Below are 53,946 nucleotides of genomic sequence, written 5' to 3' on the forward strand. Positions count from 1 at the left end.
CGGCCGCAGGACATCGCGCTCGCCGCCGCCGCCGGCCACGACCGGCTCCCGGTGCGCACGCGTCTGCGTGTCGCCCTGTTCTCCACGGGCGACGAGCTCACCGAACCCGGCCGCCCCCTCGAGCCCGGCGCGATCCATGATTCCAACCGGGTGATGCTCGCGACGCTGCTAAACCGCTTCGGGGTCAGCGTCACCAACCTCGGCATCCTGCGCGACGAGCCGGCGGCCCTGGCCGACCGCATCGCCGCAGCCGCCGGCGACCACGACCTCATCCTGACCTCCGGCGGCGTCTCGACGGGCGAGGAGGACCACGTGAAGGCCGCCGTCGAAGCGCGGGGCTCGCTGATGTTCTGGCGTCTGGCGATCAAGCCCGGGCGCCCCGTCGCCATGGGGCTCGTGGCGGGGACGCCCTTCGTGGGATTGCCGGGCAATCCGGGTGCCGCCTACGTGACGCTGCTCTTCGTGGTGCGTCCGCTCCTCGCACGCCTCGGGGGAGCGAGCGCGGTGGCGCCCCTCGGCCAGCCGGTGCGGGCGGCGTTCGCCTACAAGAAGAAGGCGGGGCGCCGGGAATTCGTCCGCGCCAGCGTCGCGCTTGCCGCCGACGCCGTGCTGGAAGCCTGGAAGTATCCCCGCGAGGGGGCCGGGGTGCTCAGCTCGTTGACCGAGAGCGACGGCCTCGTTGAACTCGCCGATGCGGTCACGGCGGTGGCACCGGGCGACATCCTGACCTTCTACCCGCACACCTCGCTCTGGTAGGGCGACCCTGGGTAGGACGACGCCGGGTGCGCGTAGCCGAGCGTCGTCGCGGCGGCCTGCGCGATCGCGGCGAGGAAGAGGTCGAGGGTGTCCGGCGGCTCCGACCGCGCCAGGCCCGGGAAATCCGCCCGGATCGCCAGGAAATAGGTTTCCCACCCCAGCGAGTGGAAGGCGAGGCCGAAGCGCTGCGCGACCGCCGGGGTGCCCATGCCCACATCCGCGGCCCCCGTGGCGATCAGGGCGGCCACGGCCTGATGGGTGAACTCCTCGGTCTGCGCCCCCAGGATGTCCTCCGGCCCGAGACCCGCCTCCGCGCAGAGCCGCGCGAACCAGATCCGCGTGCCCGCCCCGCGTTGCCGGTTGACGAAGCGCAAGGACAGGCGCGCGATGTCGGTGACGGACGCGACGCCGCGCGGGTTGCCGGGCGGCAGCATGAAGCCCTGCTCCCGGTCGAACAGGGGGCGCACGACGAGACCGGTATTGGCGAACACCGCGTCGAAGGGCACCGGGGGAACGCCGCGCGCGCCGTAGTGAAACCCCGCCGCATCCGCGCTCCCCGCCCGCAGCAGCGCCAGGGCGTCGAGACTGCCCGCCACCGCGAGTTCGATTTCCGGCCGGTCCGTCACCGCGCCGAGCAGCAGGGGGTCGTGGCTCGCCGCGATCCGCATCCGCGTCGGCGCCTCCACCCGGAGCGCACGCAGGGCGTCGGCCAGCCGGATCTCCTCGGCGGCCAGGGTCGGTCCAAGCCGGCGGAAGGTCGCCGCGAGACTCGCGTGCAACGCCACCCCATAGGACGTCAGCGTCGTGCCGTGCCCCTTCGTCTTGACGGCGACCGGGCGCCCCAGCGCCACCTCGATCGTGGCGAGCCGGCTCCAGGCGGAGCGATAGGAGATCCCGAGGGTCCGGGCGGCGGCGAGCAGCGAGGGCGCCCCCGCGACGGCATCCAGGAGGGCGAAGGCCGGGCCGAGGGCCAGCCCGTCCGCCTCGCCCTCGACGCGCAGGCTCACTCGCATCGGCAACGCCTTTCCTATTGATCTTTCACATGATGGCATACCATCGAAGCGCGTCCCCCGCAGCCCGGTGACGATGCTTCAGACGCTCGACGACACGTTCCTGCGCCTCGCGACCCTCGACCGCGACGTGCTCGCCATCGCGTGGCTGTCCCTGCGCGTCAGCCTGAGCGCCGTCGGCATCGGACTCGCCCTGGGCGTTCCGGTGGGCGCGTTCCTTGCGGTCGCGGCCTTTCCCGGGCGCGGCGCCGTGGTCGGGCTCCTGAACGCCTTCATGGGGCTGCCCCCCGTCATCGTTGGCTTGGTGCTCTACCTGCTCCTGTCCCGGTCCGGACCGCTCGGGAGCCTCGGCCTGCTGTTCACACCGAGCGCGATGGTGGCGGCGCAGGCCGTCCTGGCGACGCCCCTGATCGCCGCCCTGACCCGGCAGGTGATCGCCGATTCGGAGGCGCATCTCGGCGAGCAGTTGCGCTCCCTTGGGCTCTCGGCACCGCGCCGGGCGCTGGCCCTGATCCACGACACCCGCTTCTCCCTGGTGACGACGGCGCTCGCCGCCTTCGGACGGGCGATCTCGGAGATCGGCGCCGTGCTGGTGGTCGGCGGCAACATCGACGGCCACACCCGCACCATGACCACCGCGATCTCGCTCGAGACCCAGAAGGGCGACCTCAGCCTCGCCCTCGCCCTCGGCGTCGTGCTGATGGGCCTCGTCATCGCGGTGAACGGCGCGGCCGCCCTCCTGCGCGGATACGCCGTGCGGGCCTTCGGGTGAGCGCGATGCCGAGCCTGCACCTCGACGACCTCAGCTTTTGCCGCAACGGCACGACGATTCTCGACGGGCTGACCGCCGACATCCCGGCGGCCGGCATCACTGCCCTGATCGGTCCGAACGGCGCCGGCAAGAGCATCACGCTCCGGATCATCGACGGCCTCATCGCCCCGACCCGCGGGCGGGTTCGGATCGTCGCCTCCGCGCCCGTGCGGCGCGCCTTCGTGTTCCAACGCCCGGCCCTGGTGCGGGCGAGCGCTCTCGCCAACGTCGCCCTGGCCCTGGTGCCCCTGCGGCTCAACCGCGCCGAGCGCGAGGCCCGCGCCCGCGCGGCGCTGGCCCGCGTCGGACTCGCCGACCGGGCCAGGGATCCGGCGACGCGCTTCTCGGGTGGCGAGCAGCAGCGCCTGGCCCTCGCCCGCGCCTGGGCGGTGGAGCCGGGCCTGCTCCTGGCGGACGAGCCCACCGCCAACCTCGACCCCGCCGTCACCGAACTCGTGGAGGCGCTGCTGGCCGAGATGGCCGCGCGCGGCACGAAGGTCGTGCTCGTCTCGCACAATCTCGGGCAGGTCATGCGGCTCGCCGCCGACGTGCTCGTGCTCGCGAAGGGCCGCGCCGTCGAGCACGGCCCGGTCCGCGCTATCCTCACCGCCCCCCAAAGGCCCGAGACCCGGGCCTACATCGCCGGAGAACTGCCTTGGACCTCCTTCGCCGCCGTCTCGTAGTTCGCGGTCTCGCCGCCGCCCTTGGCCTGATCGGCGCATTCGGCTCCGCACCGGCGCTCCGGGCGGACCCCTCTTCCATCGTGGTGGCCTCCACGACGTCCACCGAGCAATCAGGCCTCTTCAAGCACCTGCTGCCGCTGTTCGAGGCCAGGAGCGGCATCGCCGTGAAGGTCGTGGCGCTCGGCACGGGCCAAGCCCTCGACGCGGCCCGCCGGGGCGATGCCGACGTGGTGCTGGTGCATGATCGCCCGGCCGAGGAGAAGTTCCTCGCGGAGGGCTTCGCCACGAAGCGCCAGGACGTGATGTACAACGACTTCGTCCTCGTCGGCCCGAAATCCGACTCGGCCGGCGTGAAGGGGCACGACGTCGTGGCGGCCTTCGCCAAGCTCGGCACCGTCAAGGCGCCCTTCGTCTCGCGCGGCGACCGCTCCGGCACGCACAGTGCCGAGCTGCGGACCTGGAAGGAGGCGGGCGTCGATCTCGCCGCCGTGAAGGGTGACTGGTACCGCGACGTCGGCCAGGGCATGGGGCCGGCCCTCAACGCCGCCTCGGCCCTGAACGCCTACATCCTGGCCGATCGCGGCACCTGGCTGTCGTTCAAGAACCGGGGCGACCTCGGGATCGTGGTCGAGGGCGACAAGCGCCTGTTCAACCCCTACGGCGTCATGCTGGTGAACCCAGAGAAACACCCGACCGTGAAGGCCAAGGAAGGCCAGGCCTTCATCGATTGGCTCGTTTCCCCCGAGGGACAGGCGGCCATCGCGAGCTACGAGATCGGCGGCGAGCAACTGTTCTTCCCCAGCGCCGGCAAGTAGCGGCGCGAAGTCGCCGGTCGCGGAGCGCCGGCTATCGGCGCGATTGCCGGCGCCGGACCACGTACCAGACCGCGAAGACCAGGACCGCCACCACGAGACTGGCCCAGACCCAGTTGAAATCCGTCGCCGCCGCGTTGGCGGCCGCGGAGTTCGACCCGGACGGGCCGGACTCGCGGATCGGCGGCGCCGGGTTCATCTGCTGGGCCAGCGCCTGGCCCAGCGTGGCGAGCGAAAACAGGGCGGCACCCGCGAGGGTTCGTGCTCGCGTCATCGTGGAGCCTGCCTGCGCCACGCTCACTTCTCAGCCTTCCGCGCGGCGTCGTAGCTGAAGGCGGGGGCCGCCGTGAGCTGCGCCTTCGTCATGCGGACCTCCGCGTGCACCGGCGTCCCGCCGGCCATGACGGTGGCCGGCTCCGTCTTCGGCACCGTCGCGCCCGCCGTCGATCCAGTCGCGTTGCCGACCTTGCCGGCATGCATGTCCTCGACCGCGCCGAGCACGTCGCGGCTGGTGTCGGCCCCCGGCATGGTCTCGGGCGTGACCTTGGCGGCGGCCGCCTTGCTGGGCGCCGTCTCGGGCGTCGTCACCGAGGTCGGCCCGGAGGTGAGGGGAACGTCCTTAAGGTTCCAGGCGACCTGATCGAAGGGCACGGCGACGAGCTTCTCGCCGATCCCCAGGAATCCGCCGACGCCGATCACCACGGCGGCGATCCGCCCGTCGCTGCCCAGCAGGATGTCCTCGACCGAGCCGACGCGGACATGGTCCATGCCGATCACGGGCAAGCCGATCACCTTCGACCCTCGGAGCGAGCCCGGCGCCGGATTGGCAAGCGTCCGGCCCGGGGCCTCGGCCGTCGCTTGGGCCAGGGCGGGAAGTCCCGCGAGGAGGGTGGTCGCGGCCAGGAGGGACGCGCCGAGCGCTGCTGTGGGCAGGCGGCTGAACATGGGGGAAACTCCGAAACGACGCGCCGCGCGACGCACGGTGGGCGGCGGGACAACGCACGCCCGCGCGGCGGGGTTCATCGCGCGCCCGGATCGCCGCCCCCATCGCGATTTGACTCGCGCGCCCCGCCGTGGCGATCGTCCGCGCCGACGCCATGCTGTTCAACTGCCTCTCCGACGACCTCTTCAAGCCGCTGGCCTCGCCGAGCCGCGCCTTCAACGCGGCCCTGCTGCTGCATCTCCACGCGCGGATCTTCGGCGACACCGCCGAGCCCCTGCGCAAGAGCGATGTCCTGGCGGCGATCGGCGACTTCGCGGCCGATTACGCGGCCAGCGAGATCGCGGACGACGACGCGACCCCGGCGGACCCGGCGGAGCGCCGCTCCGTGGTCTACCGCCGCCTTTTCGACGCGGGCTGGCTGGTGGAACGGCGCGAGCGCTACGTCCCCGTGGTGGAGTTCGACCCCGAGGCCCGCATCCTGGTGGAGGAGCTGGCGCGGCTGAACCGGGGCGAGACACGCTCCTACGGTGGCGCCGTCCTCGACGTGCTGGGCAGCCTGGAGAGCGCCATCGCCAACCCGGCCGAGCGCTCCGAGGCGCTGGTCAATGCGGCCAAGTCGGCGCGCGCCTTCCTCAGCCACCTGCGCAGTCTCGCGGGCGCCATGCGCAAGAGCGAGGAGCGCATCCTGCGCGAGGCAGACCACGGCGCCGCCTTCCGGCTCTACTTCGAGGAGTTCGTGGCGCGCCACCTCGTGAGCGACTACCGGACCCTGCACACGCGCCTCAATCCCTTCCGGTTCCGCTCCGGCATCGTGCGCGAGGCGGGCCGCGCCTTGCGCGATTCCCTCACCCTGCGGGCGCTCGCCGAGGCCGGCCTGCGCGAGGGCCGCGCCCCGACCCTGGAGGCGGCCGAGCGCGCGGTCCGCGCGGATCTCGCCGAGATCCTGTCGATCTTCGAGGGGCTCGACCGGCACCTGGACGCGGTGGCCGACATCGTGGCCCGCCTGGAGCGGCGGATCGCGGCGGCGCTGCGCACCCTCGACCACCGCGATTCGGATCGGATCGAGCGCACCGCCGCCGCCCTGCGGGCGGTGGCGTCGGCGGATGACGACCTCGCGGGCCTGCCGGACCCTCAGGTCTCGCTCCTGCGCCCGCCCATCGGCGAACCGCATTGCTACGCGCCGCGCCTGCGCCGGCCGCCGATCGAGAGCGAGCCCCTCCCGGAATTCGAACTCGACCCGGCCATCGAAGCCTTCATCGCCGCCAAGGATGCGTTCCGCCTGCGGGTGGCGGTGACGCCGGAGCGGATCGTCGATTTCATCGAGGCGCAGATCGGGCGTGGGCGCGCGATCCGGGGCTCGCAGATCCGCATCGCCGACGTGGACGACTTCGTGGTGTTTCAGCGCCTGCGCGAGATCGACGTGCTGTTCGACGGCAGCCTGCGGCGCCGGTACCGCCTCTCGCGGGTCAAGGGCCGCGTCGCGAACGGCTGGCTGGATTGCCCCGACTTCCTGGTGGAGCGGGCCGGCGCCGGCGCGCGCTGATACGGCCCCGGCCGACCTTCGGGAAGCAGCGACACAACGAAGTCTTCGCAGTGCAGTCAAGTCTTCGCGCCGCAGCATGGAATAGAACCCTTGCAAATTCGTGAAGCGGGTTCATCCTCTGCTCTCCGCCAGACACGCTGCGGAAGGCACGGGAGCGTACCCCCATGAATGCCGGCAAATGCCTGATCAAGAATGCCTGGATCGCCGCCGAGGTCGGCCGGGAGCGCTGCGAGCGCGTCCTCGTGGTCGAGACCTACATCGCGGTCAGTCCCCTGGAGCCGAACTTCGACGCGTCCCGCTACGACGCCATCGTGGCGGAGGTCCAGCGGGTGCTCGCCGCCAACCCCTCCCTCGACCGGGCCTCGATCCTGAGCATGCACCGCGACACGGCCTGCCTGTCGCTGTTCCGGGCCCAGCCCGCCGCAGCCGCCTGAAGCCCGGGTTGGCGCCACGCGGGTTCGCCGGGTAGAGACCGGGGCCTTCACGCGGGCCGCGCCCGCGCCGGCTCAAGCGGGACCCGCCATGCTCGAACCCTTTCGCGCCATCGTGGACGGCGAGGAGCCACCGCCGCCGGGTGCCCGCGCACCCTCGGAGGAAGAGCTGACCCGCGCGCTGCAGGTGCTGCTCAAGAGTCAGTGCGTCTATGCCGGCACCCCCGGGATCGGCCGCTCCTACGAGCTCGCCCGGCACTACGCGCCGTTCTTCCAAGCCTATTTCGGCTGCCTCGGGTACCGCTTCGAGGTGGCGCACCGCGACCAGATGGTGTGCCTGCGCGTGCCCCTCGATGGAATCCGTCACGATGCCCAGGGCGAGCGCCTGCGCAAGGACGAGACTCTCGTGCTGCTCTCGCTGCGGCTGGCCTACGAGGAGGGCCTGCGCGCACACCAGGTCACCACGGAGGGCGTCGTCGAATGCACCACCGACGACATCGCCGAATCGATCCGCACGGTCACCCGCAGCGATCCGCCCGACGAGCAGCGCCTGATCGATATTCTGCGCCTGTTCGCCCGCAAGGGCGCCCTGCGCCTCGGCGAGCGCGACAAGGTCGAGAAGATCACGCCCCTGATGGTCCTGCCGGGCATCACCGTGCTGTCGCCGGACACCTGGATGGACCAGGTCCGGTCCTGGGGCGCCGCGCGGGGCGAGGAGGCGTTCTAGAAGCGTCGCGCCGCCCCCGGTCCCCAGCCCCGGAGGGGACGCGACTTGCATCCGGGGCCCGGCGCGTCCATGCGGTGTCGCTTCGACGCAGCATCGGGACCAGACCAGAGCCGCCGTGTACCGCCTCACCGACATCGTCCTGTCCAACTGGTACCTGATCCGCCGCGAGCAGATCCGGATCCGGGGCGCGGCTGCCCTGGTGGGCCCGACGGGCGCCGGCAAGTCGACCATCTTCGACGCGGTCGGCACCGTGCTGGCCGGCAACAACGCGAGCCGCTTGGCTCTGAACGCGTCGGCCTCCGGGCGCAGCGCCCGCACCGTGCGCGATTACTGCCTCGGCTGGATCAGCGACCCCGCCGAGGGTGGCCGCCCCACCCGCGAGGCCTGCGAGAGCCTGATCGTCCTCGTCTTCGAGAACGAGAAGACCGGCCGGGTCGTTTCGGCGGGGCTCGCCCTGGCGGCGCGCGCGGAGGAGAGCCGCGAGACCACGCTCTCGCGGTTCGTCCATGTCGGGCACCGCTTCGAGATCGCCGACTACGTGCGCGAGGCGCCGGCCGGCAGTTTCGTGGCGCCCTGGGCCGAGATCGCCAAGGATCTGCGTACACACGGCACCACCTTCGACGAGTTCCGCGCCTCCGGCGAACGCTTCACGGCCGAGTTGCTCGGGCTCCTGCGCGAGGGATCGGCGGTGCCGGAGCCGCGCCACTTCCTGCGTACCTTCTCGAACGCGGTGGCGTTCAAGCCGATCTTCGATTCCTCCGCCTTCGTGCGCTGCTTCGTGCTCGAGCCCGAGCCCCTCGACGTGGCGCGCATCCGCCAGTCGGTGGAGAACTGGCGCCGCTTGCGCGAGACCATCGAGGAGCTGGAGCGGCGCCTCGCCCACCTCGCCCGCATCCTCGGCCGGTACGAGACTTGGGCCGAGGCCAGCCTGTCGGCCGCACTCCACGAGCTTCAGGCCTCAGACGCCGATCTGCGACGCCGCGTCATCGACCTTATCGGCGCGCGCCACGCCCTCAAGGACGTCGCCGAGCGCCTGCGCATCGCCCGCGAGAGCGTCGCCACCAGCCAGGGTTTCGTGCGCGAGATCGACGGCGAGATCGCCGCCAAGAAGGCGCTGATCGCCGGCTCGGCGGCGGAGGGGCGGTTGGCTGCCTCCAACGCCGGCCTCGCGATGCTGGCCCGCGACCGGCGGGATCTGGCCGCCCGGGTCGCCGACCTCGTCGGGATCGTCCTCGATGCGGGCAAGCTCGCCGTCGTCGGCGGCGAGATCCGGCGAATCTCGCCCGAGGCCGCCCGGCTGGTGGAGGCCTGCGCCCGCTCGGGCCTGCGCCGTGAGGCCAACCCGGAGGAGACGCTGCGCTCCGACGGTCCCCTCGCGGGCCTGCTGGCCGGCCTCGCCGCCGCCCCCGAGATCGCCACGCCCCTGGAGCGCGCGGCCGAGGACGCGGCTTTGCGCGCCCGTGCCCAGGAGAACGAGGCGCAGTCCCGTGCGCCCGCCCCCGCTGCCGGCGGTCGCACCCCGAGCGCGCCGCGCCTGTCCTCGGACGTCGCCGCGTTCCGGGACGAGCTGGCACGCCTCGGCATCGACGCGACGCCGATCTGCGAGCTCGCCGAGATCGTCGATCCGGCCTGGGGCCCGGCCCTCGAAGGTCTGCTCGGGGCCGCGCGCGAGGCGCTGGTGGTCGAGCCCGACCGGCTCAACGCCGCCTTCGCGCACCTGGAAGCGCGAAGAAGCCAGTTCTACCGCTGCATCCTGGTCAAGACGACGGACACGGCCCGCCGTCGCGGCGGCCGCGACGATGAGGGCCCGTTGGCCCTGATCGAGACGCGCGATCCGCATGCCCAGGCCTTCCTCGGTGCCCGCCTCGGCGGCTATGATCTCGCCCCGAACGACGCGGCATTGGCGCATATGAGCCGGGCCGTGGCGCCGAGCGGGCGGTCGACCTCCGGCATGGCCTACTCGGTGGTGCGCCCCGTCCAGCTCATGATGACGCGCGGCCAGCGCGGCCCAACCGCCGAGAGCCGGCAGGACTGGGAGCAGGCGGTCGCCGAAGCCCGGCGCCTGCGGGCCGAGGCCGACGTGCTGCGCGAGGCCGCCCGCATCGCCGCCGCCCTCAAGAGCCGCATGGCGGGAACCAGCCTCGACCTGTCCGAGCTTCGCGCGGAGGCCGACGCGATCGAGGGCCGGCGCCGCAGCCTGACCACCGAGCGCGAGAGCGTCGAGAAGGCGGAGACCGGGGTGCTGGAGGCCGAACTGAAGGAGCTCGCCAAGGAGCGCTCCGCCTATCTCACCGAGCTGGTGCAGGTGCTAGAGCCCAAGCGAGACCTTCTGCTCGGCGAGGAGGCGGGACTGAAGGCCAAGGTCGCCGCTACCCGCGATCTCGCGCGGGCCGCGCTTCAGGCGCGCCGGAGCGCGCATGCCCGCTGGATCGGGGGCGACACCGTCCGCATCCGCCTCGTGCAGCCCGAGGGCTTCGACCCCCGCGCCGTAGCCACCCTGCGGGCGAAGCGCGCCGAACTAGAGCCCAAGACCCTGGCGAACCTCGCTCAGGTGTCGCGTGCCGCCGCGCGCGAGGCGACGGAGACCGCCCGCACCCAGGGGCGCGCCGCCGAGCGGGATCTGGCCGAGTACTGCGTGCAGTGGCGCATCGAGAATCCTCTGGGCAACGGCGATGCCCCGGCCTCGTTCGGCTATGCCTGGGCCAAGCGTGCCCACGACGAGGTGGCCGGGCACGAGTTGCGCCGCTACCGCGACCAGGCCTTGCGGGCGGAGGGCGAGATGCGCCGCCTGATGATCGAGGACCTGCTGACCCGGCTGGCGGACAAGTTCGAGCGCGTGCGCGCCCGTCTCGACGCCCTCAACGAGCGCCTGTCGACCCAGACCTTCACCGGCCAGACCTACGCCTTCGAGGCGGAGGTGGACCGGCGTTACGCCGCCGTCCACGCGCTAGCCCTCGAAGTCGCGCGCTCGCCGGACGCCGCGCAGGCGATCCTGCCGGGGGAGGGCGCCTCGCGCGAGAATCCCCCGCTGGAGGGTCCGCTCGCCGACGCCATCGCGGAGATCACCGCCCTCATCGGCGGCGACGAGAGCGCGGCGCGGCTGGCCGATTACCGCAACTACTTCGTCTACGAGATCGGCATGCGCGATCGGGCGGGCAACCGCACGACCATGTCGAACCGGGCTCTCAGGGGCTCCGGCGGCGAGGCCCAGGCGCCGTTCTACGTGGCGATCGCGGCGTCGCTCGCCTCCGCCTACTATCCCGGCGACCGACCCGGCGACGAGAATCCGGGGCTCGGCCTCTGCCTCCTCGACGAGGCCTTCTCCAAGCTCGACGTGCGCAACTCGCAGGCCCTCGTCGACCTCTACCAGGCCTGGGGCCTGCAACTCCTCATCGCCGCCCCGGAGGACAAGCGCACCACCCTGACGGAGGTGATGGACACCATCGTCACCGTCTACAAGAACCCGGACCTGACCTCGGTGCGCATCGAGGCCGAACACCCGCTGGAGGCGGCCAAGCGTGCGCTCGCGGCGATCAATCCGGAACGTCAGGGCATCGAGGGTTTCCGTCGGCCGGACGCCGCCGCCTGAAGCGGCGGCAGCGTTGACTCACGTCGCCGGGGATCAGGTTCGCACCGAGGCCTGCGGATCGACGGTGCCGGCATCCTGCTCCGTGCGGTCGTCCGCCGCTTCGTCGTAGGCCTGCGCCCAGGCCTGGTGGTCTTCGCTGCCCTCCGCGTAGGGGTTGCTGTCCCGCTGCTTGCCGTAGAGGCGCGCGTTGCGGCCCTTGATGAAGGGACTGTCGCTCGCGGTTGCGCCTTCGCTCATATTCAGAACTCCCCGTCGTGCCGCGTGATGAAGGGTCCGATGACCGCCGCCGGCACGTCGGTGTTCCAACACGGGCGCATGAGCCGGGGTTCAACCGAGGCGGGGACGGACGGTCACGATGCCGCGGCATGCCCGACCGCTCGCAGAAGAATGCGCGAGAGGTCCTCGGAATGGACGAAGGCCTCGAAATGCGCGTCCGTCGGCCTCTCGGCGGGGCAGCCCGGCATCTCGGTCCAAGCCGGGGCACGGCCCGGGTGGCGGGCCGGTCTGCCTCGTCCACGTCGAGCGCTTCCGCCCAAGCCGACCGGTCCGTCGATCGCGCCGAGGGGCCCCGGAGGACCGCTCAGGACCGCTGAAATCTGCACGACAGGGTTGTGAATGCCGGGGGCCGTGCGGACCGCCCCCTCGACACGGAACCATTCCATGGACCATGGATTGCGCTCTGAGTCGCCGATCGATGAAATGCCCGGGCCGTCGCGCCGGGGGGCTTTGGAGAAACCGTCCCTCGTGCCGAGCCGTGGACCGATCGTGTCGTACGATACCACCACCACGACCCTTCCGACGCTGCGTCGTGGCTCGCAGCTGCACGAGACCGAACGGCGCCTGAACGCGGTCCTGAACAATGCCTCCGTGGCGATCTTCCTGATGGATGACCGCCAGCACTGCGTCTACATGAACCGGGCCGCCGAGCTGCTGACTGGCTTCAGCCTCCCAGAAGTCCTGGCGCGGGACTGCCCGCTCCACGACATCGTGCACCACACCTATCCGGACGGACGGCCGTTCCCCCTGCACGAATGCGCCATCGACCGGGCCTTCCCCGAGAACAACCAGGAGCGCGGCGAGGAAGTGTTCGTGCACAAGGACGGACACTTCTATCCGGTCGGCTTCACGGCCAGCCCCATCCGCGACGACGGCGCCAAGATCATCGGCACGATCATCGAGGTGCGCGACATCACCGAGGAGAAGGCGGCGGCCGAGCGCCAGCGCCTGCTGACGAACGAACTCAACCACCGCGTGAAGAACACCCTGGCGACGGTCCAGTCCATCGCCGCGCAGACCTTCCGGGGTCGGACCGACCAGGCCGCGCGTGCCATGTTCGATGCCCGCATGGTGGCGCTGTCCAACACCCACAATGTGCTGACCGCAGAGAACTGGGAGAGCGCCGGCCTGCGCAGCGTCGTGGAGAGCGCCCTGGCGCCGCACGCCCTCGCGGAGGTCGACACCGCCCGGTTCGACCTCGTCGGCCCCGACACACGCCTCCATCCCAAGGTCGCCGTGACCCTCGCCCTGGCGCTGCACGAACTCATGACCAACGCGGCCAAGTACGGCGCCCTCTCGGTGCCGGAGGGGCGCGTCGCCGTGCACTGGACGCTGACCCGGATCGGCGAGGGCGAGCAACTTGATATGACCTGGACCGAGACCGGCGGGCCGGCGGTGACCGAGCCGACCCGAAAGGGGTTCGGCTCACGACTGATCGAACGTCAATTGCCGATGGAGTTCGACGGCACCGCGGTGATCGCCTACCCGCAGACGGGCGCCGTCTGCACGCTGAAGATCCCGCTCACCACGCTGGGGTGGCACGGTCGCGACGTCGTCCTGGGGCGTGACGTCCGATGAGCGATCTGGAGGGACGACGCGTTCTCCTGGTGGAGGACGAGAGCCTGGTGGCGATGCTGGGCGAGGATATGCTCCTCGATCTCGGCTGTGAGGTCACCGTGGCCATGCGCCTCGAGAAGGCGCTGGCGCTCGCCCGCCACGAAGCCTTCGACATGGCGATCCTCGACGTGAACCTCGGCGAGACGGTCAGCTATCCGATCGCCGACGTGCTCTTCGAGCGCTGCATCCCCTTCATCTTCGCAACCGGCTACGGGACGAGCGGGATCGCCCCCACCTACAATGCGATCCCGGTGATGCAGAAGCCCTATCAGGTCGGACAGATGGCGGCCCTGCTCAAGCACCTGCTCACCTGCGAGACGCTGGTGCGGAAGGGGGGCACGCCGGGAACCGGGGTTTCCTGCACCTGCGCCGTGGGTCCCGGCCGCACCGGGCCGACGGCGATCCGGATCGACTGAGGGCGGTACCGCTGCGGCCTTCGGTCCCCGTCGCGGCGCGCTTGCCGCCGGACCTTTCCGACCGATGTCACGTTCCATTGCCACGGACCGTGAACGCCAGACCGCATGCAGATTCATCTCGACGCCCTCGGCGGTGTCGCCGGCGATATGTTCGCCGCCTCCCTCCTCGACGCCTTTCCCGAGCTTGAGGCCGGGGTGCTCGCGAGCATCCGGGCGGCCTTGCCGGAGGTCTCCTGCGAGTGCATCCGCCACAATGACGGGATTCTGGCGGGGCGCCGCTTCGTCGTGGCCCGGTCGGGTGCGTCGGATCGGACGGCGCATCATCATGAGCATGATCACGCGCACGATCACACGAATACCCACGCGCATCGGCACTGGTCGCAGATCCGCGCCGTGTTGGAGCGGGCGCCCCTTGCGTCCGCCGTCCGGGTCCACGCCATCGGCATCTTCACGCACCTGGCCCAGGCCGAAGCCCGGGTTCACGGCATCGCGGTGGACGCGGTGGCTTTCCACGAGGTCGGCGCCTGGGATTCGATCGCCGACATCGTGGCGGCGGCGCACCTGATCGCGCATCTCGAGATCACGGCGGCGAGTGTATCGGCCCTGCCGCTCGGGTCGGGCCGGGTACGGACGCAGCACGGGCCGCTGCCGGTACCGGCCCCGGCCACCACCCTCCTTCTGGAGGGTTTCACCACCCTCGACGACGGCATCCCGGGGGAGCGCGTGACTCCGACCGGCGCCGCGATCCTGCGCCACCTGCGCGATCACGCCCCGCCCGCGCCGGCGGCCCCGCGCACGCTCGCGGCCACCGGCATCGGCTTCGGCAGCAAGACGCTGCCCGGCATCGCGAACTGCCTGCGTGTGCTGGCCTACGCGGAGGCCCCGGCGGCCGGAAAGCAGTCCGAGCACCGCGAACTCGGGATCATCGAATTCGAGGTGGACGATCAGTCCGCCGAGGAACTCGCCATGGGGCTCGACCGCCTGCGTACGCATCCCGACATCTTCGACGTCGTGCAGATGCCCGTCTTCGGCAAGAAGGGCCGCATGATGACTCATGTCCGCGCGCTCGCCCGGGCCAGCGCCCTCGAATCCGCGATCGCGGCCTGCTTCACCGAGACGACCACCATCGGTTTGCGCCACCATGTCGTTTCGGGCGCCGCCCTGCCGCGCCGGTCGCTGACCGTCACGGTCGAGGGCCAGCCGGTGCGCGTGAAGGTGGTGGACCGGCCGGGCGGAGCGACCGCGAAGGCGGAATCCGACGATGCCCTGGCCGGCGAGAGCCACGCCGCGCGGGCCTCCCTGCGCCGGGCGGCCGAGGGAATTGCCCTGCGCGGCTCGGAGGACGAGGCATGAGCGCCGCGTCGCGCGATCAGCTCGGGGCCGTGCTCGGCGAAATCGGGCCCCTCGCCGTCGCGGTGAGCGGCGGCGTCGACAGCCTCACCCTGGCCGCGATGGCGCACCGCGTCCTCGGCCGCGAGGGCGCGCTGATGGTGCACGCAGCCTCGCCCGCGGTGCCGGGGGAGGCGACCGAGCGCGTGCGCGCGGAAGCGGATCGCAGCGGCTGGTCCCTCCGCGTGGTGGAGGCCGGCGAGTTCGCCGATCCGAACTACCGGGCGAACCCGGTGAACCGCTGCTTCTTCTGCAAGACCAACCTCTACGGCACGATCCGGAGCGTGACGGACCGCCCCATGGTCTCCGGCGCGAACCTCGACGACCTCGGCGAGTATCGCCCCGGCCTCGACGCCGCCCGGGAGTACGGCGTTCGCCATCCCTACATCGAGGCCGGATTCGACAAGGCGGCGGTGCGGGCCCTCGCGCGGGATCTCGGTCTCGGCGCAGTCTCGGATCTGCCGGCGGCGCCCTGCCTGTCGAGCCGAGTCGAGACCGGCATACGGATCGAGCCCGAGACCCTGGCCTTCATCCACCGGGTGGAAACCCTGGTGGGGGCGGCCCTCGGCACCGGGATGGACCCAAGGCGGGCGGTGCGCTGCCGCGTCCGAGCCGCCGGCATCGTGGTCGAACTCGATCCGAACAGCCTCGAACGGCTCGATGCCGGGGCGCGCGCGGTCCTCGCGGCGCGCATCGGTGCCGAGCACCCGGCGGGTTTGCCGGACGCCCCCGTGCGCTTCATGCCCTACCGCACCGGAAGCGCCTTCCTGACCGGGAGCGCATCATGAGCATCGCGGAGGAGTTCGTGCTCGACTTCGCGCGCCCGGAACGGATCGGCCTGGAAGAGGCGATCTACGCCACCGGCAAGTCGGTCGAACAGATCGACGCGATCCTGGATTCCGCGGCGGCGCGGGACGCGTCCCTGCTGCTGACGCGCCTCGATCCGAACAAGCACGTGGCGCTCGCGATGGCGCATCGGGCGCGGATCGACTACTGCGCCGTCTCGCGCACGGCGATGTTCGGTCCGCGACGCGCGGTCGCCGGCCCCGCCCGCATCGGCATCGTGGCGGCCGGCACCTCGGACATTCCCGTGGCGCGGGAGGCGGAGCGCACGCTGGCCTACCAGGGGGTCGCCAGCACGCTCTTCGCCGATGTCGGCGTGGCGGGCCTCTGGCGGCTGACCCGACGCCTGGACGAGATCCGCGCGCACCCGATCCTCATCGTGGCCGCCGGCATGGACGCCGCGCTGCCCAGCGTCGTCGGCGGCCTCGTGTCGAGCGCGCTGGTCGCGGTGCCGACCTCCGTCGGTTACGGCGTCGCGGAGGGCGGTCGCACGGCCCTCGACGCCATCCTGGCGAGCTGCGTACCCGGCATCACGGTCGTCAACATCGACAACGGCTACGGCGCGGCCTGCGCCGCCCTGCGCTGGCTCCACGCCGCCCGCACCCTCGCCGCCGTGGAGGTCTGAGATGCCGACCCACCCGGATATCGCCCTCGTTCGACACGGAGACCGACCATGGAACGCCGCAGCTTCCTCCAGGGCGCCGCACTCGGCGCCGGCCTCGCCGCGACCGCACCGGCGGGTGCGGCCGTGACCGCGCCCGGCCTGCCCAACACCCGTCCGAAGGACCCGGCCGACCTGCCCCTGGTCACCGATCCCGGCGAACGGCGCGGCGAGATGCTCTACCGCGCCTTCGGGCGCCACGCCGAGAAGATCTCGGCGATCGGCATGGGCGGTTTCCACCTCGGCAAGAACGCGGTTTCGGACGACGAGGCGACACGCCTCATCCACGCCGGCATCGATCGCGGCATCACCTTCATGGACAATTGCTGGGACTATAACGGCGGGCGCTCGGAGCTGCGCATGGGCGTCGCCCTCTCGCAGGGCGGCTACCGCGACAAGGTCTTCCTGATGTCCAAGATGGACGGGCGCACCAAGCAGGAGGCGATGCGTCAGATCGACGAATCCCTGAAGCGCCTGCGCACCGACCGCATCGACCTCGTGCAGCACCACGAGATCCTGCGCTTCGACGACCCCGACCGGGTCTTCGCCGAGGGTGGCGCCATGGAGGCCTTCGTCGAGGCCAAGCAGGCCGGCAAGCTGCGCTACATCGGCTTCACCGGGCACAAGGACCCGCGCATCCACCTGCAGATGCTGGACGTCGCCGAGGAGCGCGGCTTCCACTTCGACTCCGTGCAGATGCCGCTCAACGTCATGGACGCGCATTTCCGCTCGTTCGGGCACCTCGTGCTGCCCTATCTGGTCCAGCACGGCATCGCGGCGCTCGGCATGAAGACCTTCGGCGACGGCGTCATCCTGAAGAGCGACGCACCAATCAAGCCGCTCGAATACCTGCACTTCTGCCTGAACCTGCCGACCAGCGTGGTGATCACCGGCATCGAGAGCCAGCGCGACCTCGATCAGGCCTTCGAGGCGGTGAAGACCTTTGTGCCCATGGACAAGGCGAAGGTCGCCGCGTTGCTGGAGCGCAGTAAACCCTACGCTCTAGAAGGCAAGTACGAGCTGTTCAAGACCTCCGCGACCTTCGACGGCACGGCCAAGAACGCGGCCTGGCTCGGCGAGGACGTGGAGAGCGTCAAGAAGCTAGCGCCGACGATGGAATAGGGACCGCACCCGCTCGGCGGCGAGGGGAGCCACCCGATGCCGTCGAGCCTGTGAACCGTTCCGGCGGATCGCCCCGAGGACCCGGCAGGTGCCTCAGCTTCCGGGCTTGCCGTGGACGTTGGCAAAGAACAACTCGCGCCAATCCTTGGCGCCGCGCCGGATCGCCTTCGTGCGGGCCATGAAGTCGACGTAGCGCAGGATCGCCTGGGGCGTCGTCGTGAAGGCGACCTGCGGCGAGGCGAGGATCGATGCGATCAGGCCCACATCCGACCCGTCGCGAGCGAGACGCGCATAGGCCTGCGCGGCGGCTTTCGGATCGCCCGCGATGGACGCGACCGCCTCCTCCAGGGCCGCCATGAAGGCGGCGTGGACGGTCGGATTGGCCTCCACGAAGGCGGCGGAAGCCCAGACCACGTTGAAGGTCGAGGGACCGCCGAGCACGTCGAAGGTGTTCAGGATCGTCCGGATGCCGGGCCGGCGCAGCTCCAGTTCCTGGATCGGCGCGGCGGTGAAATGCGCGCTCACCTCCTGGCCCGCCAGGAGGGCCGCCATGCCGTCCGGATGCGACAGGGTCACGGTCAGGCGGTCGAGATCGTTCCGCCGGGCCTCCCCGAGTTCCTTCTCGGCCGCCATCTGCAGGAACATGGCCTGGACCGAGACCTTCACGGCGGGCAGGGCGATCTTATCCCGGTCGGTGAAATCGGCGAGCGACCGAATGCGGTCCACGTTCGTGTTCATGAGGAGCGGCATGGCGTTCATCGCCGCCACACCCTTCACCGCCATGCCGGTCCCATCGGTCTTCGACCAGAGCAGGACGAGGGGCGGCACGCCACCGGCCACGAACTGGACCGAGCCGGACAGGAGCGCGTCGTTCATCGCAGCCCCGCCCGCGAGAGTGACGAAGCGGGCGCCGAGGCCGGGCAGGCCCTTCGCCGCCGCGTGCTTCCGGAGCAGACCCTGTTCTTCCATGATCATCAACGGCAAGTGCCCCAGGCTCGGCTGGCGCGCGACGACGACCTCCTGCACCTCGGCGCGTGCGGGCCGCAGGCCGCCGAGGAGGGGCAGGCCCGCGCCGAGCAGCCCCCCGGCCAGAACGTCGCGTCGGCGCATGTGAACCTCCCTGGGTCGAAACCGTGGTGGGGATGTGCAGTCAGCCCGCTTTCGGCCGGCGGATGACGGGGGCCGGCACGCTCTCGATCAGCACGTTGAGGCAGGCCGGGAGGCCGCTGGCATGGGCCTCCTCCAGGGCCTGCGGCAGATCCTCGGCCCGGGTGACGAGGGCGCCGTGGCCGCCGAGCGCCGTCACGACACGATCGTAGCGCGAACTCAGCAGGTCGCAGTGGCGCGCCCGCTCCGGCCCGTAGTTGCGGAGCTGGATCTGGTACTCGGCGTTCCAGCGGGCGTCGTTGCCCACCACCGCGATGAAGGGCAGGCCGTAGCGCACGGCGGTGTCGAACTCGGCCATGTGGAAGCCGAAGGTGCCGTCCCCCAGGATCGCCACGATGGGTACCGCTGGGTCGTGGAGCCGGGCCGCCAGGGCGAAGGGCAGCGACGCGCCGATGGTGCCCGAGACACCGTTGATGAGACGTCGGGACGCCTGCACCAGGGCCTGGGGCCATTGTCCGATCTCGCCGCCGTCACAGATCAGGGTGCCACCGGGATGCTGGTCGAGGAAGGCGGCGACGCCGCGGCACAGCTCGACCGGGTGGAGGCGGCCCTCCGCGCCGCGCCGATCATCCCAGTCCGGGGGGCGGTATGCCACCGCCGCCCGCACGGCGGCGTGCCAGTCGGTCCGGTCGCCAGGGCGGCGGGTGTCGAAGTATCGGGCGAGGGCCGCGAGTGTCGGCAGTGCATCGGCCGTGCCCGAGACCGAGAGGCGGGCCGGATCGACCCGCGCGGCAAGCGCGGGATCGGGGTCGACGATGACGAAGCGGCAGTCCGGCGCCACCGCAGGCGCCTCGCCGAACTTCAGGGTGAAGTCGAGGGGCTTGCCGACGAGCACGAGGCAGTCGGCCTGGGCCAGCACCTCGGCGAAGGCGCCGAGGCTCGGATCGTTGAGGCCGCGCGGGCTCTCCATGCCGAGGACGGGCACGCCCGAGGCCGCCTCCAGCGCAGGCATCCGGGCGCGGCCCTCGGTGCCGCAGGCGACCGGGCCGCACAGGATCAGAGGGCGCCGCGCCCGGCCGAGCTCCACCGCCACGGCCTCGACGAGGTTGGCGCCGGGCTCTTCGATCCGCGGCGTGGCGTCGGGAGGAGGCGACGGTACGGCCGAAGCGGGCGCCTCCAGGAGATCGACCGGGAGGCTCAAGTGGACGGGCCCCGGCCGGCCCTCCCGGGCGAGGCGCATGGCCCGGGCGACGTCGTCGGCGAGCGTCTCGACGGAGGCGGCTGTCCACGAGGCTTTGGTCATCGGGCGGGCGATGTCGGCCTGGGCGAGTTCCTGGAACGCGCCGCGCCCGATTTCGGACAGGCCGGCATGGCCGGAGAGGAGGAGGACCGGGCTTTCGGCGGCGAGCGCCGTGAACAGGGCGGCGGCGCCGTTCGTCTGCCCCTGGCCGCCGGTGACCAGGGCGACTCCGACCTCGCCGGTCAGGCGCCCCCAGGCATCGGCCATGTGCACGCAGGCGGCCTCCTGGCGGACATGCACCACCGCGATGTTCGTGCCCAGCAGGGCATCGAAGATCGGCATGATGTGGTTGCCCGACAGGGTGAAGATGCGGCGGACGCCGAGGCGCTCCAGGGTCTCGACGACGATGTCGGCTCCGCGCGGCTGGCCCATGGCGTTCGTCCCTCAAGATCCGGCGTAGGGGGAAAGCGGCCTCAGGCCGCCGCGTCGAGGAGGGATTCGCCGGGCCGCACATGCGTGAAGGCGACGGGCTCCAGGGAGACGTCGAGGCCGTCCGCTCCCTGGCGCACCACGGTGTAGTGCGAGGTGGCGAGATCCGAAGCGTCGGGGAAGTCCTCGCGGAAATGCGCTCCGCGGCTGTCGGTGCGGGCCAGCGCCGCGGCCTGGATCGACCGGCTGACGAGGACGAGGTTCTCGAGGTTGAGCCGGTCCATCCAGGTGAGGTTGTAGCGGCGGTCGCCGTCGGGGATGCCCGCCTCCGTCACCGCAGCCGCGAGGGCGTCGAGGCGCTCGCCGGCCCGCGCCAGCCCGGCCGCGTCGCGCAGGATGCCGACATCGTCCCACATGCTCGCGTAGAGGGCCTCCCGGATCGCTCCGAGGTCCCCGGCCGGGCGCCCCAGGGGGCCGTAGGCGCGGGCGAGCCCCGCCTCCACCGCGTGAGGATCGGGCTCGGCCAGATGCCTCACACCCCGAATGTCGCGGGCCATGGCGGCGCCGGCGAGCCCTCCGAACACCGTCGAGTTGGCGACGCCGTTGCCGCCGAGGCGGTTGGCCCCGTGCACCCCGCCGGTATCCTCCCCGGCCGCGTAGAGGCGCGGCAGCTCGGTGCCGCATCCGGGGCGGAAGGCGACGCCGCCCATCATGTAATGGGCGGTGGGGATGACCTCGACCCGGCCCCCGGCGAGGTCGAAGCCGCAATCGGCGCAGCGCTCGACCATGCCCTTGAACTTGCGCCGCACGTCCTCGGGTCCGAGATGGCTCATCTGGATGTAGACCCCGCCATGCGGGGTGGCGTGGCCCTCGCGGATGCGCCGCATGATCGAGCGGCTCACCACGTCGCGCGTCGCCCGCTCCGCGCGCGGGTCGTAGTGGTGCATGAAGCGCTCGCCCGAGGCATCGAGCAGGTAGCCGCCCGCGCCCCGCAGGCCCTCCTCCAGTACCGTGCCGGTCATCCGGGTGCCGGCCCCCGCCAGCAGGCCGGTGGGATGGAACTGGACCATCTCCATGTCGCGCAAGGGGAGCCCGACGCGGAGCGCCATGGCGAGCCCGTCGCAGGTCTTATCGCCCGAGGGCGTGTGGAACTTGTACATCGTCGGGCCGCCGCCCGTGGCGAGCAGGGTCGCCCTGGCGCGGACCAGGACCGGGATCCCGGTCCGCATGTCGACCATCAGCACGCCGGCGAGGCCGCTTCCGTCGGCGGCCGGAATCAATTCGAGGGCGCGGTGATCCTCCAGGCGCCGGACGTCGCGGCGCCAGACCTGCTCGGACAGGCGGTTGACGATCTCGATACCGGTGAGGTCGCCCTTGTGCACGGTGCGGTCGAAGGTCTGGCCGGCGAAGGCCTTCTGGTGGACGCTGCCGTCGGGGTTGCGGTCGAAGAAACAGCCGAGCTCTGTTTCCAGCTCGCGGATGCGGACCTGCGCCTCCGTGACCAGGGTCCAGGCCAGCTCCTGGTTGTTGAGCCACTTGCCGCCCTCGATCGTGTCCATGAAGTGGCGCTCGACCGAATCGCCCGGGGCGAGGGCAACGTTGTAGCCGCCCTGGACCATGCGGGTGCAGCCGCACTTGCCGAGCAATCCCTTGACCGCGATGGTGACCTCGAGCTCGGGCGCGGTCTTCTTGGCGTGGAGGGCCGCGAACAGGCCCGCCCCGCCGGAGCCGAGGATCAGGATGTCCGTCTCGACCATCGTCAGGCTGGCGTGCATCAGACGGCTCCCAGGCTCTCGATGATGGCGTCGCGCCGGCTGGCGACGTCGCGCTGGACGTCGGCGAAGAGCGAACCGCCGTGAGAATCCATGCCGACGAGGAGCGGGCCGAAATCGTGGATCGCGAACTTCCACAGGCTCTCGGGGTGGAGGTCGTCGAGGTCGATGTCCTCGATCCGCTCGATCCAGGTGGTCTCCAGGGCAGCGGCGCCGCCGACGATGGCGAGGTAGGCGCCGCCGTGCTCGGCGAAGGCCGCGAGGGTGAGGGGGCCCATGCCGCCCTTGCCGACGATGAGGCGCACGCCCTCGCGGCGCATCAGCGCGTCGGTGAAGCGCTCCATCCGCATGGAGGTGGTGGTGCCGATGCAGAACGGCGCGTAGCCGACGGGGGCGTCCGCCGAGACCGGCACCCGGTGGACGTTGGGCGCGGTGTGGATCACGGCGTGGCCGGTCAGATCGAGATGCGTCCGGCGCTCCCGGTCAAACATGTGGATCAGGGTGGCGTCGCGGATGCCGAACAGGGTTTTCCGCAGGGTGACGGTGTCGCCGACCTTCAGGGCGCGGACCTGCGCCGCGTCGATCGGCATGTCGAGAACGTGGTGCATGGCGCGGCCCTCCCGGCGGTGGCGTCGATACGGCGTTCGGATCAGTCGAAGGCGATACCGCCGGGGGTGAAGGTCGCCTTGGCCCGGCGGGCCGAGTGGCACTGGATGTTCACCGCCACCGGGTTCTGGGTGATGTGCGTCGCGGCGATCTCCACATGGACGGCGAAGCTGGTGGAGCGCCCGCCGAGTCCCTGGGGGCCGATGCCGAGCTCGTTGACGGCGCGCGACAGCTCCGCCTCGATCCGGGCGCCCTCCGGGTCGGAGCAGGCCGAGCGCAGCTTGCGCGTGGCCGCCACCTTGGCGAGGTGCATGCACAGGTCCGAGGTGCCGCCGATGCCGACGCCCACGATGGTCGGCGGGCAGACGCGGCCGCCGAGTTCGATCACCCGGTCGATGACGAAGCGCTTGACCGCGTTGATGCCGTCGGAGGGCAGGAGCATCTGAAGAAACGAGCCGTTCTCCGAGCCCGAGCCCTTCGGAATCATCTCGACCGACACGGTCTCGGGCCGATCGTCGAAATCCACGTGGATGATCGGCACGCGGATGCCGCAGGAGGTCTGCTCGTTCACACGCGTGATCGGGTGGACCACCGAGGAGCGCAGGGAGTGCTCGGTGGTGGCGCGGGCGCAGCCGCACCGGATGGCGGCCTTGAGGTCGGCGCCGTCGAAGCGCACGTCGCGCCCGATCGTCACGTTGTAGATCGGGATGCCGGTGTCCTGGCACAGGATGTTCTTGGTGCGCTCGGCCACCGCGATGTTCTCGACCATGGTGCCGAGGATCGCCCGGCCGGTGGCGCTGGTCTCCTCCCGCGCGAGATCGGCAAAGCCCGCCTTGATGTCCGGGGGCAGCAGCTTCAGGGCGCGGACGTAGAGGTCCCTGCACACCACTTCGACTTCGGTGAGGTCGAGGTCCATGCCGGTCTCCTTGAATGAGGGTTGGAGGGCGTTGCGTCCGGGCGGAGTCAGGCGCCGCCGAGGAGGAACAGGAGCCCCACAGCCAGGCTGACCGCCACGCAGACCGAGACGATGAGTGCCGTATGCTCGTGGGTGGCGAACCACTCGAGGGCGAGCACGCGCAACCCGAGGACGAGGTGCAGGGCGAGCGCGCTGACGAGGCCCCATTCGGCCATGCGCACGAAGCCGTTATGGGTCAGCCCGAGGAAGCTCTCGAAACGATCTGCTCCCTGAAGCGCAGTCCCGAGGGCGATGAAGTGCATCGGCAGGAACAGGGCCAGGGCGACCCCCGAGAGGCGATGCAGCAAAGCGGCGGCGAAGCCCGCGCGCAGACGGGCCGCCTGGAGGGCGCCACGCCGGGGGAGGGCGGTCTGCGTCCCGGCGCTCATGCGACGTACACCGCGAGGGCGGCGTGCAGGCCGAGGACGAGGAGGAGGGCCGCGACGGCGAGCATCGCCCCGTCGAGGGAGCGTCCGCGCCAGGGCGTCCACTCGCGCAGGATGCTGCGCAGACCGATGGGCGCGTGGATCGCCGCCGCCACGACGAAGACGTTGTAGAACACGAAGAAGGCCAGGTTGCCCTGCGTCCGGCCCAGGATCTCGCCGGCGGTCAGGCCGCCGCGCACGGCGTACAGGATCGTGCCGAGATGCACCGCCACCGCCACCGCGAGGATCACCGCGGTGCCGCGCTGGGCCACGTAGAGGAGCGGGCTCATGCCGACCTCCGGAAGTGCCGCGCGCCGAAGCGCTTCAGGGCGGACCGGGAGGTGGCGCGCTTCAGGCCCGCGATGGCGAAGGTCGGCGCCAGAGCCTTCGGACAATGTTCCGTGCAGCTCATGTGGGTGTGGCAGGACTGGCAGCCCCCATCCCCGGACACGGCCTCCAGCCGCGCGTCCTGCCCTCGGTCGCGGACGTCGTTGACCAGGGTCCAGGCCCGGTTGAGGGCGGCCGGCCCGAGATAGTCGGGGTTCCAGGTGACCACGTCGCAGGCGGCGTAGCAGACGCCGCAATTGATGCACTCGATGCCGGCATCCACCGCGCGACGCTCGGGCGAATCCGGGGCAACCACCGCGAAGTCGTCGAGCGGCGCGGCGCCCGGCTCGAAGGCGCCGTGGGCGGCCGTCCATTTCTGGAAGAACGGCTCCATGTCGACGGCCAGATCCTTGACCACCGGTAGGTTGCGCAGGGGTTCCAGGGTCAGGCCGTCGTTCTCCGCCACCGCCGCGACCCGGGTGCGGCAGGTCCAGCGCGGGCGGCCGTTCACCGTCATGGCGCAGGAGCCGCACATGCCGACCCGGCAGGCGAAGCGGTAGGCCAGGGTCGGGTCCTGCTCGCGCTGGATCTCGGTGACCACGTCGAGGACGGTCTGGGCCGGGCGCCGCGCCACGGTGAAGGCCTGGAATCCATCGTCCCGCCGGATGCGCACCGTCAGTGTCGCGTACGGCGCGGCTTCGATCGTGGGATCGGCCAGGGACGCGGTGGGAACCGGGGCGTTCATGCCTCAGCGCTCCGCCTTGGCGGCGGCGCCGGGAAAGAACAGCTCGCCCTGATCCGTGGCCTTGGCAGGCACGAGGCCGGCGCGGTTCATGTAGTCGAGATAGGCCAGCATGTTCAAGGGCGCGCTGGTCCACTGGGTCTGCGGCGCGCGGATGATCTCGATCGCCTCTGCCTCGGTCAGCCGGGCATTCTCCGCCTTGATCCACAGGGCCGCCACCTTGGCGGGCTCCGCCTTGATCAGCGCCAAGCTCTCATCGAGGGCGCCCCGGAAAGCCGCGACGATCTTCGGGTTGGCCGTGACGAAGCGGTTGCTCGCCCAGACGAGGTTGAAGGTGTGGGGGCCGCCCAGCACGTCGTAGCTGTCGAGCACCTTGCGGGCGCGCGAGTCCTTCAGCTCCATTTCCTGGAACGGCGGCGAGCCGAAATGCGCGGTGATCTCCGAGCGACCGCCGAGCATCGCCGTCTGCGCGTCGGGATGGCCCATCGAGACCGTCAGCGGATCGAGCTTTCCTTGCTGGCCGGGGCCGAAGGCCTTCTCGGCGGCCATCTGCAGGGTGATGGCCTGGATCGAACTCTTCACCGTCGGCAGGGCGATCTTGTCCTTCTCGGTGAAGTCCTTGATCGACTTGACTGCCGGATTCACGCTCACCAGCCAGAGCGGCATGGCGTTCAGGGCCGCCACGCCCTTGACCTGCAGGTTGCCCCGGGTGCGCCCCCAGATCGTCAGCATCGGTCCGACCCCACCGGCGGCGAAATCGAGGTTTCCCGACAACAGGGCCTCGTTCATGCCGGAGCCGCCGGTGAAGCGCAGCCACTCGGTCTTCAGTTCAAGGCCCTGCTGGCGGGCGTGTTTCTCGAGGAGCTTCTCCTCCTCCATCACGGTGAGCGGCAGGTAGGAGATGCCGAACTGCTTGGCGAGGCGCACCATCGAGGCCTCCGCCTGGGCGGCGCCCGAGGCAGTCAGTAGGGTCGCCGAGACCAGGGCCGCGGCTCCGCAGAGCCGGATGAGACGCCCGAGCGCCATGTGTTCCTCCTGCGTAGGCCCGAATTCTCTGGTCCGGTGCCGAGGGCCACGATAGCCTCGTCGCGACCGCTGTCAACGGTCATATGTCATATACATGAGTTGCCGATGGCGAACCGTACCAGCACCTTCCCTGGCCCCCCGGCACACCCCGAGAGGACGGGGCCGGCCGAACCCCTGGCGAGCCGCCCACTCTATCTGCAGGCGCGCGACCCGGCGTCGTCGCCGCCATCAACGAGTAATCGTCCGTCCAAACGGTCAATCTGCAGGGAACGATTGAGGGGCGGGTCCTCGCGCCCGCCCCTCCCTCGCCCCGCCAAGGTTTCAGGTCATGAACGGTCAGAATATTCGCATCCGCCTCAAGGCGTTCGACCATCGCATCCTCGATGCGTCGACCCGCGAGATCGTCTCGACGGCCAAGCGCACCGGCGCCACCATCCGTGGCCCGATCCCGCTGCCGACGCATATCGAGAAGTTCACCGTCAACCGCTCGCCGCACATCGACAAGAAGTCGCGTGAGCAGTTCGAGATGCGCACCCACAAGCGCGTCCTCGATATCGTCGATCCGACGCCGCAGACCGTGGACGCGCTGATGAAGCTCGACCTCGCCGCCGGCGTGGACGTGGAGATCAAGCTCTGAGTCCCGCCGGGATTTAGAGCTTACCGTAGAATCGCGCGAGGGAGACACCTATGCGCTCAGGCGTCATCGCACAGAAGGTCGGCATGACCCGCATCTTTACGGATGCAGGCGAACATGTCCCCGTCACCGTGCTCAAAATCGATCAATGTCAGGTGGTTGCCCACCGTACCGTCGAGAAGAACGGCTACGTCGCCCTTCAGGTCGGCGTCGGCAAGGCCAAGGTGAAGAACGTGTCGGCTGCCGAGCGCGGCCGGTTCGCGGTCGCCAAGGTCGAGCCCAAGCAGAAGCTCGCCGAGTTCCGCGTGTCGGAAGACAAGCTGATCCCGGTCGGCGCGGAAATCACCGCCGATCACTTCATCCCGGGCCAGTTCGTCGACGTGACGGGCACCACCACGGGTAAGGGCTTCGCCGGCGGCATGAAGCGCTGGAACTTCGGCGGTCTTCGCGCCACCCACGGCGTGTCCATCTCGCACCGCTCGATCGGTTCGACCGGTGGCCGCCAGGACCCGGGCAAGACCTTCAAGAACAAGAAGATGCCCGGTCACATGGGCGTCGACCGGGTCACCACCCAGAACCTGCGCGTCGTGCGCACGGATCCTGAGCGTGGCCTCATCCTCGTCGAGGGCGCCGTTCCGGGCGTTGCCGGCGGCTGGATCCAGATCCGCGACGCGGTGAAGCGCAAGCTCCCCGCGGACGTTCCGCAGCCTGGCAAGTTCCGTGAGCAGGGCGCTTCCGCCCCGGCTACCGAAGCGCCGGCTCCCGAGGCTCCCGCTTCCGAGGAGAACGCGTGATGAAGCTCGATATCACCACCCTCGACGGCGAGGGCGCCGGTTCGGTCGACCTCAACGAGACCATCTTCGGTCTCGAGCCCCGCGTCGACCTCCTTCAGCGCATGGTGCGCTGGCAGCTGGCCAAGCGCCAGGCCGGCACCCACGCGGTGAAGAACCGCTCGGACGTGAACCGCACCCGCAAGAAGCTCTACAAGCAGAAGGGCACGGGTAACGCCCGTCACGGCGCCGCCTCCGCTCCGCAGTTCCGCGGCGGTGGACGTGCCTTCGGTCCGGTCGTGCGCAGCCATGCCCACGACCTGCCCAAGAAGGTTCGCGCGCTCGCCCTGAAGCACGCCCTGTCCGCGAAGGTGAAGGATTCCACCCTCATCATCGTCGACGACGTGAAGCTCGCCGAGGGCAAGACCAAGGCGCTCGTCGAGCGCTTCGAGAAGATGGGCCTGTCCAGCGCCCTGATCATCGGCGGTGCCGAGGTGGACGTGAACTTCGCACGCGCCGCCCGCAACATCCCGCAGATCGACGTGCTGCCGATCCAGGGCATCAACGTGTACGACATCCTGCGTCGCGAGAAGCTCGTGCTGACCCGCGCAGCGATCGATGCGCTGGAGGCGCGTTTCCAATGAGTGCCGATCCGCGCCACTACGACATCATCGTCTCCCCGGTCATCACCGAGAAGGCGACGAACCTCACCGAACAGAACAAGGTCGTGTTCCGGGTTTCCCCGAAGGCGACCAAGCCGCAGATCAAGGAAGCGGTGGAGAAGCTGTTCGACGTCAAGGTCACGGGCGTGAACACGCTCGTCACCAAGGGCAAGAAGAAGATTTTCCGCGGGCTTCGCGGACAGCGCTCGGACGTGAAGAAAGCGATCGTGACCCTCGCCGAGGGTGAGACGATCGACGTCACGACCGGCCTCTGAGACAAGTCGGGTTAAGGATTACCACCGATGGCCTTGAAGACATTCAAACCGGTCACGCCGAGCCTTCGCCAGCTCGTGCTCGTCGACCGCCGTGAGCTCTACAAGGGCAAGCCGGTCAAGAAGCTCACCGAGGGCAAGTCGTCGTCCGGCGGCCGCAACAACCTCGGCCGCATCACGGTCCGTTTCCGGGGCGGCGGTCACAAGCGCACGCTCCGCAACGTCGACTTCAAGCGTCGCGAGCAGATGGGCGTGTCCGCCACCGTCGAGCGGATCGAATACGATCCGAACCGCACCGCGTTCATCGCGCTGATCGCCTTCCCCGACGGCACGCAGAGCTACATCCTGGCTCCGCAGCGCCTGTCGCCCGGCGACAAGGTGATCGCGGCCGAGCAGGTCGACATCAAGCCCGGCAATGCCGGTCCGGTCGGCAACATGCCGGTGGGCACGATCGTCCACAACGTCGAGCTCAAGATCGGCAAGGGTGGCGCGATCGCCCGCTCCGCCGGCAACTACGCCCAGATCGTCGGGCGCGATCAGGGCTACGTCACGCTCCGCCTGAACTCGGGCGAGCAGCGCCTGGTCCACGGTCAGTGCTTCGCCAGCGTCGGCGCGGTCTCCAACCCGGACCACATGAACATCTCGCTCGGCAAGGCCGGCCGCAACCGCTGGCTCGGCAAGCGCCCGCACGTGCGCGGCGTTGCCATGAACCCGGTCGACCACCCGCACGGCGGCGGCGAGGGACGTACGTCAGGCGGCCGTAACCCGGTCACGCCCTGGGGCGTTCCCACGAAGGGGAAGAAGACCCGCTCGAACAAGCGGACCGACGTCTTCATCCTGTCCAGCCGTCACAACCGTAAGAAGTAACGCCCATGGCACGCTCGCTCTGGAAGGGGCCGTTCATCGACGGCTACCTCCTCAAGAAGGCCGAAGCCGCTCGCGGTTCCAGCCGTAACGAAGTCATCAAGATCTGGAGCCGCCGCTCCACGATCCTGCCGCAGTTCGTCGGGCTCACCTTCGGTGTGCACAACGGACAGAAGCACATCCCGGTCTACGTCTCCGAGGAAATGGTCGGCCACAAGTTCGGCGAGTTCTCGCCGACCCGCACCTTCCACGGTCACGCAGCCGACAAGAAGTCGAAGAGGCGCTGATCATGGGCAAGCCCGCCACTCCCCGCGCGCTCCCCGAGAACGAGGCTCAGGCCGTCGCGCGCATGCTGCGCGTCAGCCCCCAGAAGCTCAATCTCGTCGCGCAGCTCATTCGCGGCAAGAAGGTCGACTCGGCGCTCGCCGATCTCGAATTCTCCCGCAAGCGGATCGCCCGCGAGGTCAAGAAGTGCCTCGAGAGCGCGATCGCCAACGCCGAGAACAACCACAACCTGGATGTCGACGACCTCGTCGTCACCCAGGCGTTCGTCGGCAAGGCGCTCGTGCTGAAGCGGTTCCACGCCCGTGCGCGTGGCCGCGGCGCCCGTATCCTGAAGCCCTTCGCGAACCTCACCATCGTGGTGCGCGAAGTCCCGACCGCCGAAGCGGCGTGAGGAGGACCTGATGGGCCAGAAAGTCAATCCGATCGGTCTGCGGCTCGGTATCAACCGGACCTGGGACTCCCGCTGGTTCGCCCAGAAGGGTGAATACGCCAAGCTCATGCACGAGGACGTCGCGATCCGCGCCGCCCTCATGAAGCAGCTCAAGCAGGCTGCCGTCTCGAAGATCGTCATCGAGCGTCCGCACCGGAAGTGCCGCGTCACCATCCACTCGGGTCGTCCGGGCGTGGTGATCGGCAAGAAGGGCGCGGACATCGAGAAGCTTCGCAAGCTGGTCGGCACGCTGACCAAGGCCGAAGTGACGATCAACATCGTCGAGGTGCGCAAGCCCGAGATCGACGCCACCTTGGTGGCCGACTCGATCGCCCAGCAGCTCGAGCGCCGCGTCGCCTTCCGTCGCGCCATGAAGCGCGCCGTGCAGTCGGCCATGCGTCTCGGTGCCGAGGGCATCCGCATCAACTGCTCGGGCCGCCTCGGCGGCGCCGAGATCGCCCGCCAGGAATGGTACCGCGAGGGCCGCGTTCCCCTGCATACCCTCCGCGCCGACGTCGATTACGGCGTCGCCACCGCCTTCACGACCTACGGGACGTGCGGCATCAAGGTGTGGGTGTTCAAGGGCGAGATCCTCGAGCACGACCCGATGGCACAGGACAAGAAGGCGCAGGAAGAGGGTGGCCGTTCGGGCGGCCGTCGCGAGCGCGATGGTGAGGGTGGCCGCGAGCGCGGCCGGCGCGAGCACGCCTGACGGCGCGCTCGTGACCCCGTCACCCAGAAAGGTGTTGAGAGGCTGCCATGTTGCAACCCAAGAAGACCAGGTTCCGTAAGCAGTTCAAGGGCCGCATCCACGGTGCGGCCAAGGGCGGCTTCGACCTCAACTTCGGGACGTTCGGCCTGAAGGCCATCGAGCCTGAGCGCATCACCGCGCGGCAGATCGAGGCGGCCCGCCGCGCGATCACCCGCGAGATGAAGCGCCAGGGCCGCGTCTGGATCCGGATCTTCCCGGACGTTCCGGTCACCGCCAAGCCCACCGAAGTCCGCATGGGCTCCGGTAAGGGTGCACCCGAGTTCTGGGCTGCCCGCGTGCATCCCGGACGTATCATGTTCGAAGTCGACGGCGTGGCCGAGGACGTTGCGAAGGAGGCCCTGCGCCTCGGCGCGGCGAAGCTCCCGATCCGCACGCGCGTCGTTCAGCGCATCGCTGACTAAGGGAGGAGGGGATCATGAAGTCGTCGCAGAGACAGTCGGATCTGGCCGCCCTGTCGCCCGATCAGCTGAACGATGAGCTGTTGAACCTGAAGAAGGAGCAGTTCAACCTGCGCTTCCAGGGCGCCACCGGCCAGCTCGAGAACGTCGCGCGCGTCCGCGAAGTCCGCCGCGATATCGCCCGCGTCCGTACGCTCCAGCGTCAGAAGACGCTGAAGTCGGCGCAGGCCTGAGGAGTACACCATGCCGAAGCGCGTATTGCAGGGCGTCGTCGTCAGCGACAAGGGCGAGAAGACCATCGTCGTCAAGGTGGAGCGTCGCTTCACCCACCCGGTGATGAAGAAGACCGTCCGTCGCTCGAAGAACTACCACGCCCACGACGAGTCCAACGTCGCCAAGGTCGGTCAGACCGTGTCGATCGAGGAGTGCCGTCCGTTCTCGAAGACCAAGACCTGGCAGCTCGTGACGGGCGCCGGGTCGGAAGCTCCCGCCGCTGAGGCGTGAGCCAACACACGGGACGCGGCAAACACGGGCGCAGGTTTCTGCGCCCGTTTTTTTATTCGCTCATGCGCTGCGCAGAGCTTGACGGACCCGTGGTCCCGATCCGATCGCGTGGAGGGCGCAGGCGAGGCAGGTAGGATCAGGGGGCCTCGACTGGGATCCGGGCAGACGCCCCTTCTTCCGCCAGGACGCCTCCGCAGCCCAGTCGCCGGCCATGATGCTGCCATAGGGCTCGACCGAATCGACGATGTCAGCGAGATCGTACTTCGTGATCTGCGCGCGAACTGACGTCGCGTCCTTGTAGGCACCTGGCAGTTCAGAGAGGTCCGGCTTACCGCAGAAGAACCGCGCGTCGATTCCCTCCGGCCATTCAGGTGTGTGTCCGCGCAGGTAGGCGGTTCGGCTCATGTTGCGACCGGCGCCGTGCGGGGCGAACCCCAGGGTTTCCGTGCGATTGCGATGACGGGCGATGAGGATCGGCGCGCCCATGTTCAGGGGGATCAGAGTCCGGCCGTCATCGTCCGGGGAGAACCCCGACCACGAGGGTGTCGCACCCTTGCCATGGTAGTAGAGCCCGTCGTCTCGCCGGAAGACGAAGTTGTGCTCGTTTCAGAAGCGATCGGCGACGCAGGCCCCCAGGCGACCCAAGGCGAGATCATGGATCGCGTAGTGGCTCGCCCGTGTCCATTGCCGCACGATCTGGAGCGCCTCCCAGTAGATGCGTCCGTTTTCACTGTCGGCCTTGATCCAGGCGTTGTGCGGCGGAACCGTGGGTGCGACCTTCGCCGTGTGGCGCTTCGCCAGCGCCATGCCTTTGGTGTAGAGTTGTGCTCCGAGGCCCCGCGAGCCGTGGTGGGTGACGAGAGCAGTCTGGCCCGACGAAGCCAGGCGGCCGACATAGGCGAAATGGTTGCCGTCGCCTTGGGTCGCGAAATCCCTTGCGGCCCGGCTGGCGAAACTTGCGAGAAACAGGTTCGCGTCGATGCGCGCGCCGATCTCCGCCGGCATCTCCACGGGGTCCGGGCGGCCGCCCGGTCCGAAATGGCAGACCGCCTGCACGGCATCGAGCACAGCGCGCGGGTCCGGCTCGACGGCGAGGACCGTGATGGCGACGGAACAGCAGATGTCGGCCGAATGGAAGCCGGGATGGATCGCATCCTCGCAAGCCACCGCCCCACCCACGGGGATCGTACCGGGCTCCCGACCGGACGGGCAGGCATCTGGCATGATCACGCCCGCGCGAATCGTCGGGACGCGCATCAGTTCGTCCATATGCGCGAACACCTTCGCGGCGTTGTCGCGTTCGACAGCGTCGTTCGCATCGAGGAAGATCCCATAGGGGAGGGGGACCGTGCGCATCGGAATCGTGGCGGGCACCATCTCGGCGACGGCATCGATGATCTCCCGGTCCGTCGCACCCGCGCTTCGCAGCCTGTTGGCCTCACGGATCGCGTCCGGGAAGTAATCCCCCGGCGTGAAGCCCCAACCAATCAACGCCGCCCCACCGATCGTCACAGTGCTGTTCCCCGTCTCCGCCCACGGCACCAGCGCAGCCCCGAACCGCCTAGGCCATGCGCTGCGGCGGGACGGGATGTCTCCGAGGATGCGGACGAACTGCCGCCCCGGCCTCAACCGATGGTAGCTCCGGATCGGATCGGTTGCACCGGATTTCTTGCGATATCAATGACGGTCGCGAACGCGGGATCCGCAGCCGGCGAGGTTTCTCCGACCGTTCCCGCAACGGGCCTTGCACCGGCAAGCCCCGTGATGTAATGGGCATGCCTTCGCGACAGTTGAGAAGGGTGCTCGCATCCTTCGAACGCGGTGACCGCGCCGGTGTGAGAGCACCGTTTGCGCGGTTCGTCATATGAGCCGGGGACATCAGATCCCCATCAGGCGTCGTCCGCCGGACAATACCGTCCGCGTGCGGAAACCCGCCTGAAACAATGGAAAGGTCACTGCCCGTGATCCAGATGCAGACGAATCTGGACGTCGCCGACAACTCTGGTGCGCGCCGCGTGATGTGCATCAAGGTTCTGGGCGGGTCGAAGCGTAAGTACGCCGGTGTCGGCGACATCATCGTGGTCTCCGTCAAGGAAGCGATTCCCCGGGGCCGCGTGAAGAAGGGCGACGTCATGAAGGCGGTCGTCGTTCGCACGGCGAAGGAAGTGAAGCGTCCCGATGGTTCGGTGATCCGCTTCGACAAGAACGCCGCCGTTCTGATCAACAATCAGAAGGAGCCGATCGGCACCCGCATCTTCGGACCGGTTCCGCGCGAGCTGCGCGCCCGCAACCACATGAAGATCATCTCGCTCGCGCCGGAGGTGCTGTAATGGCCGCCAAGGTCAAGAAAGGCGACAAGGTCGTCGTCCTCACCGGTCGCGACAAGGGTCGCTCGGGTGAGGTCATCCAGGTGCTCCCCAAGGAAGACCGGGCCTTCGTGCGCGGCATCAACCTAGTAAAGAAGCACCAGAAGCAGACGCAGAACCAGGAAGGCGGCATCGTCTCCAAGGAAGCTGCGATTCACCTGTCCAACATCGCCGTCGCCGACCCTAAGGATGGTCAGCCCACGCGCGTTGGTTTCCGCATTCTCGACGACGGCCGCAAAGTCCGGTTCGCCAAACGCTCGGGGGATCTGATCGATGGCTGAGAAGAACAACGACGGGTACGTCCCGCGCCTGCGCAAGCACTACGACGAAGTGGTGCGCCAGAAGCTGATCGAAGAGTTCGGCTATAAGAACCCCATGCAGGTTCCGGTCATCGAGAAGATCGTGATCAACATGGGTGTCGGCGAGTCCACCGCCGATTCGAAGAAGGCCTCCGTCGCCGCCGGCGATCTGGCCCTCATCGCCGGCCAGAAGCCGGTCATCACCAAGGCCCGCAAGGCCATCGCGACCTTCAAGGTGCGCGAGGGCATGCCGATCGGCTGCAAGGTGACCCTGCGCAAGCAGCGCATGTACGAGTTCATGGACCGCCTCATCACGATCGCGCTCCCGCGCGTCCGCGATTTCCGTGGCCTGAACCCGCGTTCGTTCGACGGCAACGGCAACTACGCCCTGGGCCTCAAGGAGCACCTCGTGTTCCCGGAGATCTCCTACGACAAGGCCGAGGCTACCTGGGGCATGGACATCGTCATCCAGACGACGGCCCGCACCGATGCTGAGGCGCGCGCGCTCCTCACGCAGTTCCGATTCCCGTTCCGGCAGTGAGCCCCGCTTAGGGTCTCAGACGCGGACACCGGAGAGAGAAATGGCAAAGAAAAGCTCGATTGAGAAGAACAAGCATCGCGAAGCGCTGGTGAAGCTCTATGCTCCCAAGCGCAAGGCGCTGCTTGCTACAGCGAACGACGAGTCCCTCGAGATGGAGGAGCGCTTCGAGGCGCGCCTCAAGCTCGCGGAACTGCCCCGCAACTCGTCCCCCACCCGCATCCGCAACCGCTGCGGCATGACCGGCCGTCCGCGCGCCTTCTATCGCAAGATGGGCATCTCGCGCATCGCGCTGCGCGAACTCGGCAACCAGGGTCTGATCCCCGGTCTCGTCAAGTCGAGCTGGTAAGGAGCAACCACCATGGTCAACGATCCCGTGGGTGATATGCTCACCCGCATCCGCAACGGTCAGCAGCGCCGCCGCAACGTCGTCCAGACGCCCGGTTCCCGCCTGCGCGCCAGCGTGCTCGACGTCCTCAAGTCCGAGGGCTACATCCGCGACTACGCGACCACGGATTACGGCAACGGCCGCACCGAGTTCGCGATCGAGCTGAAGTACTACGACGGCCAGCCCGTCATCCGCTCGATCCAGCGCGTGTCGAAGCCCGGCCGCCGCGTCTACTCGTCGGTGGGCGAGCTGCCGCGCGTCGCCGACGGTCTCGGCGTCACCATCGTGTCCACCCCGCAGGGCGTCATGGCCGACCACGAGGCGCGCGAGCGCAACGTCGGCGGCGAAGTGCTCTGCAAGGTGTTCTGATCTCGGACTTGGAGGAATAAGGCGATGTCTCGCGTAGGCAAGAAGCCCGTTCCCGTCCCGTCCGGCGTGACGGCCACGGTGACCGGTCAAACGGTGAAGATGAAGGGCTCCAAGGGCGAGCTCCAGTACGTCGTTCCCAACGTGGTCGACGTGAAGTTCGAGGACGGCGCCGTCTCGGTGCAGCCCCGGAACCAGACCAAGGAGGCCCGCTCGCTCTGGGGCACCTCCCGCGCTCAGGTGGCGAACCTCGTCGAGGGCGTCTCCAAGGGCTTCGAGAAGAAGCTCGAGATCACCGGCGTGGGTTACCGCGCCGCGATGGCCGGCAAGGCTCTGAAGCTCTCGCTCGGCTACAGCCACGACATCGAGTACGAGATCCCCGCGGGTATCTCGATCGCGGTGCCGAAGCCCACCGAGATCGTCATCTCCGGCATCGACCGGCAGGTGGTCGGCCAGGTGGCCGCCGAGATCCGCGACTATCGCGGCCCGGAGCCCTATAAGGGCAAGGGCGTGAAGTACGCGGGCGAGTTCATCTTCCGCAAGGAAGGCAAGAAGAAGTAAGGGCCGCCGAACATGTCACGCAAAATCGATGCACTCGACCGCCGCAAGGCGCGTGTGCGCCGCGCGCTGCGGGCGGCGGCCAACGGACGGCCCCGGCTCTCGGTGTTCCGTTCGTCCAAGCAGATCTACGTCCAGGTCATCGACGACGCTGCGGGCAAGACCCTCGCTGCGGCCTCGAGCCTCGACAAGGACCTGCGCACGGGTCTGAAGACCGGTGCCGACGTCTCGGCTGCTCAGGCGGTGGGCAAGCTCGTCGCCGAGCGCGCCAAGGCCGCCGGCGTCACCCAGGTGATCTTCGATCGCTCGGGCTACCTCTATCACGGGCGCGTCAAGGCGCTCGCCGATGCCGCCCGCGAGGGTGGCCTCGAGTTCTAAGTTTGGCGGAGGCGGGCGACTTCGGGCGCCCGCCGTTCCACACGATTCAAGCGAGCGGGTCCGCCACCCGCGCCAGTGAGATGGATAGTCAGTATGGCACGTGAACGTGAAGGCGGGGGCCGCGGCCGCCGCGAAGACCGCGAGGAGCGCGACAGCGAGTTCGTGGACAAGCTCGTCCACATCAACCGCGTCGCCAAGGTGGTGAAGGGCGGCCGTCGCTTCGGCTTCGCCGCGCTCGTCGTCGTCGGCGACCAGAAGGGCCGCGTCGGCTTCGGCCACGGCAAGGCACGCGAAGTGCCTGAGGCAATCCGCAAGGCGACGGAAGCGGCCAAGCGCGGTCTCGTCCGCGTTGCGCTCCGCGAGGGCCGCACCCTGCACCACGACGTCTACGGGCGTCACGGCGCCGGCAAGGTCATCCTGCGCGCCGCTCCCCAGGGCACCGGCATCATCGCGGGCGGCCCGATGCGCGCCGTCTTCGAGACGCTGGGCATGCAGGACGTGGTGGCCAAGAGCCTCGGCTCCTCGAACCCCTACAACCTCGTGCGCGCCACCTTCGAGGCGCTCAAGAACGAAGACAGCCCGCGCGCCGTCGCGGCCCGTCGCGGTCTCAAGGTGTCGGCCCTCCAGGCCCGTCGCCGTGACGCCGATCCGTCCGACATGTCCGAAGCCGCAGTCGCGTAAGGGGAGGGTCCGATGGCACAGAAGACTCTCCGGGTCGAGCAGATCGGCTCGCCCATCCGCCGCGAAGGCGACCAGCGCGCGACGCTGATCGGCCTGAAGCTCAACAAGCTGCACCGGGTTTCCGAGCTGGAGGATACCCCCTCCGTGCGCGGCATGATCCGCAAGGTGCAGCACCTCGTGCGCGTTCTCAGCGACGCGGCCTGAGGGAGGGCATCATGAAACTCAACGAACTCCGCGATAACGACGGCGCCACCAAGAACCGGATGCGCGTCGGTCGGGGCATCGGCTCCGGCAAGGGCAAGACCGCGGGACGCGGCGTGAAGGGTCAGAAGGCCCGCACCGGCGTCTCCATCAAGGGCTTCGAGGGCGGTCAGATGCCGCTGCATCGTCGCCTTCCGAAGCGCGGCTTCAACAACCTGTACTCCACGGACCTGAACGAGGTGAACCTCGGCCGCGTCCAGCAGGCTGTCGACGCCGGTCGCATCGAGGCGGGCGCCACCGTCACCGTCGAGACCCTGATCGCCGCCGGCATCTGCGCCCGCGCCCGTGACGGCGTGAAGCTCCTCGGCGTCGGCGAGCTCACCACCAAGTTGACCTTCGAGGTCACCCGCGCGTCGAAGTCGGCGATCGAGGGTGTCGAGAAGGCCGGCGGTACGGTGACCGTGACCTACGGCGACGGCGTCTCCACCCGGGGCAAGCCCGCCCGCGTGGTTGCGTAGCCCACCGTCAGACTTTAAGTCGAAGCTCTGAGCGGCGGCCCGTGCGACCTCGCGCGTGGCCGCCGTTCCCGTTTTATCAGGGACCATCCTCTTCTCGCCCGAGACGACGATGCCCCGTATGACCCCTCTCCAGGAACCGGTGTCATGGCCTCAGCCGCCGAGCAGCTTGCCGCGAACCTCAATTTCGGGGCTATCGCCAAGGCCGACGAGCTCAAGAAGCGCATCTGGTTCACGCTGGGCGCGCTCATCGTGTTCCGGCTGGGGACCTACATCCCGATCCCGGGCATCGACCCCGATCAGTTCGCGCGAAACTTCCAGCAGCAGGCGGGCGGCGTCCTCGGGTTGTTCAACATGTTCTCCGGCGGTGCCGTCGAGCGCATGGCGATCTTCGCTCTGAACATCATGCCGTACATCTCGGCCTCCATCATCATCCAGCTGCTCACCTCGGTGATCCCGAGCCTCGAGGCGCTGAAGAAGGAGGGCGAGTCCGGCCGCAAGGTCATCAACCAGTACACCCGCTACCTCACGGTGGTGCTGGCGCTGGTCCAATCCTGGGGCATCGCCTTCGGCCTGCAGAGTTCGAGCGCGGCGATCGAGCCCGGCCCGTTCTTCATCCTCTCCACGGTGATCACGCTCACCGGCGGCACCCTGTTCCTGATGTGGATCGGCGAGCAGATCACCTCGCGCGGCATCGGCAACGGCTCGTCGCTGATCATCTTCGCCGGCATCGTCGCCCACTTGCCCGTGGCCATCGTGGGCGCCCTGGAGCTGAGCCGCACCGGCGCACTCTCCTCGGCCGTCATCCTGGGCATGGGTGTCGCGGCGATCGCGCTCGTCTACTTCATCGTGTTCATGGAGCGCGCCCAGCGCCGGCTCCTCATCAACTACCCCAAGCGCCAGGTTGGCAACCGCATGTACGAGGGCCAGACCTCGTTCCTGCCGCTCAAGCTCAACACGGCCGGCGTGATCCCGCCGATCTTCGCCTCGTCGCTGCTGCTCCTGCCCGCCACCGTGGCGAGCTTCTCGGCCAATAACGGCGGCACCGGGATTCTCGCGACGATCACCACCTATATCGGCCACGGGCGCCCGCTCTACATGGTGCTCTACGCCGCCCTGATCATCTTCTTCGCGTTCTTCTACACCGCCGTGGTGTTCAACCCGCAGGAGACGGCGGACAACCTGAAGAAGCATGGTGGCTTCATCCCCGGCATCCGCCCGGGCGAGCGCACCGCTGCCTTCATCGACAAGGTGCTGACCCGCATCACCCTGATCGGCGCCCTCTACCTGACTTTCGTCTGCCTGGTGCCCGAGATCCTGGCGTCGTATTCCTCGGCCAGCATCGGGTTCGGCGGCACCTCGCTCCTCATCGTCGTCTCGGTGACGATGGACACGGTGGCGCAGATCCACGGGCACCTGATGGCGCACCAGTACGAGGGCCTCGTGAAGAAGGCCAAGCTGCGCGGGGCTACCCGCCGGCGCTGATCGCTGCCCCCGCGGCCGCTTTCGCAGGCCGTGGGCATCGCCTAGACCGTCTCGCGTGCCGTCGTCGCAAGGGGGCGCCGGCCTTCGACAAAATCGGACCTGAGGAAACGACACCATGCGCATCATCCTGCTTGGGCCGCCCGGCGCGGGGAAGGGGACGCAGTCCGAGCGGATCGTGGCGCGCTATGGCATCCCGCAGCTCTCCACCGGCGACATGCTCCGGGCCGCGGTGGCGGCCGGCACGCCGGTCGGTCTCCAGGCCAAGGCCGTGATGGAATCCGGTGGCCTCGTCTCGGACGCCATCGTGGTGGGCATCGTCGCCGACCGCATCGAGGAGGCCGACGCCAAGAACGGCTTCATCCTCGACGGCTTCCCTCGTACCGTGGAGCAGGCCAAGGCCCTCGACGCCATGCTGTCCGAGAAGGGCATCGCCCTCGACACGGTCGTGGAGTTCGTGGTCGACGAGAACGCCCTCGTCGGGCGCATCGCCAAGCGGGCCGAGGAGACGGCGGCCCGGGGCCAGCCCGTGCGCAAGGACGACACGCCGGACGTCTTCAAGACGCGCCTGGACGCCTATCGCCGCCAGACCGCGCCGCTGTCCGACTACTACGCCGGAACCGGCCTCCTGCAGACCATCGACGGCATGAAACCCGTGGATGCCGTGTCGCAGGATCTCGTCGCCCTTCTCGACCGGAACACGGCCGCTGCCTCCTGAGATGAGGCGCGTTCGCACCGCTGCGACGCTCCGCAGTCTCGACACCTGGCATTGACACAGGGACCGGTCCGCGCTAGTGGGCCGGTCTTCGTTCAGAGGAAATGGGTCCGGGTCGCCTCTCAGGAGGTCGATGCGGGCCGATTTGTCGTTTTGCACGGCGTGCAGGGGCCGGTCTCCACCGGACGCGCGTCACACCCCGGCACCGATGGATTTCGGCGCCCCATGGAGAGACACCTTGGCTCGTATCGCTGGCGTTAACATCCCGACCAACAAGCGCGTCGTCATCGCGCTGCAGTACATTCACGGCATCGGCCCCAAGAAGGCCGAAGAGATCACCGGCAAGGTCGGCATTCCGGCCGAGCGCCGCGTGAACCAGCTCACCGACGCCGAAGTGCTGTCGATCCGTGAGACCATCGACCGGGATTACCTCGTCGAGGGCGATCTGCGCCGCGAAGTCTCGATGAACATCAAGCGCCTGATGGATCTGGGCTGCTACCGTGGCCTGCGCCACCGCCGCAACCTGCCGGTCCGCGGCCAGCGCACGCACACCAACGCGCGCACCCGCAAGGGCAAGTCCAAGCCGATCGCCGGCAAGAAGAAGTAACGTTTTGAGATTGGGAGGCCGTGCTTCGCTCGGCCTCCTTCCCGTCGCGCTGTGTGCCCCGCATCGGGGGTCCCGCGTGGCGGCACGGTGGTCCGAAACCGCGCCGCCAACATCGCAAAAGAATCCCGAGCGCCTGGAATGACGGGCGCGCTTGAAGGACGAGAAGGTACAGATGGCCAAGGAAACCACCCGCGTTCGTCGCCGCGAACGCAAGAACATCGTCTCGGGCGTGGCGCACGTGAACGCCTCGTTCAACAACACGATGGTCACCATCACGGACGCCCAGGGCAACACGATCTCCTGGTCGTCCGCCGGCGCCATGGGCTTCAAGGGTTCGCGCAAGTCGACGCCCTACGCTGCTCAGGTCGCTGCCGAGGACGCCGCCCGCAAGGCCGCCGAGCATGGCATGCGCACCCTCGAGGTCGAGGTCTCCGGTCCCGGCTCCGGCCGTGAATCGGCGCTGCGCGCCCTTCAGGCTGCCGGTTTCACCGTGACGTCGATCCGCGACGTGACCTCGATCCCGCACAACGGCTGCCGTCCGCGCAAGCGCCGCCGCGTCTGATCGGACGCCGTCGCGATTCCCTGGATCAGTCACGGAGACACGTGTGTCGAATGCTCGGAATCCGCTCGCCGGTGTGCTGCGGTGGAGCTTGGGTGATCTGACGATCACGGTGATGAACGACGGCTACCTGCAAGGGTCGCTCGACCTCGTCACCGGGATTCCCCGCGACGAGGCCGGCGCCCTCCAGGCCGCCGGCTTTCGCGCGCAGGATCCCCGGATCACGCTGAACGCGTTTCTGATCACCGGTCCGGGGCGCAAGCCGCTGCTGATCGATTCGGGGATGGGCAGCTTCGGCGGCCCCACCCTCGGCCGCGTCCCGGCCGCCCTCCAGGCGGCGGGCGTCGCGCCCGAATCCATCGAGACCGTCCTGCTGACGCACCTGCACCCCGACCATGCCGGCGGCCTGCTCGCCGGCGACGGGATCGCGGCCTACCCGAACGCCGAACTCGTGGTGCATGCCGACGAGGCGGCGCACTGGCTCGACGACGGTGCCCTCGCGCGGGCGCCGGACGGGGCCAAGCCCTATTTCGACATGGCCCGCAAGGCGACCGCTCCCTATGCCGGGCGCCTGCGGACGATGACCGGCGGCACCGTGGCGCCGGGTATCGAGGCCGTGCCGCTGCCCGGGCATACGCCGGGGCATACCGGCTACCGGATCACCTCGGGCGACGCGTCGCTTTTGATGTGGGCGGACATCGTTCACCTGCCGGCGATCCAGTTCAAGCAGCCGGAAGCCGGTATGGTGTTCGACACCGACGGCGACCAGGCACGGGCCGTGCGTCGGCGCATGCTCGACGTAGTGGCCAGCGACCGCACCTTCGTGGCGGGCGCGCATCTCGAATTCCCCGCCCTGGGCTACGTCGCCCGGGACGGTGCCGCCTACAGTTTCGTTCCGGAACTCTGGGTCGCGGCACAGTAACCCTGAGCCCGACCGGCGCCGGAGGCGCGGTGTCGACGGGCAATTGCGTGGGCCGCCCTCGTGGCCCGCGCCGATCTTGCGAGAGGTAGCATCGTGGTCATTCAGAAGAACTGGCAAGAGCTCATCAAGCCGAACAAGCTTCAGGTCTCGACCGGACACGACCCCAAGCGGGTCGCCACCGTCGTCGCCGAGCCCCTGGAGCGCGGCTTCGGCACCACCCTCGGCAACTCCCTGCGCCGGGTGCTGCTCTCCTCGCTCCAGGGCGCGGCCGTGACCTCGGTGCAGATCGACGGCGTGCTGCACGAATTCTCGTCGATCCCGGGCGTGCGCGAGGACGTCACCGACATCGTCCTCAACATCAAGACCATCGCCATCCGCTCGCAGACCGAGGCACCGAAGCGCCTCACCCTGCGCAAGACCGGCCCGGGCACCGTCACCGCCGGTGACATCGGCACCGTGGGCGACGTCCAGATCCTCAACCCCGACCTCGTCATCTGCACCCTCGACGACGGTGCCGAGATCCGGATGGAATTCACCGTCGCCACCGGCAAGGGCTACGTCCCGGCCGAGCGCAACCGCCCCGAGGACGCCCCCATCGGCCTGATCCCGGTGGACGCCCTGTTCTCGCCCGTCACCAAGGTCAGCTACCGCATCGAGACCACCCGCGAGGGCCAGGATCTCGACAAGGACAAGCTGACGATGACCATCGAGACCAACGGCGCGGTCACGCCGGAGGACGCGCTCGCCTACGCCGCGCGCATCATCCAGGACCAGCTCCAGGTGTTCGTGAACTTCGAGGAGCCCCGCAAGGAGGAGGCGCAGCCGCTCGCGCCGCAGCTCCCCTTCAACCCGGCCCTGCTCAAGAAGGTCGACGAGCTCGAGCTCTCGGTGCGTTCGGCGAACTGCCTGAAGAACGACAACATCGTCTACATCGGCGACCTCATCCAGAAGTCGGAGGGCGAGATGCTGCGCACCCCGAACTTCGGTCGCAAGTCGCTCAACGAGATCAAGGAAGTGCTCGCCGCCATGGGCCTGCACCTCGGCATGGACATCCCCGGCTGGCCGCCGGAGAACATCGAAGACCTCGCCAAGCGCTTCGAAGAGCACTACTAAGCCGAAGCCGGCTTGGGCTGAACTTTTCGGCGCGTCTCGGCGCCGTTTGTTTGGCCGATCCATCGGGAGTTCGCGGAGCGCGGACTCCCAAAAGAATCCCGCCGCGGGGTCATGCGGAATGAACAGCCCCGATCCGGGGCGCTTGGCCGTACCGTGGCACGGCGGCCATCAGATAAGGACCAGCCATCATGCGTCATGGATTTCGCGGTCGTCGCTTCAACCGCACCACCGAGCACCGCAAGGCGATGTTCGCCAACATGTCGGCCGCGCTGATCAAGCACGAGCAGATCGTCACGACCCTGCCGAAGGCCAAGGATCTGCGCCCGGTCATCGAGAAGCTGATCACGCTGGGCAAGACCGACACCCTGCACGCCCGCCGCCTCGCCATGTCGCAGATCCGCGACGCGGACATGGTCCGCAAGCTCTTCGCCGTGATCGGCCCGCGCTACAACACCCGTCCGGGCGGCTACTGCCGCATCATGAAGGCGGGCTTCCGCTACGGCGACAACGCTCCCCTCGCCGTGATCGAGTTCGTCGATCGCGACGTTGATGCCCGCGGCAAGGATTCCGGTCAGATCGTGGACGAGGCCGCCTGAGCGGTTCGCCCGGCAAAGGAGTTGAGACAGGCGGCCTCCGGGCCGCCTTTTTTTATGTCTGGACCGGATGGCCGGTCATACCGTCGATCGCTTCGGTCGGCACGGTCTGAAAAGGCTCCCCCTCCCGGGTGCGAGAGGGGGCCCGCGCGCCTGCACGAAGCCTGATGGATCGACCGGAGAGGGCTTCAGGCCGCCCGGTCGAGGAGGCGCGAGACCTCCGCCGCGAGATCAACGGATTCGAAGGGCTTGCGCAGGACGGGCAAGTCGGCCGGGATCGGGATCGCCTCGGCATGTCCGGTGACGATGAGGACCGGCATCGTGGCCCAGCGCGCGCGCGCGATCTCGGCGAGTTCCACCCCGGTCATGCCCGGCATGGCAAGGTCGGCCACCATGAGGTCGAAGCCCTCGCGCTCCAAGAGCAACAGGGCGGAGGCGCCGTCGGCGGCCTCGCTCTCGGTATAGCCGAAGCTCGACAGGAACGAGGCGGTCACGTGCCGGACCTCGGCGTCGTCGTCGACGACGAGGATGCGGGCGGCGCGGGTGGCGGGGCGGGCGGCCGGGGCACGCGCGGCCTCGGCCGGGCTCGCGGCATCGGCCCGCGGCAGCACGATCTCGACGCGGGTGCCGGCGCCGGGCGCGCTCGCGATGCGCAGGCGCCCGGCGGATTGCTGGGCGAGACCGAAAACCATGGCGAGGCCGAGCCCGGTGCCCTGGCCCACCGACTTGGTGGTGAAGAAGGGCTCGCAGACCCGGGCCAGGATCTCGGGGGCGATGCCACTCCCCGAATCGGCGATCTCGACGCCCATGTAGTCGCCCGGCACCAGGTCCGGGTCGTCGTCGATCCGCAGGATGCGGGTCGCGATGCGGATCGTGCCGCCCTCCGGCATCGCATCGCGGGCGTTGATGCAGAGGTTGAGGATCGCGAGTTCGAGCTGGTCCGGGTCGACGCAGGCGGCCGGCGCCTCCGGGGCGAGGCGAGTCTCCACGGCGACGAGGCCGCCGAGGCTTCCCCCCAGCAGATCGTGCATACCCACGATCAGGCCGTTCACGTCCACCGCCCGGGGCCGCAGATCCCGTGAGCGGCTGAAGCTGAGGAGGCGGCGGGTCAGGGTGGCGCCCCGCTGGGCCGCCTGCGTGGCGTTGGTGACGAGGCGCTGGACGCGGGGCTGGTCGGCGATTTTGGGGCCCACGAGTTCGAGGCTGCCGAGGATCGCCGTCAGCAGATTGTTGAAGTCGTGCGCGATGCCGCCCGCGAGGGTCCCGAGGGCCTGCATCTTGTCGGACTGGCGCAGGCGCGCCTCGAGGGACTTCTGCTCGGTGACGTCCCGCTCGATCGTGGCGAGGTGGGTGATCGCTCCCGCGCCGTTGCGGATCGGAACGCGGGTGACGTGGCGCCAGCGCTCGGCGCCGATCGCGCCCTGGGCCAACAGGGTGTCGGCCGGCTCGCCGCGCGCCATCACGGCCGCGTCCGCCGCCCACAGGGCCGCGCCGTCGCCGGCGAGGGAATCCTCCGTCCGGCCGAGGCAGGCGGAAACGCTCTGCCCGAGGGCGTCCGCCTTGCGGGCGTTGAGGCGCACGAAGCGCCCCTCCGCGTCCTTGAAGGAGATGGCGTCCTCGGCATTGTCGAGGAGGCCGCGCAGCAGGGCGCGCTCGGTGGCCAGTTCGCGGGCGAGCGCGTGGCGCTCGTAGGCCTGGCGCACGGTGTTGCGCAGCAGGGCCGCGTCCCAGGGCTTGGTGGCGTAGCCGGTGATGCCGCCCTGATTGAGGGCCGCCACCACGGCGCTCATGTCGGCGTAGCCGGTGAGCAGGATCGCCTGGGCGTCGTGGATCTTGCGGGCCTCGGCCAGCATGGCGTCGCCGGTCATCCCGGGCATGCGCTGGTCGGAGAGGATGACGGCGATCTCGGGCGTGGCCGCCAGGATCGCCAGGGCCTCGGCGGGCTTCGTCGTGGTGAGGACGCGGTACTCGTCCTCGAACAGGTCCTCGAGGGCGATCAGGATGTCCGGCTCGTCGTCGACGGCCAGGATCGTGCCTTGTGACATGCTCAATCCGTCTGCCGTGGAATACCGATCACGAAACAGGCTCCGCCCCCGGCCGCAGCCTCGACGCTGAGCGAGCCGCTATGCGCCTGTACCACACTGTAGGCAATCGCGAGGCCGAGGCCGGTTCCGGACCCCACGGGCTTCGTCGTGAAGAAGGGCTCGAAGATCTTCTCGCGCAGCGCCTCGGGGATGCCCGGCCCGGTGTCGCTGATGCGGATGACGTCGGTCTCGGGCGCGGCGCGGGTCTCGATCCGGATCGTCCCGCCCTCCGGCATGGCGTCGGCGGCGTTGCCCAGGATGTTCATCACCACCTGATTGAGCAGGGCGGGGGTGCAGTGGATCTCGGCCCGGCCGGTGAGATCGCGCTCCACGGCGATCCGGTCACCGAGCTTGTGCTGGATCAGCGCCAGCACGGTCTCGATCGCCTCCGGCACGTGGACGCGGGTGCGTTCCCCCTCGTCGAGGCGGGAGAACTTGCGCAGGTTGAGTACGAGGTCCTGGATGCGGGTCAGGCCCATCCGCATCGCCCCGACCCGGTCGCCGCACTTCTGCAGGCGGCGGGCGCTATCGGGCGAGGCGGGATCGGCGGCGACCTCGCCGAGAATGCGCTCCACCGTGCCCTGATGCGCCAGGATGAAGGCCAGGGGATTGTTGATCTCGTGGGCGATGCCCGCCACGAGTTCGCCGAGGGACGCCATCTTGGCCGCCTGGACGAGCTTGGCCTGCGCGTCGGTGAGCTTGCGGTTGGCGGTGGCGAGATCGGCGTTGGCCTGTTCGAGGGCGCCGGCCAGAGCCGCGCGCGCCTCGGCCGCCTCCGCCTCGGCACGGGCGCGCTCCAGGGCGCGCTCCCGGTCGCCGAACTCCCCGGCGATGCGGCGGTCGTCCTCCTCCAGGAGCTTACGCCGCACGAGGCTGCGCACGCGCATGACGAGGATCTCGCCGTCGGATTTCGAGACGACGTCGTCGGCGCCGGCCGCGAAGGCCTCCACCAGGAAGTCCTTGGCCGGCTGCGTCCCCGCGATGCCGACCACCTGGAAGGTCGGCGCCCCCGCCTCCCGCCCGGCGAGGCCCGCGACCCGGCGCGCGTCGATGGCCCGGCACAGGGCGAGGCCGTCGTAGCCGGTGCCGAGGAGGTCGATGGTCACGCAGTCGAAGGCGGCCCCGTCCGCGTCGAGGGCGGCGAGCGCCGCGTCGTGGCCCTCGGCGGTGGCGACCTCGTGGCCCTCATGCGCCAGGAGGCCGGTGAGGTAAGTGCGGTAGGTGGCGCTGGCATCCACCACGAGGACGCGCCCGCGCCGGAAGGCCGAGCTTCCGGGCCCGTCGCCACTGCCCCGGCGCTCCCGCAGGAGCGCGCGGATGCGCAGGACGAGGAGGTCGCGATCGGCGGATTTCGCCACGTAGGCGTCGGCCCCGCTCTCCAGGCCCTGGCGCTCGCCGTCGCGGGCGCCGGTGAGCATGAGCAGGGGCAGGGCGCGGGTGCGCAGGGAGAGACGGAGCTGGCGGGCGAACTCGTCGCCGTTCATGCCAGGCAGGTGGTGGTCGGCCACTACGAGGTCGGGCAGGCGGGTGTTGAGGTGGTCGAGCGCCGCCTCGGCGGTCGCGCAGCGCTCCACCGAAAAGCCCTTCGATTCGAGGAGGAGGCGCAGTTCGAGGGCCTGGGTCTCGGAATCCTCGACCAGGAGCAGGCGGGGCAGGGTCTCGGCGGTCTCGCTCATGGGCCGCCCTCCGCGAGGCGCGCGAGGTGGGCGGCGATCCGGTCGAGGGGCAGCACGGTGCCGGCGGCCGACAGGCGGATCGCGGCCGCCGGCATGCCGAACACCACGGCCGTGCTCTCGTCCTCCGCGATGGTCAGCGCGCCGGCCTGGCGCATGTCGAGGAGGCCGGTGGCGCCGTCCTCCCCCATCCCGGTCAGGAGGACGCCGACGCCGCGCCCACCCGCGTGCCGGGCCACCGAGCGGAACAGCGCGGTGGCCGCCGGGCGCTGGCCGCCCACCGGGGCGGCGTCGGTGATGCGCAGGTGGCCGGCCGGGCCGAGTTCGAGGTGACGGTCACCCGGCGCCACGTAGACGTGCCCGGCCTCGGCCCGCTCGCCGTCACGGGCGACGGACACGGCGAGGCCGACGACGCCGTTCAGCCAGGCAGCGAAGCCCTCCATGAAGGCGCCGCCCATGTGCTGGACCACGAGGACGGGCAGGGGATAGCTTGCCGGGAGGCCTCCGATGACCCGGGCCAGCGCCGGGGGGCCGCCGGTTGAGGCGGCGAGCGCGAGCACGCTCGCGGCCTCAGGCACCCGGAGGGCCGCCGCGACCGGCGCCGGGGCGGCGCTCCGCCCGGCCCATTCCGAGCCGATCGGCCGGCGCCGGATGACCGGCACCGCCGCCATGATGCGCAGCTGCGTGCAGATCTCGGTGGCGACCGCGTCGTAGCCCGCATGCGTCGTCGCCACCGGCTTCTCGACCACCGAGAGCGCCCCGGCCCGCAGGGCGTTCATCGAAATGCGCAGGGAGGAATCCTCGATCGAATCGGCGATGACCACGATCGGCGTCGGCCGCTCGGCCATGATCCGCCGCGTCGTCTCCAGGCCGTCGATGCCGGGGAGCCGGATGTCCATGGAGACGACGTCCGGCCGGGTCTGGCCGATGGTGGCCAGGGCCTCCTCGCCGGAGGCGACCGCCGCCACCACCTCCAGGCGCGGATCGCGGCCGACGATGTGGATGAGGAGCTGGCGCACCACGAGGGAATCCTCGACCAGCATCACCCGGACCCGCGCGGGCGCGGGCTTGTCCTGCTCGTGTGCGGTCACAGCAACTGCCTGATGGTGTCGAGGAGCTGGCGCTGGTCGAAGGTCTGCTTGGTCAGGTAGGCGTCGGCCCCGAGTTCGAGGCCGCGCGCCACGTCCTCGGCGTCGCCCCGCGAGGTCATCAGGATGATGGGCAGGCGGGCGAAGGCCTCGTCGGCCCGCAGGGCCTTCACCAGGCCGAAGCCGTCGAGGCGCGGCATCTCCACGTCGGCGACCACGAGGTCCACGGGCTCGATACCCGCCCGCAGGCGGTCGAGCGCATCCTGGCCGTCGACGCAGACGACGACGCGGTACCCGGCCGCTTCCAAGATGCCCTTCTCCAACGTCCGCGTCGTAATGGAATCGTCGACCACGAGGATCGTCGAACGTGGCGCCTGGGCGATCGTTCCGCGCGGGCCTGTGGGTTCCGGCGCCGCACCGCGCCCCGTTTCCCCGGCCCGCGCCACGAGGCCGTCGGCATCGAGCACCAAGGCCGGCCGGTCCCCCGCCAGGATCACGGTTCCGGAGACGAGGCGCGGATCGGCGCCGATGGGCGGGGCCGGCAGCACCCGCAGGGTGCGCACGTCCGAGAGCCCGTCCACCGTCAGGACGCAGCGGCGCCCGGCGCCCCGCAGCAGGATGGCGGGGCGCGTGCCGCCCAACTCCGGCTCGGTTGCCCCGGCGAGGCCGAGCAGGCTGCGCAGGTCGAGGACCGGCAGGGTCGCGTCCGCCCCCTCGATCCTCAGCCGGGTGACGAGGCGGCCCATGGCCGGGGTCAGGTCGCCGGGGGACAGGCTCAGAAGGCGCTCGGCGGCCGCGCTCGGCAGGGCGTAGGTGACGCCGCCCGCCTCCACCAGCAGCATCGCCCTTTGGGCCGCCGAGAGCGGCAGGCTCATGGCGAGTTCGGTGCCGAAGGGCGCGCGGGCCGCAAGCCGGACGCTGCCGCCGAGGCGGCGGGCGGCATCGGCCACCACCGAGAGGCCCATGCCCCGGCCCGACAGGGTGTCGACGGCGGCGGCCGTGGAGAAACCGGGCTCGAAGACCAGGGCGAGGAGCGCCTCGCGCTCCGGCTCGGCCCCGGGGGCGAGCAGGCCCCGGCGCCGGGCGGTCTCGGCGATGGCGGCGAGGTCCGGGCCGCGCCCGTCGTCGTGGATCCGGATCAGAAGGCGCGCGCCCTGCACGCTCACGTCGAGGCCGATGGCGAGCGCGCTCGGCTTGCCCTGGTCCCGGCGCGCCTCGGGCGCGTCGGCCCCGTGGCTGAGGGCGTTGCGCAGGGCGTGCAGCACCGGGTCCTTCAGGACCTGGAGCATGGCCCGGTCGACCGGCAGTTCGAGGCCGCGCGCCGTGACGGCGATCTCGCGGCCGGCCTCGCGGGCCAGATCCCGCAGGGCCCGGGGGAAGCCGCCGAAGGCCGTCTCGGCGGGCACGAGGGCGAGGCGCTCGGCCTCCCCGGAGACCCGCGCCATCGCGCCCTCTACGGATGCGGCAACGGCGCCGCGCAGCCGCGACACCTCGGCGGCGTCCCGCGACAGGGCGAGGAGGCCGGCCTCGAGGCTGCGCCACTCCGCGTCGGACCGGGTCTCCGTCCGCTCGGTCGATGCTGGCGTCGATACTGGCGTCGATGCCTTGGCCGAACCCGACCGGCGGCGCGCGGCCGCGCCACCCCGCAGGCCCTCTGCGAGGCGGGCGAGGTCGGCCGCGCGGCGCGCGAGGCGGCCGAGGCCCTCCGCCACCTGGGTCTCGCCGCCGAGCGCGCTGGCGAGGTCGTGCGTGGCGCGCGTCAGGGCCTCGATCGCCTCCGCCGGCACGCGCAGGAGCCCCTGCGGGCCCTCGGCGGGACCGGCCTGGGGTATTTCTACAGCACCGGCCTGCGGCGCTTGGGCGGCACTGGCCTGCGGCGCTTCGGCGGGTTGGTCCACCGGGACGGGCCGGGCTAGCGAGGGTTTCTCGGGGAGAACCGGTTCGGGCGGGGCAGGGGTGGGGGCCGCGGGGGGCTCGGGCGCGGCGGCCGGGTCGAGGGTCCGGTCCAGGGCCGCCAGCGCATCCCCCGGCATGTCCGGCCCGGCCCCGTCGGTGAGCCCGGCGACGTAAGCCTCGATCCGGTCGAGGGCGAGGTGGACGGCGGCCGTGTCGGTCCGCGACAGGCCCGCGTCCTGAGCGGCCACGCGCTCGAACAAGGCCTCCAGGCGGTGGGCCACGGCCTCCACCGCCGGCAGGTCGACGGCGCGCGAGGCGCCCTTCAGGCTGTGGGCGCGCCGGAAGACGTCGTTCCAGTCCGGCCCGGATTCGGCCGTACCGCCGGCCAGGGCGTCGCGGATCGCGTCGATGTGCTCGCGATGCTCGACCTCGAAGGCCGCGAGGAGCAGCTGGCGGATGTCCATTTGGCGGATGTCCTTGCCGCCTCAGTGCCGGTAGCGCTCGGCCAGCGTCATCAGGGCCTGGGCCAGCTCGGTGAGGTTGGCGGAGGCCGCCTCGACCTCGCGGGTGCCGGCCGCCGTCTGCTGGCTCGCCTGCCGGATGTTCTGGAGGGCACCCATCACCTGCTCGATGCCGAGCTGCTGCTGGTTGGTCGAGGCCACGATCTGCTGGAAGGTCTGCACGCTCTCCTCGACCCGGGCGGTGATCTCCTCGATCGTGCGCTGCGTGGTGTCGGAGCGGGCCTTGCCGGTGGCCGCGCGCTTGACCGCCTCCTCGGTGAGCATGACCGAGGTGTTGATGCCCCGCTGGATCTCGCCCAGGATCGTGCGCACCTGGCCCGTGGCGGCCTTGGCCTGGTCGGCGAGCAGCTTCATCTCGGAGGCCACCACCGCGAAGCTGCGTCCGCTCTCGCCGGCCGCCGCCGCCTCGATGGCGGCGTTCAGCGCCAGGAGGTGGGTGCGCTCCGAGATGTCGTTGACGGTGGTGATGATGTCGCCGATCGCCTGGGTCTTCTCAGAGAGGGCGACGATGTTGCCGGCCACCGCCTCGGCCTGCTCGCGGATCGAGTCCATGGCGCGGGCCGTGTCGGCCACCGCACGCAGGCCGGCGCGGGAGGTCTGGGCAGTGGATTGCGCCGTGGCGATGACCTCGCCGGCCCGCTTGCCGATCTGGGCGCCCGAATGGGTGATCTCGTCGACGGTGGCGGCCGTCTCCTGCACGGCAGCGAACTGCTCCTCGACGCTGGCCGCCTGCTCCTGGGCGGAGGCGCGGATCTCGGCCGCCGCCGCATTGAGATCGGCGGTCGCCGCCCGGTTGGTGCGGGCGAGGTCGGCGAGGCCCGCGACCATCCGGTTGAGGGTGCGGCCGAGGCGGCCGATCTCGTCCTTGCCCCGGGCGTCGAGGGTGCCCGAGAGGTCGCCCTCGCCGACGCGCTCGGCGAAGGCCATCACCGCCTCGAGGGGCCGCACCACGGCCCGGCTGATCAGGATTGTGACGAGGATGCTGAGGAGGACGCAGGCGGCCAGGGTCCCCAGGATGGAGAGGCGGCTGCGCTCGTAGAGGTCGGCGACGCTGCGCTGGCCCGCCGCGATCCCCTCGTCGAGGGCGCTGCGCGTGCGCTCGATGTCGGCCAGGAACATGTCCTGGCTGCGGTTGAGCGCGTCGTTGCGGGCCTCGACGGCGTCGATGTCCTTGGCGGCGATGGCGGCGAACTGGGCTTCGCTGGCGGTGCGCAGCTCGCGGAACTCGGCCAGGGCCTCGATCGCGACGCCGTTCAGCTTGCGCCAGGTCTGGCTGCGCTCCTCGGATGCGGAGCGCGCGCGGTAGCCGTCGCTGGCCCGGATCAGCTCCGCCAGAATCGCGTCGGCCTCGGTGGCGGTCCGGCGCCAGGCGCCGGAGGCGTCGTCGCGCTCGGGGCCGCCCCGGGCGCGGGCCAGCAGGGCGATGATCGCGTTGCGCCGCTGGAGCCCCATGTCGCGGGCCTTGTTGGCGAGGTCGTCGAGCTGGCGCGCCACGGTGAGGTCGCGGCTGACGATGGCGTCCGTGGTGTCGCGCACCACGCCGATCTGCCCGAGGGCGTAGAAGCCCAGCGCCACCACCACGAGGGTGATCGCCACGAAGCCGAGGAGGATGCGTTTTCCGATCGAGATCGACACAGCTGGCTCAACGCTCCGCAAACCGGCCGGACCCCGCGGCGCGCATCGCCCCGCAAGTCGGCCTCATGGCAGGTTTCACCGCCATAGGGGCGGCCTCATCGCAGGTTTCGCCGCCATAGGGGCGGCTTCGGCAGGTTTCGCCGCCATAGGGGCGGCGTCGGCAGGTCTCGCCGCCGGAGGGGCGGCGTCAGGCATGGTATCGCCGTACGAGGCGGGGCAGGTCGATGATGACGAACGCGGATTCGGCGCCGGGCCCGGCGCCGGCCGGGGCATAGCCCGAAACCGCCTCGGCGCTCAAACCGGCCTCCGCATAGGCCGTGTCGATCGCCGCCTCGGGGATCTCGGCGACGCCGAGGACCCGGCCGACAGCCACGGCCACCGGGATGGCGGTTCCGCTCACCACCACCACGTGCCCGGCCTCCTGCCCATCCTCCCTCGCCGGGTCCACCCCCCGCCCCAGGGCGGGCGCCAGGGCCAGGAGGCTGACGACGCGTCCCCCCAGGGCGATGAGGCCGAGAACCGCCGGCGGTGCGCCGGGCAGGGCGGTCACGGGCCGGGCCGGCAGGACCTGCGCCACCTGGGCCAGCGGCAGGCCGAAGCGGTCGGCCCCGCAGGCGCAGACGAGGTAGGACCGGGTCGCGACCGCCGCCTGCGCCTGCCCGCGCCGGGCGAGCACCCGCGCGCGCTCCGCCCGCAGGGCGTCGAGCCGCACGGTCTGCCCGGTGCCGGCACGGGTCTGGGTCACGGAACATCTCCTGTCAGGCCGGCGCGGGCCAGGGCGGCGCTTCGGGCCAGCACGGCGCTTCGCGCGAGGTCGCCCGGCGCGATCCCGTCGCCCTCCGCCACCACCGCGTCCGGGGCCAGGGCTTGGGCGAGACGGACCGCATTGTCCAGCGCCCGGTCCGCTTCCCCGGCGCGG

The 53,946-nt window shown here is 70.2% G+C and carries 62 protein-coding genes and 1 pseudogene (2 of these 63 cut by a window edge); 42 read left to right on the forward strand and 21 right to left on the reverse strand.

Features of this window, described 5'->3' with window-relative positions; genetic code table 11:
* Positions 1-756, forward strand: partial view of a gephyrin-like molybdotransferase Glp gene (gene glp, locus MKK58_RS11580; protein WP_243912211.1) — the 3' portion only. It extends 498 nt beyond the left edge of the window; 756 of the gene's 1,254 nt are visible here — the last part of the coding sequence; its start codon lies beyond the left edge, outside the window; it ends in the stop codon at positions 754-756.
* Here the strand turns inward: glp and MKK58_RS11585 are convergent.
* Positions 732-1,769 (reverse strand): substrate-binding domain-containing protein, encoded by a 1,038-nt coding sequence (locus tag MKK58_RS11585; RefSeq protein WP_243912212.1) that lies wholly within the window; start codon positions 1,767-1,769, stop codon positions 732-734. The genes glp and MKK58_RS11585 overlap by 25 nt on opposite strands.
* Positions 1,770-1,842: 73 nt before the next feature.
* On the opposite strand from MKK58_RS11585, the gene MKK58_RS11590 reads away from it, so the two are divergent.
* Genes MKK58_RS11590 through MKK58_RS11600 form a run of 3 tightly spaced genes read left to right on the forward strand, consistent with a single transcriptional unit; the run spans position 1,843 to position 4,075 of the window.
* Positions 1,843-2,538 carry an ABC transporter permease gene (locus MKK58_RS11590; protein WP_243912213.1) on the forward strand — a complete coding sequence of 232 codons (696 nt, stop codon included), beginning with the start codon at positions 1,843-1,845 and terminating at the stop codon, positions 2,536-2,538.
* Positions 2,535-3,260: an ATP-binding cassette domain-containing protein gene (locus MKK58_RS11595; RefSeq protein WP_243912214.1), complete on the forward strand. Its 726-nt coding sequence runs from the start codon at positions 2,535-2,537 to the stop codon at positions 3,258-3,260. The genes MKK58_RS11590 and MKK58_RS11595 overlap by 4 nt, the downstream gene beginning before the upstream one ends.
* Positions 3,233-4,075, forward strand: a complete 843-nt coding sequence (locus MKK58_RS11600) for an extracellular solute-binding protein (RefSeq protein ID WP_243912215.1) — start codon at positions 3,233-3,235, stop codon at positions 4,073-4,075. The genes MKK58_RS11595 and MKK58_RS11600 overlap by 28 nt, the downstream gene beginning before the upstream one ends.
* 31 nt (positions 4,076-4,106) lie before the next feature.
* Here the strand turns inward: MKK58_RS11600 and MKK58_RS11605 are convergent, their stop codons facing one another.
* Together MKK58_RS11605 and MKK58_RS11610 are read right to left on the reverse strand one after the other, a co-directional pair.
* On the reverse strand, positions 4,107-4,346 hold the full coding sequence (locus tag MKK58_RS11605; protein WP_243912216.1) for a hypothetical protein: 240 nt from the start codon (positions 4,344-4,346) through the stop codon (positions 4,107-4,109).
* A gap of 23 nt (positions 4,347-4,369) precedes the next feature.
* Entirely contained in the window at positions 4,370-5,017 is a 648-nt protein-coding gene (locus MKK58_RS11610) for a PRC-barrel domain-containing protein (RefSeq protein ID WP_243912217.1), read from the reverse strand.
* Between the two features lie 152 nt (positions 5,018-5,169).
* On the opposite strand from MKK58_RS11610, the gene MKK58_RS11615 reads away from it, so the two are divergent.
* From MKK58_RS11615 to MKK58_RS11630, 4 genes are all read left to right on the forward strand, one after another.
* The gene (locus MKK58_RS11615; RefSeq protein ID WP_243912306.1) at positions 5,170-6,558 is read left to right on the forward strand and encodes a Wadjet anti-phage system protein JetA family protein; all 1,389 of its coding nucleotides are present in this window, start codon (positions 5,170-5,172) and stop codon (positions 6,556-6,558) included.
* Between the two features lie 164 nt (positions 6,559-6,722).
* Positions 6,723-6,992: a hypothetical protein gene (locus MKK58_RS11620; RefSeq protein ID WP_238280366.1), complete on the forward strand. Its 270-nt coding sequence runs from the start codon at positions 6,723-6,725 to the stop codon at positions 6,990-6,992.
* Positions 6,993-7,080: 88 nt separating this feature from the next.
* A complete protein-coding gene (locus tag MKK58_RS11625) occupies positions 7,081-7,716 on the forward strand; it encodes a DUF4194 domain-containing protein (protein ID WP_243912218.1) in 636 nt (211 codons plus the stop codon).
* A 115-nt stretch (positions 7,717-7,831) separates the two neighbouring features.
* Positions 7,832-11,305: an SbcC/MukB-like Walker B domain-containing protein gene (locus MKK58_RS11630; RefSeq protein ID WP_243912219.1), complete on the forward strand. Its 3,474-nt coding sequence runs from the start codon at positions 7,832-7,834 to the stop codon at positions 11,303-11,305.
* A gap of 33 nt (positions 11,306-11,338) precedes the next feature.
* Here the strand turns inward: MKK58_RS11630 and MKK58_RS11635 are convergent, their stop codons facing one another.
* Positions 11,339-11,542, reverse strand: a complete 204-nt coding sequence (locus MKK58_RS11635; RefSeq protein ID WP_243912220.1) for a hypothetical protein — start codon at positions 11,540-11,542, stop codon at positions 11,339-11,341.
* 462 nt (positions 11,543-12,004) lie between these two features.
* Here MKK58_RS11635 and MKK58_RS11640 point away from each other — a divergent pair, with 462 nt between their 5' ends.
* The 6 genes from MKK58_RS11640 to MKK58_RS11665 all read left to right on the forward strand — a co-directional run bounded on the left by MKK58_RS11640 (position 12,005) and on the right by MKK58_RS11665 (position 17,629).
* On the forward strand, positions 12,005-13,159 hold the full coding sequence (locus tag MKK58_RS11640) for a sensor histidine kinase (protein WP_409565234.1): 1,155 nt from the start codon (positions 12,005-12,007) through the stop codon (positions 13,157-13,159).
* Positions 13,156-13,614, forward strand: coding sequence for a response regulator (locus MKK58_RS11645; protein ID WP_243912222.1), 459 nt, complete (start codon positions 13,156-13,158; stop codon positions 13,612-13,614). Before MKK58_RS11640 ends, MKK58_RS11645 begins: the two co-directional genes overlap by 4 nt.
* 105 nt (positions 13,615-13,719) lie before the next feature.
* The gene (locus MKK58_RS11650) at positions 13,720-14,967 is read left to right on the forward strand and encodes a LarC family nickel insertion protein (protein ID WP_243912223.1); all 1,248 of its coding nucleotides are present in this window, start codon (positions 13,720-13,722) and stop codon (positions 14,965-14,967) included.
* Entirely contained in the window at positions 14,964-15,791 is an 828-nt protein-coding gene (locus tag MKK58_RS11655; RefSeq protein WP_243912224.1) for an adenine nucleotide alpha hydrolase, read from the forward strand. Before MKK58_RS11650 ends, MKK58_RS11655 begins: the two co-directional genes overlap by 4 nt.
* Positions 15,788-16,471 (forward strand): nickel pincer cofactor biosynthesis protein LarB, encoded by a 684-nt coding sequence (gene larB / locus MKK58_RS11660; protein ID WP_243912225.1) that lies wholly within the window; start codon positions 15,788-15,790, stop codon positions 16,469-16,471. The genes MKK58_RS11655 and larB overlap by 4 nt, the downstream gene beginning before the upstream one ends.
* Before the next feature lie 48 nt (positions 16,472-16,519).
* Positions 16,520-17,629, forward strand: a complete 1,110-nt coding sequence (locus tag MKK58_RS11665) for an aldo/keto reductase (protein WP_243912226.1) — start codon at positions 16,520-16,522, stop codon at positions 17,627-17,629.
* A 93-nt stretch (positions 17,630-17,722) separates the two neighbouring features.
* Here the strand turns inward: MKK58_RS11665 and MKK58_RS11670 are convergent, their stop codons facing one another.
* From MKK58_RS11670 to MKK58_RS11710, 9 genes are read right to left on the reverse strand one after another with little or no spacing between them, the layout of a single operon-like run.
* Complete coding sequence (locus MKK58_RS11670) at positions 17,723-18,739, reverse strand: ABC transporter substrate-binding protein (RefSeq protein WP_243912227.1); 1,017 nt, start codon at positions 18,737-18,739, stop codon at positions 17,723-17,725.
* A gap of 40 nt (positions 18,740-18,779) precedes the next feature.
* On the reverse strand, positions 18,780-20,408 hold the full coding sequence (locus tag MKK58_RS11675; protein ID WP_243912228.1) for a thiamine pyrophosphate-binding protein: 1,629 nt from the start codon (positions 20,406-20,408) through the stop codon (positions 18,780-18,782).
* Positions 20,409-20,449: 41 nt separating this feature from the next.
* Positions 20,450-22,180, reverse strand: coding sequence for an L-aspartate oxidase (locus MKK58_RS11680; protein ID WP_243912229.1), 1,731 nt, complete (start codon positions 22,178-22,180; stop codon positions 20,450-20,452).
* On the reverse strand, positions 22,180-22,785 hold the full coding sequence (locus MKK58_RS11685) for a fumarate hydratase C-terminal domain-containing protein (RefSeq protein WP_243912230.1): 606 nt from the start codon (positions 22,783-22,785) through the stop codon (positions 22,180-22,182). The genes MKK58_RS11680 and MKK58_RS11685 overlap by 1 nt, the downstream gene beginning before the upstream one ends.
* A gap of 41 nt (positions 22,786-22,826) precedes the next feature.
* Positions 22,827-23,699 carry a fumarate hydratase gene (locus MKK58_RS11690; RefSeq protein WP_243912231.1) on the reverse strand — a complete coding sequence of 291 codons (873 nt, stop codon included), beginning with the start codon at positions 23,697-23,699 and terminating at the stop codon, positions 22,827-22,829.
* Positions 23,700-23,746: 47 nt separating this feature from the next.
* Positions 23,747-24,127: a succinate dehydrogenase, cytochrome b556 subunit gene (gene sdhC, locus MKK58_RS11695; RefSeq protein WP_243912232.1), complete on the reverse strand. Its 381-nt coding sequence runs from the start codon at positions 24,125-24,127 to the stop codon at positions 23,747-23,749.
* On the reverse strand, positions 24,124-24,453 hold the full coding sequence (locus tag MKK58_RS11700; protein ID WP_243912233.1) for a succinate dehydrogenase: 330 nt from the start codon (positions 24,451-24,453) through the stop codon (positions 24,124-24,126). Before MKK58_RS11700 ends, sdhC begins: the two co-directional genes overlap by 4 nt.
* Positions 24,450-25,235: a succinate dehydrogenase/fumarate reductase iron-sulfur subunit gene (locus MKK58_RS11705; RefSeq protein WP_243912234.1), complete on the reverse strand. Its 786-nt coding sequence runs from the start codon at positions 25,233-25,235 to the stop codon at positions 24,450-24,452. Before MKK58_RS11705 ends, MKK58_RS11700 begins: the two co-directional genes overlap by 4 nt.
* 3 nt (positions 25,236-25,238) lie before the next feature.
* Positions 25,239-26,258 (reverse strand): ABC transporter substrate-binding protein, encoded by a 1,020-nt coding sequence (locus MKK58_RS11710; RefSeq protein ID WP_243912235.1) that lies wholly within the window; start codon positions 26,256-26,258, stop codon positions 25,239-25,241.
* A gap of 328 nt (positions 26,259-26,586) precedes the next feature.
* Between MKK58_RS11710 and rpsJ the strand changes: the two genes are divergently transcribed.
* From rpsJ to rpsQ, 11 genes are read left to right on the forward strand one after another with little or no spacing between them, the layout of a single operon-like run.
* Positions 26,587-26,895 (forward strand): 30S ribosomal protein S10, encoded by a 309-nt coding sequence (rpsJ, locus tag MKK58_RS11715; RefSeq protein WP_018044230.1) that lies wholly within the window; start codon positions 26,587-26,589, stop codon positions 26,893-26,895.
* A 50-nt stretch (positions 26,896-26,945) separates the two neighbouring features.
* Positions 26,946-27,686 carry a 50S ribosomal protein L3 gene (gene rplC / locus MKK58_RS11720; protein ID WP_055949264.1) on the forward strand — a complete coding sequence of 247 codons (741 nt, stop codon included), beginning with the start codon at positions 26,946-26,948 and terminating at the stop codon, positions 27,684-27,686.
* Complete coding sequence (gene rplD, locus MKK58_RS11725) at positions 27,686-28,306, forward strand: 50S ribosomal protein L4 (protein ID WP_238280536.1); 621 nt, start codon at positions 27,686-27,688, stop codon at positions 28,304-28,306. The genes rplC and rplD overlap by 1 nt, the downstream gene beginning before the upstream one ends.
* Positions 28,303-28,599: a 50S ribosomal protein L23 gene (locus tag MKK58_RS11730; RefSeq protein ID WP_018044227.1), complete on the forward strand. Its 297-nt coding sequence runs from the start codon at positions 28,303-28,305 to the stop codon at positions 28,597-28,599. The genes rplD and MKK58_RS11730 overlap by 4 nt, the downstream gene beginning before the upstream one ends.
* Before the next feature lie 27 nt (positions 28,600-28,626).
* Positions 28,627-29,463: a 50S ribosomal protein L2 gene (gene rplB / locus MKK58_RS11735; protein ID WP_055949274.1), complete on the forward strand. Its 837-nt coding sequence runs from the start codon at positions 28,627-28,629 to the stop codon at positions 29,461-29,463.
* 5 nt (positions 29,464-29,468) lie between these two features.
* Complete coding sequence (rpsS, locus tag MKK58_RS11740; protein ID WP_055949278.1) at positions 29,469-29,747, forward strand: 30S ribosomal protein S19; 279 nt, start codon at positions 29,469-29,471, stop codon at positions 29,745-29,747.
* A 2-nt stretch (positions 29,748-29,749) separates the two neighbouring features.
* Complete coding sequence (gene rplV, locus MKK58_RS11745; protein ID WP_056183517.1) at positions 29,750-30,136, forward strand: 50S ribosomal protein L22; 387 nt, start codon at positions 29,750-29,752, stop codon at positions 30,134-30,136.
* A 10-nt stretch (positions 30,137-30,146) separates the two neighbouring features.
* On the forward strand, positions 30,147-30,887 hold the full coding sequence (gene rpsC / locus MKK58_RS11750) for a 30S ribosomal protein S3 (RefSeq protein ID WP_056481096.1): 741 nt from the start codon (positions 30,147-30,149) through the stop codon (positions 30,885-30,887).
* A 47-nt stretch (positions 30,888-30,934) separates the two neighbouring features.
* Positions 30,935-31,348: a 50S ribosomal protein L16 gene (rplP, locus tag MKK58_RS11755; protein WP_056091591.1), complete on the forward strand. Its 414-nt coding sequence runs from the start codon at positions 30,935-30,937 to the stop codon at positions 31,346-31,348.
* Between the two features lie 14 nt (positions 31,349-31,362).
* Positions 31,363-31,578 (forward strand): 50S ribosomal protein L29, encoded by a 216-nt coding sequence (gene rpmC / locus MKK58_RS11760; RefSeq protein ID WP_018044221.1) that lies wholly within the window; start codon positions 31,363-31,365, stop codon positions 31,576-31,578.
* 10 nt (positions 31,579-31,588) lie between these two features.
* On the forward strand, positions 31,589-31,849 hold the full coding sequence (rpsQ, locus tag MKK58_RS11765) for a 30S ribosomal protein S17 (RefSeq protein ID WP_243912236.1): 261 nt from the start codon (positions 31,589-31,591) through the stop codon (positions 31,847-31,849).
* A 60-nt stretch (positions 31,850-31,909) separates the two neighbouring features.
* Here the strand turns inward: rpsQ and MKK58_RS11770 are convergent.
* Positions 31,910-33,226, reverse strand: a pseudogene (locus tag MKK58_RS11770) (RtcB family protein).
* Between the two features lie 584 nt (positions 33,227-33,810).
* Here MKK58_RS11770 and rplN point away from each other — a divergent pair.
* The 17 genes from rplN to rplQ all read left to right on the forward strand — a co-directional run bounded on the left by rplN (position 33,811) and on the right by rplQ (position 44,133).
* Positions 33,811-34,179: a 50S ribosomal protein L14 gene (rplN, locus tag MKK58_RS11775; protein ID WP_055949294.1), complete on the forward strand. Its 369-nt coding sequence runs from the start codon at positions 33,811-33,813 to the stop codon at positions 34,177-34,179.
* A complete protein-coding gene (rplX, locus tag MKK58_RS11780) occupies positions 34,179-34,496 on the forward strand; it encodes a 50S ribosomal protein L24 (protein WP_055949297.1) in 318 nt (105 codons plus the stop codon). Before rplN ends, rplX begins: the two co-directional genes overlap by 1 nt.
* On the forward strand, positions 34,489-35,055 hold the full coding sequence (gene rplE, locus MKK58_RS11785; protein WP_238280531.1) for a 50S ribosomal protein L5: 567 nt from the start codon (positions 34,489-34,491) through the stop codon (positions 35,053-35,055). Before rplX ends, rplE begins: the two co-directional genes overlap by 8 nt.
* A gap of 40 nt (positions 35,056-35,095) precedes the next feature.
* A complete protein-coding gene (gene rpsN / locus MKK58_RS11790; protein WP_056183527.1) occupies positions 35,096-35,401 on the forward strand; it encodes a 30S ribosomal protein S14 in 306 nt (101 codons plus the stop codon).
* Positions 35,402-35,413: 12 nt separating this feature from the next.
* Positions 35,414-35,809 carry a 30S ribosomal protein S8 gene (gene rpsH, locus MKK58_RS11795; protein ID WP_055881679.1) on the forward strand — a complete coding sequence of 132 codons (396 nt, stop codon included), beginning with the start codon at positions 35,414-35,416 and terminating at the stop codon, positions 35,807-35,809.
* 24 nt (positions 35,810-35,833) lie between these two features.
* Positions 35,834-36,367, forward strand: coding sequence for a 50S ribosomal protein L6 (rplF, locus tag MKK58_RS11800; RefSeq protein WP_243912237.1), 534 nt, complete (start codon positions 35,834-35,836; stop codon positions 36,365-36,367).
* Between the two features lie 12 nt (positions 36,368-36,379).
* Positions 36,380-36,742 (forward strand): 50S ribosomal protein L18, encoded by a 363-nt coding sequence (rplR, locus tag MKK58_RS11805; RefSeq protein WP_056171336.1) that lies wholly within the window; start codon positions 36,380-36,382, stop codon positions 36,740-36,742.
* A 93-nt stretch (positions 36,743-36,835) separates the two neighbouring features.
* Positions 36,836-37,423, forward strand: a complete 588-nt coding sequence (gene rpsE / locus MKK58_RS11810) for a 30S ribosomal protein S5 (RefSeq protein ID WP_238280529.1) — start codon at positions 36,836-36,838, stop codon at positions 37,421-37,423.
* A gap of 12 nt (positions 37,424-37,435) precedes the next feature.
* A complete protein-coding gene (gene rpmD, locus MKK58_RS11815) occupies positions 37,436-37,627 on the forward strand; it encodes a 50S ribosomal protein L30 (protein WP_056469605.1) in 192 nt (63 codons plus the stop codon).
* Positions 37,628-37,638: 11 nt separating this feature from the next.
* Complete coding sequence (gene rplO / locus MKK58_RS11820; RefSeq protein WP_243912238.1) at positions 37,639-38,142, forward strand: 50S ribosomal protein L15; 504 nt, start codon at positions 37,639-37,641, stop codon at positions 38,140-38,142.
* 144 nt (positions 38,143-38,286) lie between these two features.
* Complete coding sequence (secY, locus tag MKK58_RS11825; protein ID WP_238280528.1) at positions 38,287-39,624, forward strand: preprotein translocase subunit SecY; 1,338 nt, start codon at positions 38,287-38,289, stop codon at positions 39,622-39,624.
* A gap of 115 nt (positions 39,625-39,739) precedes the next feature.
* Positions 39,740-40,339, forward strand: a complete 600-nt coding sequence (locus MKK58_RS11830; RefSeq protein WP_243912239.1) for an adenylate kinase — start codon at positions 39,740-39,742, stop codon at positions 40,337-40,339.
* 235 nt (positions 40,340-40,574) lie between these two features.
* A complete protein-coding gene (gene rpsM / locus MKK58_RS11835) occupies positions 40,575-40,943 on the forward strand; it encodes a 30S ribosomal protein S13 (protein WP_238280526.1) in 369 nt (122 codons plus the stop codon).
* Positions 40,944-41,115: 172 nt separating this feature from the next.
* The gene (gene rpsK, locus MKK58_RS11840) at positions 41,116-41,505 is read left to right on the forward strand and encodes a 30S ribosomal protein S11 (protein ID WP_055949325.1); all 390 of its coding nucleotides are present in this window, start codon (positions 41,116-41,118) and stop codon (positions 41,503-41,505) included.
* A gap of 112 nt (positions 41,506-41,617) precedes the next feature.
* A complete protein-coding gene (locus MKK58_RS11845; RefSeq protein ID WP_279578343.1) occupies positions 41,618-42,424 on the forward strand; it encodes an MBL fold metallo-hydrolase in 807 nt (268 codons plus the stop codon).
* A gap of 93 nt (positions 42,425-42,517) precedes the next feature.
* Positions 42,518-43,537 (forward strand): DNA-directed RNA polymerase subunit alpha, encoded by a 1,020-nt coding sequence (locus MKK58_RS11850; protein ID WP_243912241.1) that lies wholly within the window; start codon positions 42,518-42,520, stop codon positions 43,535-43,537.
* A 188-nt stretch (positions 43,538-43,725) separates the two neighbouring features.
* A complete protein-coding gene (gene rplQ, locus MKK58_RS11855; RefSeq protein ID WP_243912242.1) occupies positions 43,726-44,133 on the forward strand; it encodes a 50S ribosomal protein L17 in 408 nt (135 codons plus the stop codon).
* Positions 44,134-44,318: 185 nt separating this feature from the next.
* On the opposite strand, the gene MKK58_RS11860 is transcribed toward rplQ, so the two are convergent.
* From MKK58_RS11860 to MKK58_RS11890, 7 genes are all read right to left on the reverse strand, one after another.
* On the reverse strand, positions 44,319-46,175 hold the full coding sequence (locus tag MKK58_RS11860) for a response regulator (RefSeq protein WP_243912243.1): 1,857 nt from the start codon (positions 46,173-46,175) through the stop codon (positions 44,319-44,321).
* 2 nt (positions 46,176-46,177) lie between these two features.
* Positions 46,178-47,890 (reverse strand): response regulator, encoded by a 1,713-nt coding sequence (locus MKK58_RS11865; RefSeq protein WP_243912244.1) that lies wholly within the window; start codon positions 47,888-47,890, stop codon positions 46,178-46,180.
* The gene (gene cheB, locus MKK58_RS11870) at positions 47,887-48,930 is read right to left on the reverse strand and encodes a chemotaxis-specific protein-glutamate methyltransferase CheB (RefSeq protein ID WP_243912307.1); all 1,044 of its coding nucleotides are present in this window, start codon (positions 48,928-48,930) and stop codon (positions 47,887-47,889) included. The genes MKK58_RS11865 and cheB overlap by 4 nt, the downstream gene beginning before the upstream one ends.
* Before the next feature lie 44 nt (positions 48,931-48,974).
* Positions 48,975-51,335 carry a response regulator gene (locus MKK58_RS11875; protein WP_243912245.1) on the reverse strand — a complete coding sequence of 787 codons (2,361 nt, stop codon included), beginning with the start codon at positions 51,333-51,335 and terminating at the stop codon, positions 48,975-48,977.
* Between the two features lie 21 nt (positions 51,336-51,356).
* Entirely contained in the window at positions 51,357-53,027 is a 1,671-nt protein-coding gene (locus MKK58_RS11880) for a methyl-accepting chemotaxis protein (protein ID WP_243912246.1), read from the reverse strand.
* Positions 53,028-53,214: 187 nt separating this feature from the next.
* Positions 53,215-53,772, reverse strand: coding sequence for a chemotaxis protein CheW (locus MKK58_RS11885; RefSeq protein ID WP_243912247.1), 558 nt, complete (start codon positions 53,770-53,772; stop codon positions 53,215-53,217).
* Positions 53,769-53,946, reverse strand: partial view of a CheR family methyltransferase gene (locus MKK58_RS11890; protein ID WP_243912248.1) — the final stretch only. 1,271 nt of this gene lie beyond the right edge of the window; 178 of the gene's 1,449 nt are visible here — the last part of the coding sequence; its start codon lies beyond the right edge, outside the window; its stop codon occupies positions 53,769-53,771. The genes MKK58_RS11885 and MKK58_RS11890 overlap by 4 nt, the downstream gene beginning before the upstream one ends.

It is taken from the genome of Methylobacterium sp. J-078 (assembly GCF_022829285.1).
In the GTDB taxonomy this organism is placed as follows: domain Bacteria; phylum Pseudomonadota; class Alphaproteobacteria; order Rhizobiales; family Beijerinckiaceae; genus Methylobacterium.

Bases quoted from the DNA above. Each gene is read 5' to 3' on its own strand.
- MKK58_RS11585 (WP_243912212.1), bottom strand. From the start codon at position 1,769: ATGCGAGTGAGCCTGCGCGTCGAGGGCGAGGCGGACGGGCTGGCCCTC.
- MKK58_RS11590 (WP_243912213.1), top strand. From the start codon at position 1,843: ATGCTTCAGACGCTCGACGACACGTTCCTGCGCCTCGCGACCCTCGAC.
- MKK58_RS11605 (WP_243912216.1), bottom strand. From the start codon at position 4,346: ATGACGCGAGCACGAACCCTCGCGGGTGCCGCCCTGTTTTCGCTCGCC.
- MKK58_RS11610 (WP_243912217.1), bottom strand. From the start codon at position 5,017: ATGTTCAGCCGCCTGCCCACAGCAGCGCTCGGCGCGTCCCTCCTGGCC.
- MKK58_RS11615 (WP_243912306.1), top strand. From the start codon at position 5,170: ATGCTGTTCAACTGCCTCTCCGACGACCTCTTCAAGCCGCTGGCCTCG.
- MKK58_RS11620 (WP_238280366.1), top strand. From the start codon at position 6,723: ATGAATGCCGGCAAATGCCTGATCAAGAATGCCTGGATCGCCGCCGAG.
- MKK58_RS11625 (WP_243912218.1), top strand. From the start codon at position 7,081: ATGCTCGAACCCTTTCGCGCCATCGTGGACGGCGAGGAGCCACCGCCG.
- MKK58_RS11635 (WP_243912220.1), bottom strand. From the start codon at position 11,542: ATGAGCGAAGGCGCAACCGCGAGCGACAGTCCCTTCATCAAGGGCCGC.
- MKK58_RS11640 (WP_409565234.1), top strand. From the start codon at position 12,005: ATGCCCGGGCCGTCGCGCCGGGGGGCTTTGGAGAAACCGTCCCTCGTG.
- MKK58_RS11645 (WP_243912222.1), top strand. From the start codon at position 13,156: ATGAGCGATCTGGAGGGACGACGCGTTCTCCTGGTGGAGGACGAGAGC.
- MKK58_RS11650 (WP_243912223.1), top strand. From the start codon at position 13,720: ATGCAGATTCATCTCGACGCCCTCGGCGGTGTCGCCGGCGATATGTTC.
- MKK58_RS11655 (WP_243912224.1), top strand. From the start codon at position 14,964: ATGAGCGCCGCGTCGCGCGATCAGCTCGGGGCCGTGCTCGGCGAAATC.
- larB (WP_243912225.1), top strand. From the start codon at position 15,788: ATGAGCATCGCGGAGGAGTTCGTGCTCGACTTCGCGCGCCCGGAACGG.
- MKK58_RS11665 (WP_243912226.1), top strand. From the start codon at position 16,520: ATGGAACGCCGCAGCTTCCTCCAGGGCGCCGCACTCGGCGCCGGCCTC.
- MKK58_RS11670 (WP_243912227.1), bottom strand. From the start codon at position 18,739: ATGCGCCGACGCGACGTTCTGGCCGGGGGGCTGCTCGGCGCGGGCCTG.
- MKK58_RS11675 (WP_243912228.1), bottom strand. From the start codon at position 20,408: ATGGGCCAGCCGCGCGGAGCCGACATCGTCGTCGAGACCCTGGAGCGC.
- MKK58_RS11680 (WP_243912229.1), bottom strand. From the start codon at position 22,180: ATGCACGCCAGCCTGACGATGGTCGAGACGGACATCCTGATCCTCGGC.
- MKK58_RS11685 (WP_243912230.1), bottom strand. From the start codon at position 22,785: ATGCACCACGTTCTCGACATGCCGATCGACGCGGCGCAGGTCCGCGCC.
- MKK58_RS11690 (WP_243912231.1), bottom strand. From the start codon at position 23,699: ATGGACCTCGACCTCACCGAAGTCGAAGTGGTGTGCAGGGACCTCTAC.
- sdhC (WP_243912232.1), bottom strand. From the start codon at position 24,127: ATGAGCGCCGGGACGCAGACCGCCCTCCCCCGGCGTGGCGCCCTCCAG.
- MKK58_RS11700 (WP_243912233.1), bottom strand. From the start codon at position 24,453: ATGAGCCCGCTCCTCTACGTGGCCCAGCGCGGCACCGCGGTGATCCTC.
- MKK58_RS11705 (WP_243912234.1), bottom strand. From the start codon at position 25,235: ATGAACGCCCCGGTTCCCACCGCGTCCCTGGCCGATCCCACGATCGAA.
- MKK58_RS11710 (WP_243912235.1), bottom strand. From the start codon at position 26,258: ATGGCGCTCGGGCGTCTCATCCGGCTCTGCGGAGCCGCGGCCCTGGTC.
- rpsJ (WP_018044230.1), top strand. From the start codon at position 26,587: ATGAACGGTCAGAATATTCGCATCCGCCTCAAGGCGTTCGACCATCGC.
- rplC (WP_055949264.1), top strand. From the start codon at position 26,946: ATGCGCTCAGGCGTCATCGCACAGAAGGTCGGCATGACCCGCATCTTT.
- rplD (WP_238280536.1), top strand. From the start codon at position 27,686: ATGAAGCTCGATATCACCACCCTCGACGGCGAGGGCGCCGGTTCGGTC.
- MKK58_RS11730 (WP_018044227.1), top strand. From the start codon at position 28,303: ATGAGTGCCGATCCGCGCCACTACGACATCATCGTCTCCCCGGTCATC.
- rplB (WP_055949274.1), top strand. From the start codon at position 28,627: ATGGCCTTGAAGACATTCAAACCGGTCACGCCGAGCCTTCGCCAGCTC.
- rpsS (WP_055949278.1), top strand. From the start codon at position 29,469: ATGGCACGCTCGCTCTGGAAGGGGCCGTTCATCGACGGCTACCTCCTC.
- rplV (WP_056183517.1), top strand. From the start codon at position 29,750: ATGGGCAAGCCCGCCACTCCCCGCGCGCTCCCCGAGAACGAGGCTCAG.
- rpsC (WP_056481096.1), top strand. From the start codon at position 30,147: ATGGGCCAGAAAGTCAATCCGATCGGTCTGCGGCTCGGTATCAACCGG.
- rplP (WP_056091591.1), top strand. From the start codon at position 30,935: ATGTTGCAACCCAAGAAGACCAGGTTCCGTAAGCAGTTCAAGGGCCGC.
- rpmC (WP_018044221.1), top strand. From the start codon at position 31,363: ATGAAGTCGTCGCAGAGACAGTCGGATCTGGCCGCCCTGTCGCCCGAT.
- rpsQ (WP_243912236.1), top strand. From the start codon at position 31,589: ATGCCGAAGCGCGTATTGCAGGGCGTCGTCGTCAGCGACAAGGGCGAG.
- rplX (WP_055949297.1), top strand. From the start codon at position 34,179: ATGGCCGCCAAGGTCAAGAAAGGCGACAAGGTCGTCGTCCTCACCGGT.
- rplE (WP_238280531.1), top strand. From the start codon at position 34,489: ATGGCTGAGAAGAACAACGACGGGTACGTCCCGCGCCTGCGCAAGCAC.
- rpsN (WP_056183527.1), top strand. From the start codon at position 35,096: ATGGCAAAGAAAAGCTCGATTGAGAAGAACAAGCATCGCGAAGCGCTG.
- rpsH (WP_055881679.1), top strand. From the start codon at position 35,414: ATGGTCAACGATCCCGTGGGTGATATGCTCACCCGCATCCGCAACGGT.
- rplF (WP_243912237.1), top strand. From the start codon at position 35,834: ATGTCTCGCGTAGGCAAGAAGCCCGTTCCCGTCCCGTCCGGCGTGACG.
- rplR (WP_056171336.1), top strand. From the start codon at position 36,380: ATGTCACGCAAAATCGATGCACTCGACCGCCGCAAGGCGCGTGTGCGC.
- rpsE (WP_238280529.1), top strand. From the start codon at position 36,836: ATGGCACGTGAACGTGAAGGCGGGGGCCGCGGCCGCCGCGAAGACCGC.
- rpmD (WP_056469605.1), top strand. From the start codon at position 37,436: ATGGCACAGAAGACTCTCCGGGTCGAGCAGATCGGCTCGCCCATCCGC.
- rplO (WP_243912238.1), top strand. From the start codon at position 37,639: ATGAAACTCAACGAACTCCGCGATAACGACGGCGCCACCAAGAACCGG.
- secY (WP_238280528.1), top strand. From the start codon at position 38,287: ATGGCCTCAGCCGCCGAGCAGCTTGCCGCGAACCTCAATTTCGGGGCT.
- MKK58_RS11830 (WP_243912239.1), top strand. From the start codon at position 39,740: ATGCGCATCATCCTGCTTGGGCCGCCCGGCGCGGGGAAGGGGACGCAG.
- rpsK (WP_055949325.1), top strand. From the start codon at position 41,116: ATGGCCAAGGAAACCACCCGCGTTCGTCGCCGCGAACGCAAGAACATC.
- MKK58_RS11845 (WP_279578343.1), top strand. From the start codon at position 41,618: ATGAACGACGGCTACCTGCAAGGGTCGCTCGACCTCGTCACCGGGATT.
- rplQ (WP_243912242.1), top strand. From the start codon at position 43,726: ATGCGTCATGGATTTCGCGGTCGTCGCTTCAACCGCACCACCGAGCAC.
- MKK58_RS11860 (WP_243912243.1), bottom strand. From the start codon at position 46,175: ATGTCACAAGGCACGATCCTGGCCGTCGACGACGAGCCGGACATCCTG.
- MKK58_RS11865 (WP_243912244.1), bottom strand. From the start codon at position 47,890: ATGAGCGAGACCGCCGAGACCCTGCCCCGCCTGCTCCTGGTCGAGGAT.
- cheB (WP_243912307.1), bottom strand. From the start codon at position 48,930: ATGCTGGTCGAGGATTCCCTCGTGGTGCGCCAGCTCCTCATCCACATC.
- MKK58_RS11875 (WP_243912245.1), bottom strand. From the start codon at position 51,335: ATGGACATCCGCCAGCTGCTCCTCGCGGCCTTCGAGGTCGAGCATCGC.